At 71.7% G+C, this 57671-nt stretch carries 45 protein-coding genes (1 of these 45 cut by a window edge); 26 read left to right on the top strand and 19 right to left on the bottom strand.

Going from position 1 to position 57671, the window contains the following annotated elements:
* Both WMF14_RS00655 and WMF14_RS00650 read left to right on the top strand, forming a co-directional pair.
* Window positions 1-334 carry the end of a DUF3344 domain-containing protein gene (locus WMF14_RS00655; RefSeq protein WP_437798274.1) on the top strand. 3728 nt of this gene lie to the left of the window's left edge, so 334 of the gene's 4062 nt are visible here — the last part of the coding sequence; the start codon falls outside the window, past its left edge; its stop codon occupies window positions 332-334.
* Window positions 335-572: 238 nt separating this feature from the next.
* Entirely contained in the window at window positions 573-986 is a 414-nt protein-coding gene (locus WMF14_RS00650) for a PilZ domain-containing protein (RefSeq protein ID WP_437798272.1), read from the top strand.
* Between the two features lie 11 nt (window positions 987-997).
* Here the strand turns inward: WMF14_RS00650 and WMF14_RS00645 are convergent, their stop codons facing one another.
* From WMF14_RS00645 to WMF14_RS00620, 6 genes are all read right to left on the bottom strand, one after another.
* Complete coding sequence (locus WMF14_RS00645) at window positions 998-1693, bottom strand: acetoacetate decarboxylase family protein (RefSeq protein ID WP_437798270.1); 696 nt, start codon at window positions 1691-1693, stop codon at window positions 998-1000.
* A gap of 32 nt (window positions 1694-1725) precedes the next feature.
* Entirely contained in the window at window positions 1726-3387 is a 1662-nt protein-coding gene (locus WMF14_RS00640; protein WP_437798268.1) for an amidase, read from the bottom strand.
* A 188-nt stretch (window positions 3388-3575) separates the two neighbouring features.
* Complete coding sequence (locus tag WMF14_RS00635) at window positions 3576-4544, bottom strand: hypothetical protein (protein ID WP_437798266.1); 969 nt, start codon at window positions 4542-4544, stop codon at window positions 3576-3578.
* A 485-nt stretch (window positions 4545-5029) separates the two neighbouring features.
* Window positions 5030-6322, bottom strand: a complete 1293-nt coding sequence (locus tag WMF14_RS00630; RefSeq protein ID WP_437798264.1) for a hypothetical protein — start codon at window positions 6320-6322, stop codon at window positions 5030-5032.
* Entirely contained in the window at window positions 6319-9177 is a 2859-nt protein-coding gene (locus WMF14_RS00625; RefSeq protein WP_437798262.1) for a YwqJ-related putative deaminase, read from the bottom strand. Before WMF14_RS00625 ends, WMF14_RS00630 begins: the two co-directional genes overlap by 4 nt.
* Window positions 9174-10475 carry a DUF6531 domain-containing protein gene (locus WMF14_RS00620; protein WP_437798261.1) on the bottom strand — a complete coding sequence of 434 codons (1302 nt, stop codon included), beginning with the start codon at window positions 10473-10475 and terminating at the stop codon, window positions 9174-9176. The genes WMF14_RS00625 and WMF14_RS00620 overlap by 4 nt, the downstream gene beginning before the upstream one ends.
* Window positions 10476-10726: 251 nt before the next feature.
* Here WMF14_RS00620 and WMF14_RS00615 point away from each other — a divergent pair, with 251 nt between their 5' ends.
* From WMF14_RS00615 to WMF14_RS00580, 8 genes are all read left to right on the top strand, one after another.
* Window positions 10727-12406 carry a DUF2169 family type VI secretion system accessory protein gene (locus tag WMF14_RS00615; protein ID WP_437798259.1) on the top strand — a complete coding sequence of 560 codons (1680 nt, stop codon included), beginning with the start codon at window positions 10727-10729 and terminating at the stop codon, window positions 12404-12406.
* Between the two features lie 162 nt (window positions 12407-12568).
* The gene (locus tag WMF14_RS00610; RefSeq protein ID WP_437798257.1) at window positions 12569-14029 is read left to right on the top strand and encodes a type VI secretion system Vgr family protein; all 1461 of its coding nucleotides are present in this window, start codon (window positions 12569-12571) and stop codon (window positions 14027-14029) included.
* Complete coding sequence (locus tag WMF14_RS00605) at window positions 14026-16704, top strand: type VI secretion system Vgr family protein (protein ID WP_437798255.1); 2679 nt, start codon at window positions 14026-14028, stop codon at window positions 16702-16704. Before WMF14_RS00610 ends, WMF14_RS00605 begins: the two co-directional genes overlap by 4 nt.
* 52 nt (window positions 16705-16756) lie before the next feature.
* Window positions 16757-19129 carry a DUF2169 family type VI secretion system accessory protein gene (locus tag WMF14_RS00600; RefSeq protein ID WP_437798253.1) on the top strand — a complete coding sequence of 791 codons (2373 nt, stop codon included), beginning with the start codon at window positions 16757-16759 and terminating at the stop codon, window positions 19127-19129.
* Window positions 19126-21138 (top strand): pentapeptide repeat-containing protein, encoded by a 2013-nt coding sequence (locus WMF14_RS00595; RefSeq protein WP_437798251.1) that lies wholly within the window; start codon window positions 19126-19128, stop codon window positions 21136-21138. The genes WMF14_RS00600 and WMF14_RS00595 overlap by 4 nt, the downstream gene beginning before the upstream one ends.
* A 44-nt stretch (window positions 21139-21182) precedes the next feature.
* Window positions 21183-21914: a DUF3540 domain-containing protein gene (locus tag WMF14_RS00590; RefSeq protein WP_272097161.1), complete on the top strand. Its 732-nt coding sequence runs from the start codon at window positions 21183-21185 to the stop codon at window positions 21912-21914.
* 12 nt (window positions 21915-21926) lie between these two features.
* Window positions 21927-22340 (top strand): DUF4150 domain-containing protein, encoded by a 414-nt coding sequence (locus WMF14_RS00585; RefSeq protein ID WP_272097160.1) that lies wholly within the window; start codon window positions 21927-21929, stop codon window positions 22338-22340.
* A 30-nt stretch (window positions 22341-22370) separates the two neighbouring features.
* Complete coding sequence (locus WMF14_RS00580) at window positions 22371-23246, top strand: transglutaminase family protein (protein ID WP_437798249.1); 876 nt, start codon at window positions 22371-22373, stop codon at window positions 23244-23246.
* 388 nt (window positions 23247-23634) lie between these two features.
* On the opposite strand, the gene WMF14_RS00575 is transcribed toward WMF14_RS00580, so the two are convergent.
* The gene (locus WMF14_RS00575; RefSeq protein WP_437798247.1) at window positions 23635-23769 is read right to left on the bottom strand and encodes a hypothetical protein; all 135 of its coding nucleotides are present in this window, start codon (window positions 23767-23769) and stop codon (window positions 23635-23637) included.
* A 151-nt stretch (window positions 23770-23920) separates the two neighbouring features.
* Between WMF14_RS00575 and WMF14_RS00570 the strand changes: the two genes are divergently transcribed.
* The 4 genes from WMF14_RS00570 (at window position 23921) to WMF14_RS00555 (ending at window position 27860) form a co-directional block, all read left to right on the top strand.
* A complete protein-coding gene (locus WMF14_RS00570) occupies window positions 23921-24904 on the top strand; it encodes a TauD/TfdA dioxygenase family protein (protein WP_272097157.1) in 984 nt (327 codons plus the stop codon).
* Window positions 24901-25752: a dienelactone hydrolase family protein gene (locus WMF14_RS00565; protein ID WP_437798245.1), complete on the top strand. Its 852-nt coding sequence runs from the start codon at window positions 24901-24903 to the stop codon at window positions 25750-25752. Before WMF14_RS00570 ends, WMF14_RS00565 begins: the two co-directional genes overlap by 4 nt.
* Before the next feature lie 307 nt (window positions 25753-26059).
* Window positions 26060-26872 carry a dienelactone hydrolase family protein gene (locus WMF14_RS00560; protein ID WP_437798243.1) on the top strand — a complete coding sequence of 271 codons (813 nt, stop codon included), beginning with the start codon at window positions 26060-26062 and terminating at the stop codon, window positions 26870-26872.
* Between the two features lie 127 nt (window positions 26873-26999).
* Window positions 27000-27860: an alpha/beta fold hydrolase gene (locus WMF14_RS00555; protein ID WP_437798241.1), complete on the top strand. Its 861-nt coding sequence runs from the start codon at window positions 27000-27002 to the stop codon at window positions 27858-27860.
* A gap of 32 nt (window positions 27861-27892) precedes the next feature.
* On the opposite strand, the gene WMF14_RS00550 is transcribed toward WMF14_RS00555, so the two are convergent.
* The 3 genes from WMF14_RS00550 to WMF14_RS00540 all read right to left on the bottom strand — a co-directional run bounded on the left by WMF14_RS00550 (window position 27893) and on the right by WMF14_RS00540 (window position 30372).
* On the bottom strand, window positions 27893-28369 hold the full coding sequence (locus WMF14_RS00550; RefSeq protein WP_272097153.1) for a DUF2059 domain-containing protein: 477 nt from the start codon (window positions 28367-28369) through the stop codon (window positions 27893-27895).
* A gap of 121 nt (window positions 28370-28490) precedes the next feature.
* Window positions 28491-29309: an MOSC domain-containing protein gene (locus tag WMF14_RS00545; RefSeq protein WP_437798239.1), complete on the bottom strand. Its 819-nt coding sequence runs from the start codon at window positions 29307-29309 to the stop codon at window positions 28491-28493.
* Window positions 29310-29388: 79 nt separating this feature from the next.
* On the bottom strand, window positions 29389-30372 hold the full coding sequence (locus WMF14_RS00540) for a hypothetical protein (RefSeq protein WP_437798237.1): 984 nt from the start codon (window positions 30370-30372) through the stop codon (window positions 29389-29391).
* A gap of 79 nt (window positions 30373-30451) precedes the next feature.
* Here WMF14_RS00540 and WMF14_RS00535 point away from each other — a divergent pair, with 79 nt between their 5' ends.
* The 5 genes from WMF14_RS00535 to WMF14_RS00515 all read left to right on the top strand — a co-directional run bounded on the left by WMF14_RS00535 (window position 30452) and on the right by WMF14_RS00515 (window position 36095).
* A complete protein-coding gene (locus WMF14_RS00535; RefSeq protein WP_272097150.1) occupies window positions 30452-31108 on the top strand; it encodes a ferritin-like domain-containing protein in 657 nt (218 codons plus the stop codon).
* Window positions 31109-31556: 448 nt separating this feature from the next.
* A complete protein-coding gene (locus WMF14_RS00530; protein WP_437326953.1) occupies window positions 31557-31895 on the top strand; it encodes a four-helix bundle copper-binding protein in 339 nt (112 codons plus the stop codon).
* Window positions 31896-32096: 201 nt separating this feature from the next.
* Complete coding sequence (locus WMF14_RS00525) at window positions 32097-33224, top strand: DUF4185 domain-containing protein (RefSeq protein ID WP_437798234.1); 1128 nt, start codon at window positions 32097-32099, stop codon at window positions 33222-33224.
* Between the two features lie 148 nt (window positions 33225-33372).
* On the top strand, window positions 33373-34338 hold the full coding sequence (locus WMF14_RS00520; RefSeq protein WP_437798232.1) for an AraC family transcriptional regulator: 966 nt from the start codon (window positions 33373-33375) through the stop codon (window positions 34336-34338).
* A gap of 212 nt (window positions 34339-34550) precedes the next feature.
* The gene (locus WMF14_RS00515) at window positions 34551-36095 is read left to right on the top strand and encodes an IMP dehydrogenase (protein WP_272097146.1); all 1545 of its coding nucleotides are present in this window, start codon (window positions 34551-34553) and stop codon (window positions 36093-36095) included.
* Between the two features lie 132 nt (window positions 36096-36227).
* Here WMF14_RS00515 and WMF14_RS00510 read toward each other — a convergent pair whose 3' ends face one another.
* Window positions 36228-37139, bottom strand: coding sequence for a LysR family transcriptional regulator (locus tag WMF14_RS00510; protein WP_272097145.1), 912 nt, complete (start codon window positions 37137-37139; stop codon window positions 36228-36230).
* 231 nt (window positions 37140-37370) lie between these two features.
* Here WMF14_RS00510 and leuC point away from each other — a divergent pair, with 231 nt between their 5' ends.
* The 4 genes from leuC (at window position 37371) to WMF14_RS00490 (ending at window position 45943) form a co-directional block, all read left to right on the top strand.
* Entirely contained in the window at window positions 37371-38780 is a 1410-nt protein-coding gene (gene leuC / locus WMF14_RS00505) for a 3-isopropylmalate dehydratase large subunit (protein WP_437798230.1), read from the top strand.
* A gap of 27 nt (window positions 38781-38807) precedes the next feature.
* Window positions 38808-39425, top strand: coding sequence for a 3-isopropylmalate dehydratase small subunit (gene leuD, locus WMF14_RS00500; RefSeq protein ID WP_437798228.1), 618 nt, complete (start codon window positions 38808-38810; stop codon window positions 39423-39425).
* A 787-nt stretch (window positions 39426-40212) separates the two neighbouring features.
* Window positions 40213-41889, top strand: coding sequence for a hypothetical protein (locus WMF14_RS00495; RefSeq protein WP_437798226.1), 1677 nt, complete (start codon window positions 40213-40215; stop codon window positions 41887-41889).
* Between the two features lie 1510 nt (window positions 41890-43399).
* Window positions 43400-45943 carry a glycoside hydrolase family 31 protein gene (locus tag WMF14_RS00490; protein ID WP_437798224.1) on the top strand — a complete coding sequence of 848 codons (2544 nt, stop codon included), beginning with the start codon at window positions 43400-43402 and terminating at the stop codon, window positions 45941-45943.
* On the opposite strand, the gene WMF14_RS00485 is transcribed toward WMF14_RS00490, so the two are convergent.
* Genes WMF14_RS00485 through WMF14_RS00470 form a run of 4 tightly spaced genes read right to left on the bottom strand, consistent with a single transcriptional unit; the run spans window position 45930 to window position 49355 of the window.
* Window positions 45930-46724: a lycopene cyclase domain-containing protein gene (locus tag WMF14_RS00485; protein ID WP_437798222.1), complete on the bottom strand. Its 795-nt coding sequence runs from the start codon at window positions 46722-46724 to the stop codon at window positions 45930-45932. The two genes, WMF14_RS00490 and WMF14_RS00485, sit on opposite strands and share 14 nt — an antisense overlap.
* Window positions 46725-46738: 14 nt before the next feature.
* A complete protein-coding gene (locus tag WMF14_RS00480; RefSeq protein WP_437798220.1) occupies window positions 46739-47668 on the bottom strand; it encodes a prenyltransferase in 930 nt (309 codons plus the stop codon).
* Window positions 47665-48399: a ferrochelatase gene (locus WMF14_RS00475; protein ID WP_437798218.1), complete on the bottom strand. Its 735-nt coding sequence runs from the start codon at window positions 48397-48399 to the stop codon at window positions 47665-47667. The genes WMF14_RS00480 and WMF14_RS00475 overlap by 4 nt, the downstream gene beginning before the upstream one ends.
* Complete coding sequence (locus tag WMF14_RS00470; RefSeq protein WP_437798216.1) at window positions 48396-49355, bottom strand: prenyltransferase; 960 nt, start codon at window positions 49353-49355, stop codon at window positions 48396-48398. The genes WMF14_RS00475 and WMF14_RS00470 overlap by 4 nt, the downstream gene beginning before the upstream one ends.
* A 250-nt stretch (window positions 49356-49605) precedes the next feature.
* On the opposite strand from WMF14_RS00470, the gene WMF14_RS00465 reads away from it, so the two are divergent.
* The gene (locus tag WMF14_RS00465) at window positions 49606-53361 is read left to right on the top strand and encodes a UvrD-helicase domain-containing protein (protein ID WP_437798214.1); all 3756 of its coding nucleotides are present in this window, start codon (window positions 49606-49608) and stop codon (window positions 53359-53361) included.
* 46 nt (window positions 53362-53407) lie between these two features.
* Here WMF14_RS00465 and WMF14_RS00460 read toward each other — a convergent pair whose 3' ends face one another.
* Window positions 53408-54013 (bottom strand): hypothetical protein, encoded by a 606-nt coding sequence (locus WMF14_RS00460; RefSeq protein WP_437798212.1) that lies wholly within the window; start codon window positions 54011-54013, stop codon window positions 53408-53410.
* 519 nt (window positions 54014-54532) lie between these two features.
* On the opposite strand from WMF14_RS00460, the gene WMF14_RS00455 reads away from it, so the two are divergent.
* On the top strand, window positions 54533-54664 hold the full coding sequence (locus WMF14_RS00455) for a hypothetical protein (protein WP_437798210.1): 132 nt from the start codon (window positions 54533-54535) through the stop codon (window positions 54662-54664).
* A 34-nt stretch (window positions 54665-54698) separates the two neighbouring features.
* Here WMF14_RS00455 and WMF14_RS00450 read toward each other — a convergent pair whose 3' ends face one another.
* On the bottom strand, window positions 54699-55295 hold the full coding sequence (locus WMF14_RS00450; RefSeq protein WP_437798208.1) for a hypothetical protein: 597 nt from the start codon (window positions 55293-55295) through the stop codon (window positions 54699-54701).
* A gap of 52 nt (window positions 55296-55347) precedes the next feature.
* Complete coding sequence (locus tag WMF14_RS00445) at window positions 55348-55725, bottom strand: hypothetical protein (RefSeq protein ID WP_437798206.1); 378 nt, start codon at window positions 55723-55725, stop codon at window positions 55348-55350.
* A gap of 335 nt (window positions 55726-56060) precedes the next feature.
* Here WMF14_RS00445 and WMF14_RS00440 point away from each other — a divergent pair, with 335 nt between their 5' ends.
* Entirely contained in the window at window positions 56061-56909 is an 849-nt protein-coding gene (locus tag WMF14_RS00440) for a GNAT family N-acetyltransferase (protein WP_437798204.1), read from the top strand.
* 24 nt (window positions 56910-56933) lie between these two features.
* On the opposite strand, the gene WMF14_RS00435 is transcribed toward WMF14_RS00440, so the two are convergent.
* Entirely contained in the window at window positions 56934-57245 is a 312-nt protein-coding gene (locus WMF14_RS00435) for a hypothetical protein (protein ID WP_437326935.1), read from the bottom strand.
* Between the last annotated feature and the right edge of the window lie 426 nt (window positions 57246-57671).

Genomic DNA, 57671 nt, shown 5'->3' with positions numbered 1-57671 from the left:
CGACGATCAGACGCCGCCTCCCTCGTGCCGGCAGGACAGCGATTGCGGCGGCGCGACGAGCGGGATGATCTGCGAGCAGGAGACCTGCGTGGAAGGCTGCCGCGGCGCCGAGGGCAACAGCTGCCCGTCCGGTGAGGTGTGCAGCTCGACCGACAGCACGGCGGGCACCTGCGAGCCCGCCGAGAACGACCCGAGCGGCATCTTCGCCGAGGGCAACGGCTTCTGCGCCGCGCGGCCCACGCCCGCGGGCAGCACCCGCGGCGCTGCCGCGCTCCTGCCCATGCTCGCCGCCCTCGCCGGCCTCGCCCTGCGCCGGCGCCGCGCGGGCCGCTGACCGGCGGATAGAGAGAGGCCCACGGCCGCGCGCCGCCCCGCCCACCTGGCGGGGCGGCGACACTCCCCAGCGGCCGCGGGCACCTCTCGCCGCGAGCGCCCTCAGGGGCGCCGAGATCCCCCACCCGCTCCCCTCCCTGCGTTCCTCCTCGACCCGCCGCAGCGGGCGGCATCATCGTGTAAGTTTCTTGTCCACCTGTAGCCGTCCTCCGTAGCGTACCGCGCCAAGGAGAACGACCATGGAGATGCTGCTCGCCAGCGAGCGCCGCGCCACGCGCCGCGCCGCGATCGTGGAGTGCCAGGCCGTGCGCGAGCGGGGCTTTCGGCTGCTCGGGACCCGGGCGATCGACCTGTCGATCGACGGCATGCTCGTGCTGACGAGCGCCCGCCCACTCACGGGCGAGCCGGTGATCGTCTCGTTCCGGATCCCGGAGACGAACGTCTGGATCGACGCGACGGCGACGATCGCGCGCACCCTCCACGGCCGGCGCCAGGGCGACCCGGGGCGCGCCGTGGGCCTGCGCTTCGACCCGCTCGACAGGGCGTCGATCCGGCGTCTCCGCGCGGCGCTCGAGCGCTTCCCGCCGACGTACCCCTACCGCGCGCAGCGCGTGGACTACGCGGCGACGGCCGCGATGATCGCGCTCAGCTGATCCGCGCTGCTTCAGGAGGAGGGAGGGAGCTCGACGTCGGCGACCGGGAACTCGGCCTGGAAGCGAGAGAGCCGGACGGCGAACACAACACGACCCTCGTCGACGCGCGGCATGCGCGCCGGATCGACGCGCGCCTCGAGCAGGCGCGCGTGGCGGGCGCTCCCGCGCGCGGTCGGCGCGCAGAAATGGTCGTGCCCGTCGCGGTGGTGCACCAGCCGGCGGAGGCGCGCGGGCACGAGCGCGCTCGAGGCCGGCAGGCTCGGGCCCGCGGCCGCGAAGCGCAGATCGGCGAAGACCTCACCGCCCTGCGACGCCCGGAATCGCTCGCTCCCGTCCGCCTCGCGCGCGATCTCGAAATCGGCGTGCTCCTTGGGGATGCCCCAGTTGCGCTGCCCGTTCACCACGCTGTCCCACGAGCTGACGTAGATCTTGCTGATGGACCAGCAGAGGCCGTGGCGCGTGCGGAAGCGCCCGGGGATGAACAGGAGCTCGCGATAAGGCCCCACGTTCGATGACGTGTAATCGAGGGCCATCAGCAGGCTGTAGCGCCCCTCGAAGCGGGGGCGGAGCGCCTCCGGGATGAAGCTCTGCTCCTCGAGCAGCGGCCCCGGGAGCTCGAGCATCACGATGGTCGCATCGCCGGCCAGCGTCCACGGCGCCGGCGCTGGCTTCACGTCAGGAGGACGACTTCCGGCGCTCTGGCTCATGACGACCTCTCCTCGGGCTCGCTGGGATCAGGTTACCCGAGCAGATCGATCGCTCCCGGGGGGCGCCGCGCGCGCGCGAGCTCCGACCTCTCGAGGTGGGCGAGGACGGCGAGGACGGCCGCCTCGTCCCACGCGTCGCCGAGGATCTGCAGGCCGATGGGCAGGCGCTCGGCGTCGACGCCGACGGGCGCCGTGCCGGCGGGGAGGCCGGTGAGATTGCCGAGGAAGGCGAAGCGGCACATGCCGTCGAGGGCCATGGGATCCAGGAAGGCGCGGCCTTCCTCGGCCTGGGCGTAGCGGGGCGCGGTGATCGCCGTGGTCGGGAGCGCGAGGACGTCGACGCCGGCGAGGGCGCGCGCCACCTCGCGCCGCATGCCCGCGCGGAGCCGCGCGGCGTCGATCTGCTCGAGCGCGGTGACGCCCGAGAGGAGGCTGAAGGTGACGCGCAGGTCCTCGCTGATGAGGTCGCGCTGCTCCCTCCAGGCGCGCTGGTTCGCCGCGAGCGACTCGGGGCCGATGACGAGGTAGCCGATGGAGGCCGCGTGCCTCGCGAGGGGGATCTTCACGTCCACGAGGGTCGCTCCCTCGCGCTCGAGCGCGCGCAGCGCCCCCCAGCACACGCTCGCGACCGGGGTGGAGGCGTCGCGCCACTCCTCCTCGTCGACGCCGATGCGCAGGCCGCGCACGCCGGCGCCGAGGCGCGCGCCGAAGCCTCCGGGGGGCGGCGGGGGCGCCCACGCGGTGAGGTCGTCGTCGGGGTCGGGCTCGCTCGCGACGGCGTCGAGGAAGCGCGCGAGATCGGCCGTGCTGCTGGCGATCGGGCCGGCGTGGGCGACCGAGCCCTTGAAGCCGTCGCCCGCGCGGCTGACGCGGCCGAAGGTCGGCTTGAGGCCGAAGACGCCGTTCAGCGCGGCCGGCGCCCGGATGGATCCGCCGCCGTCGCCGCTGGCCGCGAGCGGCGCGAGCCCGAGCGCCACGCCGACGGCGGAGCCGGTGGAGGAGCCGCCGGCGGCGCGCTCCTTGTGGTGCGGGTTGTGGGGCATGCGCTGGTGGATGCTGTTGCCGATCGGCGACATGCCCCACTCGGTGAGCACGGTCTTGCAGAGGAACACGGCGCCCGCCTGCCGGAGCCGCGCGACCACGGCGGCGTCGCGCGGCGCGGGCGTCTGCGGGCCGCAGGGCGAGCCGAGCGTCGTCGGGAGGCCCTCGACGTCGAACTCGTCCTTGACGAGCAGGGGCACGCCGTCGAGCGGGCCGCGCGGCCGCCCCTCGGCGTGGCGGGCGGTCGACGCGTCGGCGTCCCTGAGCGTCGCCTCGCGCGAGGTGGCGACGGCGATGTTCATGCACGGGCGCTCGGCGGCGAGCGCGTCGAGCGCCGAGAGCGCGCGCTCGGCGACGCGGAGCGGGGTGGTGGCGCCGTTTCGGTAGGCCGCGGCGTAGGCGAGCGAGGGCCGGGGCCAATCGCGGACCGGGGGCGCGCCGAGCCCGGCGTCCTCCCAGCGCCGCGGCGGCGCGGCCTGGAGGGGGCGCGCCTCCGCGGGGGCGTCGTCGCGGAAGGCGTCCGGAAGCGAGGCGAGGCGATCGATGCCCAGGCTGCGCTTCATCACTTCCCGGAGCGCGGCGGAGGATCCGGGCGCCTCGGCGGCGAGGCGCGCCGCGGTGAGCGCGCGGCCGGTGAGTCGGGGGACCTTCATGCGCCGCAGCTTACTCGACGGGACGGGCAGTAAGCGCGGGGTGGATCGGGATCGCGCGGTGTTGGCGGGAAATCGGCAGGCGGCTCGATCGGCGTTCCTCGTGGGCCATGCGCACACACGCACGCCGACCTGGGAGCATGCTCTCTGCCGTGCCGCTAAAGGGAGCGGAGACCGCCGCAACGGAGGACCTACCCCGTGAGGGTCTCGCACACCCGTGCCTCGGCTTGTGGGGAGAAGCACTTCAACAGCGCTCGCTCACCGGAGCGCTGGAATGCTACGAGATCGGGAGAGATCGCCAAGGAGGCGCAGTCGTCCGTTCCAATCGGGTCGATCACGAGCCCCAGGCGCTCGCAGAGCTCGTTCATCGGGAGATCCGACTCGCGCGTGGCTGCCACCCTCGCGTCGAAGCGAAGGATTCGCTCGACGTAGGCGGCGTAGCTCGATGCCGAGATGGACCACAGGCCATCCTCGAACGCGTACCGGTGGATGCGGCGGTCCTCACCGAGGTAGACAAACGCATCCGACGTCCCGATGTCCCAGTAGCCGACGAGCAAGCGCGATGGCTCACCGGGCGGGAGCCAGGCATCGCCGGAGACGAGGAGCGGCGATTCGAACGCCTGCGCGGAAGCCGCGCCCGCGAAGAACTCGGCGTGGCAGAGCACAGGACCGCACATGGCGGTTCGATCGAACCGCCGGACCCCGTGCGCGAGGCCGAGCGCCTCCGAGACGGCATCGCCAAGGCGGGACGATGCTCCCTGTGCGTGGAACCATGCGAGGAAAGCGGGGATGCCGTCGTTGTTGACGACCACGAAACGCGGGGCCGTGGTCACGTCGTTAAACGACGATTGCCATGGAGCATGCAAGCGTACGATCGCTCGTCTCCCGAGCCCCATCGATACCCCTCCGCCAGGGAGGCGGTAGCGGACGGCCACGCTGCCATTGCGCACCAGAAAGGCTCCCTCGACGCCCCGCTCCCGGTCGTCGAACGATAGCCCCTCGCCTTCCACTGGTTCGTCCTCGGCGAGCACGGCCGAGTAGGCAGGGAACCAGATCGGCTTGCGTGGCCGCCGCTCACCGAAAGCCTGGATCCAGGGGATCAGGTGCTCGGCGCTTCGCGCGTAAAGGCACCACGTGTCCCGGCTCTCGGTGACCAGCACGGATCCCTCATACCACCTGAATGAACCACACGTCTCCGGAGCAGATGGCACATCACCACCGCGCGCGCGAACGGCGTGGAGGTTCTCATCGCGAGCGACGGTGGGGGCGCCCGTGCAGGCGAGGTAGCAGTCCTCCCAGCGCGCGAAGCGCGAACGGAACCGCTCGCGGTCCCTGGGTGGAACGCCAGGGAGCGCGGGGAAATCGAGATTCTGTAGCGTCTGCGGTGAGGTCACAGCTTCCTCGATCTACTGTGAATACCACGTCGCGTTGCCCCGACGAGCGTCGTCCGGGGCTGCTGCGCTCTCCCCGGGTAGCCTGTTGCCGCACAGGAGCCAAGAGTGTCCCCGTCGCTGCGGACCTGAAGCCGAAGCGCGGGTCCGCCTTTCGTGGACGACTTGGGAATCTTCCCAGGCAGCTGGCCCGTGCCCACCAGTGCGTGCGAGCCAGCTTCTGCGAGCAGTTCGCGTTCATGGACCGCGGCACCTCAGGCAGACGAGGTGAGCTCGTCCCACGCAAGCACTGCCTCAGGGCGCAGCTCGCGCATGCGCGTCACGGTTCGGTCGGGGCGCCTCCGCTCGAACACCAGCGCCGCCTCGCCCGCGTAGAACGTGCCGATGGAGTCGCTAGCCTCTTCGACCTCGCTCAGGCCGAGCGCCCGGGAGAGCTCACGGCCAAGCGGTGACAGCGCGATATGGGTCGGCACTTCTTTGGGGTGTCCCCACAGCGCAAGGCGAGAGACGAACGTGCTCACGGAGTCGCTCGTGTGCTCCCACTCGCCCCAGCTGAAGTCGTATGCCCACATGCTGCCGTCCTCCGTCATACAAGCGAGCGTATCCTGGTTGTCGAGGTCATCCTGGCTCAGGAGAATCGCAGGGCCGCCGGGAGTCTGCTGAATAGGCCACTCCGCGACGCTCCCCTCGGCGAGGGCTCGCTCGAGCATCAGGATCCCGCCGAAACGCTGGATCCGATCGACGCTACGCAGGCCGCCAAACGAGCTCTCGGCGTCTTCTGCCGCTCTGGCGAGCGCCTCGCTGCCGCCGTTCTCCAGCACCCACGAGGCGAGCCGCGCGGGGTCGCCGGGATCGTGCAGCCGGCACAGCCAACGCGATGCCGCCTCTCTCACGCGGGGTGACGACGGAAGCGTCCTCGACGCTGGATCTACGGTTGCGCAGAGAAACCCGACCACGCTCTGTCGAAAGCGCTTATCTCGCGCCGCAAGCGGGAGATCCAGGTGCCAGGCTTCGTTGTCCAGGGCTGCTCGCCCGGTCGCATCGACGAGATCGTCGCGAAAATCGATCCAGCCAGACTCCGGCGCGATAGGCGGCTCGCCGGCCGCTCGCACCACTGGAAAGACGCACTGTAACCGCAGGGCTGCACACTCTTCAAGCCAGGGCCGCAGGCTGGCCGCAGTGGGGCCCAGCACGCGCAAGAACACGTCGTCGCGCCATGCGAGCACCCGGTCGCAAACATGCCACACGAACCCGTGCAGGCGAGACTGGCGACTCGCCTGGCCGACCCGGCCAGCAACGCCCTTGACGAGGGCGTTCGTCTTGTCGAGAGCGGTGACCGGTCCCGTCTTGGGATAGAAGTTCCCGAGATCGACACGCGCGCGCAGCTCGAATCTCGGAGCACGCCACGGCTCGAGCCTTTCTGCCACCTCGTTCAGCTGCGCCAGGGAGGCCGTGAGCTGCTTGGCTCCGCACATGGATCGGAGCTGAGGGCTGAACGTACCTTTCTCGACAGTTCCGAGCACGGGATGGCTGAATCGAGTTTTCACGTCGGCCCCCAATCGTTGTTCTCCCCGGTGCCTCCGAAGACGCCCGGAGTCATTCCTGTCACGCGATTGGCGCGGCGCTGAATCTCCGCATTTGACAGATTATTGCGCCCTGCTGCCCGCTCAGCCTCGAGCTGCGCTCGGTACCGCGTCGCGTTGGCCCGGCGAGCGTCGTCCAAGGGCGCTGTGTTTCCCTGGGCGGCCTGTTGCCGCGCGCGATCCAGCGGTGCCCCCGCCCCTGCAGGCCTGAAATTGAGGGGCGGTCCGCCTCTCGGGGGCGAAGCGGGAATCGTCTCGGGCTGCTGGCCTGTGCCCGCCAGCGCATGCAAACGAGCCAAGGTCTGCGAGCAGTTCGGACACGGTGCGCATGCGGTTTCATTCACATCGGTGCTTCCGATCGGTCCCATGCGACGCAAGGCGCGGCGAAGGTGCCGCTGACCTTCTGGTATACCCGGATCGCATCTCACCCCATTTCGGTCTTCGTAGTCACGGAGATAGTTGCTAATCGCATGGGGCTCGGAGCACCAGGACGGATCCCTGCCCTGGCCGCGCCCAGCGTCTTGAGGGAGCGCGGCGGCAACGGCAGGATGCAGATCGTACAGCGGCCCCTGGCCCTCAGGGTTGCGGTAGCGGGCTGACTGTCCGGTGAACTCCCGCGTGCCGCCTCCTTGAGATCGCGGAAGGCGCCGGGTGCTGAGGTCGGAGCCCATCAGCCCGTCAGCGTCGACCAATGCCAGCGGCCTCCCGCTCACATACCCGTACGCTTCGAGCCCCCCTTCGAGCCCCAGCGGCTCCGGGCTCAGGTACGTCGCGCTCGCCGGATCGAAGTACCGCCACCGGTTGTAGTGGAGCCCCGTCTCCGGCTCGTACCAGTGCCCCGGGAACCGGACCAGCGTGGCAGCCGCGTCGCCCGCGATCACCCGACCGTACGCGTCGGTCTCGAAGACCTGGTCGACGCTCCCGTCGCCATTGACGAGCCCGAGCGGCACAGGCGCCCCGTCCCGGTGCACGAAGTACTTCCAGGCGCCCGGGCCCGCCTCGGTGTCGATCGCCTGCGCGACCGGCGCCGGCGAGCTCGGCGAGTACGCGTAGCGCCGGCGCTCCACCAGCGTGAACGGCGCGGACGCGCCTGCGGCGCTCGCCCCGCGCTCGACCGTCTCTTCCAGGAGGTCCTCACCATCCCAGCGGTAGCGGTGCCGCACCATCGCCGCGTCCCGGCGCAGCACGCGCTTCTCGATCCGCCGCGCGAACCCATCATAGACGAACTCCTGCCGCGTGCCGTCGGGCAGCGTCATGCCCGAGAGCAACCCGAGCACGCTCCACGCATAGGTGGTCACCGCGGTGCCCTCGACCTTCTTCGACAGCCGGCCGCGTGCGTCGTACGTGAGGGCCGCGCCGTTCGTGGTCACGAGGCGGCCGCCGCTGAGGTGGGACTGCGCGCGGCCGTCGATCCAGCGCACGTCGCCTCGCGGCGAGAGCGCGTAGTCCTCGGCCCTGGCCCGCCTCTCGTGCCGCTTCTGCGCGATCCGGCCGCGCGCGTCGTACACAAAGAACTGCGCCCCGCGATCGCGATCGGCGAGCACCTGGAGTTCGTCGGCAGGCGACCATCGGTAGTCGAACCGCAGGGTCTCCGGGCCGCTCAGACCGCCGACCCACATGGGCTCGCCCGGACGGACAACCGCGGTGCCACGGCCGAAGACGGCCGAGCGGAGGACGTTGCCGTGCGCGTCCCTCGTGAGCTCGATACGGCCACCGCCGGCAAAGAAGCGCCCCGTCTCGCCGTCTGTCGGGTCGTACGCGAACGTCGCGATCGGCGGGTCCGCACCCCGGGTGCCCGAGACATCCGAGAAGACGAGCGCGGCGCATCGCCCGACCGCGTCGCGCGGCGCGGCAAACGAGAAAGCGCCGAGCACTTCCACCTTCGTGCGATGCAGGCCGGCGTCGTAGACGTGCCGGAGCGATGTCGCGAACGACGGATCGTTCTTCCGCTCCGTGTCCTCGCGGGCGCAACGCCCTCGCGCATCGTACGTGTAGCGCGTGCAGACGGCCTCCGTCTCGAAGCTCAGGAGGCGCCCGCGCTCGTCGTATTCCAGCCTGTGGGATGTGTCGTCCGAGAAGGTGCGCGCGATCAGCCGATCGAGCTCGTCGTAGGCGAGCTCGACGAATTCGCCGTCGTCGAAGGTGATTCTCGACAGCCGCCCGGCCTGATCGTTCCTGTACCGCAGCCAGCGACCGTCGAAGGTGCGCTCCGAGAGGATCCGCCCCTCGAGGTCCCGTTCGATGGTGTGCACGTCGCCCTCCTCGTTGACGATGCGTACCATGTCGAGCTCTCGATCATAGGCGTACGAGACGCGCGAGCCGTCGCTCCGCTCGACCGCGATCACCTCGCGGAGGCCCGCATAGATCAGCCGGAACCAGCGGCCATCCGCATCGCGCTCGCCGGCGAAGCGGCCGGCCTCGTCGTAGCTCGTGACCGTGCGAGCACCCAGCGGCGAGCGGTGCTCGACCACGCGCCCCATCGCGTCGTAGATCCAGCGGTGGACCCCGCCCTTCTCGTCCCGCATCTCCACGAGTCGCCCGAGGAAATCGTAGCGGAGCGCCCGCGCGCCGCCGTCCGGCTCGACGATCCCGACGCGGTTGCAGAGCGCGTCGTACGTCATCGCCGTCTTGCCGCCGTCGGCGGTCTCGGCGTGGACAAGGCAGCCGCGCTCGTCGTAGCGGAAGCTCGCGACGAGCCCCATCGCGTCGGAGAGGTAGATCAGGTTGCCGTTCGGATCGCGCGCGTGCTGCGTCTCCAGGCCGTCAGGGCCGCGCGTGGTCACGACGTTGCCGCGATCGTCGTAGCGGTACTCCGTCACATGAGCGCGAGCGGGTCGACGACGCGGTACGCGCCGCCGGCCTCGCCCATCCGCCATATGCGCCCGAGGCCGTCGCGATACCCCACGAGCTCGCCTGCATCGTCGAACACATTGTCGTGCACCTGCCCCGCCCACACGATCCGGGCCGCCTTGCCGAAGGCATTGACCCCGATCCTCCGCAGGGCGCGCGAGGTGATGACGTTGTTCTCGCCCTCGCCGTACTCAACCTTCGCGTGCAGGAACCCCTTCGCGCGACTTCCGTCCGCGAGCACCTCGGGCACGCCCTCGGCCAGGAGCGCGCGTTCCTTGGGATCGTTGCACCACGTCTCCACGCAGCGACCGCGGTCATCGTAACGGTAGTGCACCTCGAGGCCCGTGGGCCAGCGCTCCAGCACGAGCCGATGGTCTTCGTCGTATGCGAAGGACATCGCGTGCCCCAGGGCGTCGCGCGCGACCACGAGATCTCCGCGTTCGTCGTATTCGTACGTGCGGAAGGACGTCCAGGCGCCTCTCGATGACGCGTTCTTCACCTCGAACGCGGCGATGCGGCCGTCGCGGTGCCGCCGCACGCGGAGCAGACGGCCCACGCTGTCATTCACGAACTGGAGCGGACCGGTGCCGTTTTCGTAGAAGAGCCGGGCCTGATTGCCGTTGTGATCGAGGAGCGCGCTGAGGCGGAACTCGTTGTCGATGGCAAAGACGTCCTCGAAGACCCGCGTGATCCCGTCGTCGGCCTCGAGGAGATAGCCGTCGCGGGTGCGCGTCAGCAAGCCGACGGGGAGCTTCACGGTCTCTCCCTCGTCGGGACAGCGGCCCTCGCACGCGAGCGCCGTCGCGGTGACGACGCGCACCCTGCGGCGGCGGAGCTCGATGACGCGCCAGCCGAGCGAATGGTTCCAGCCGTAGCCAAGGCCGTAGTCGAGGTCGCGCTGCGCAGAGTTATAGGCGCGCTCGATCACGAGCGGGAACGCTCCCGGCAGCGCCATGTCGGTGACGGCGAGCGTGTAGACGCGGCCCGTGACCGGATCGATGGGGTGCCCAGCATGCGTTCCTCCACCGCCCCCATGCGTCGGGTTGGGGCAGCCGCCGCCGCTGCCCTGACCGCAGCTGCCGGCGTTGCGGCCGCCGCCCTGGGCGCCGTTGCCGCCGTTCTTGCCGCCCGCGCCCTGATCGCCGCCGGCGCCGTTGCCGCCCCGCCCGCCGCTGCCACCGCCGCCGGCGCCGCCGCCGAGGATGAAGACACCAGGGTTCATTCCAGGGATCGCGGGGATGTTCGGAACCGGAGCTGTGCGCGCCATGAAGCGATGGTCGCCCAACGAGCCACGGAGTCAATACCCGCTGCCACGCAGAAATGTGCTGGGATGGAGCAGCCCATGATGGGTTGTCGACAATGAGCGTCGGATTCGTCACCGCCTGCTCGTCCTGGGTGACGCGCTCGCCAGAAGCGGGGCGATCCTCTTGCCGATTGAGCCCCTGATCGCTTCGCCGCGTGACGGCCACAATGGCTTGACAGCAGCGTCGGAGGGCGGGTCTCATCGCTGGTGGATCCATGGCGACGAGCAACCCTCCGCATGTGAGCGCGACGCCGATCGGCGCTGCGACCGCCGCCGCCATGGGATGGAGGTTCAAGGGCAAGCTCTGGGTGACCGCGATGGTGAAAGCCACCTTCGGGTTCGCCAGCGACACGATGATGCAGCGCATCGCGCCGCAGGAGATCATCCGGGAGGAGGTCCATCACCGCGGGCTGCCCTCGCGGAGCATCCGGTTCGCGACCGATCTGGTTCCTCGCCTGCTCAAGGCCGACGTGCTCTTCACGGGCCATGCGCATGCGCCGCACGGCCGCCCCGTCGAGGCGGCGCATGTCCGGCTGGGACTCTTCTCGAGCAGCTGGACGCTGCTGGACAAGACGCTGATGGTCCGTAAGCGGGGCGGCTTCGTGCGGCTCCCCATCGATTACGAGCATGCTTTTGGCGGGATCGGCTTCCCGGACAACCCCTTCGGGGAGGGCCATCCGCAGGGCTCGGGCGAGCCGAACATCCTCGATCCGGCCGACGCGAGGCGCGTGGCTGGCTTCGGCCCGATCTCGAAGGCCAGCCCCGCCCGCCGGCGGCTCCTCGGGACGACCCCGCGCGCCCTGCTGGAGCGCGGTATCCCCGAGATCCCGGACGATCTCAGCTGGGACTACTTCCAGGCGGCGCCGCCGGATCAGCGCACGCACTTCCTGCGCGGCGACGAGTGGATCGTGATGGACGGCCTGCACCCGAGCGCGCCCCGCATGCGCATGCGCCTGCCCGGCGCGCGCGGCTTCGCGCGCATCCACGGCCTCGCGGACGTCGGCCTCGCCGAGCACCAGGAGCTCCCGCTGAGCGCCGACGTGCTGCGCATCGACGGCGACGAGCAGCGCTGCACGGTGACGTGGCGCAGCAGCTTCCCCGTGCCCTCGGAGGACGTGCTCCCGCGCATGCGCATCTTCGCCGGCGTCGAGCTCCCGGGCGAGCCGATCGCGTGGCCCGCTCCGGGCGCCGCGATCAGCAGGGCCGGAGCGACGGCGCCCCGCGCGGGCGCGGCGGGCGACGAGGACGACGCCTCCCTCGAGTCGACCGTCGCGCTGTCCGCCGCGGCGAGCATGAGTCCCACAGGGACGCTGGACGTCGCGCCGAACAGGGCGCTCGCGGTCCCGGGGACGCTGCCGTTTCGTCCGGCCCCCGCAGGCGCCTCGCCGTCGCCGCCGAAACGGCCTGCACCACCGCCACCCGAGGCTCCGCTCGCCAGGTCCGGGACGATGCAGATGCCGAAGGACGTCGGCAGCCAAGGCGCTTCGCCGTCGCCGCCGAAACGGCCTGCACCATCGCCACCCGAGGCTCCGCTCGCCAGGTCGGGGACGATGCAGATGCCGAAGGACGTCGACAGCCATGCGGCGCGCCAGCCGGCGACTCCCTTCACGGCCGAGCCGCCACGCGCGCCGCCGGCCGAGCCGCCACGCGCGCCGCCGGCCGAGCCGCCACGCGCGCCGCCGGCCGAGCCGAGCGCTCCCGCCGCCAGCGCGGCCGCGCCCGCGGTCCCCACGCCGGACCCGGTGAGCCCCGCGGCCGCGGGGGGCGCCTTCGCCTGGGCGACACCACCCCCCGAACCGCCGCCCCCGGAGCCGCCGCCCGCCGGAGCGCCGAAGCGCCCGGCGAAGCTCGATGTGCGGGCGCTCCTGTACGGCACCGGCAAGGGGCGAGGCTGACGCTCCGATGCCCGTGAAACCCCGAAGGGCGAGCCCCGGCGGCGCAGGGTGTCAGCTGCCCTCGCGCGGCCACCCCGGCGCCCCCGCGGCGCGCACGCCCACGCGGCTCCTCCACCTTTCCGGTGCTCCAGGGAAAGCCGCGGAGGAATCGGAGAACGAGCGATGAAGGAAGCCTCCGGGACGTTGGACGTTCGCATCGAGTCAGAGCGGGGGCCGTGGGACCACGTGAAGGTCCGCGAGCTCTCCGGGCGAGAGGCGATCTCGCAGCTCTTCTCGTTCGACCTCGAGGTCGTGATCGACGAGGGCCACGAGCTCCCGGCCGACGCCGCGCCCGGCGCCGAGATCAGCCTGGTCTTCGAGGCCGACGGCGAGGAGATCCGCCGCGTCTCGGGCATGCTCGGCCCGATCCGGGACCGCCTCGAGCCGCTGGCGGAGCGCGCCACCTGCCGCCTGCGCCTCGTGCCGCGCGCGTTCCGGCTCACCCTTGTCGAGACGCAGGAGATTTACCTGGATCGCAGCGTTCCGGACATCCTCCGGAGCAAGCTCGAGCGGCACGGCCTGGGCTCCGAGGACGTCGAGCTGCGGCTGCTCGAGACCTACCCCGAGCGCGAGTTCGTCGTGCAGTACGGCGAGAGCGATCTCGCGTTCATCAGCCGCCTGGCCGAGCACGTCGGCATCAGCTTCTTCTTCGAGCACGAGGGCGGCCGCGACAGGCTTGTCTTCACCGATCACCCGTCCGGCTTCCGCCTCGCCGCGGGCGCGGAGACGGTGCCCTTCCGCGCCCGCGGCGAGGCCACGGACATCTTCGCCCTCGAGGTGACGACCGACCTGGTGCCCACCAGCTACGTGGTGCAGGACTACAACTACCGCGCGCCGCAGCTCGACCTGACGGCCTACGCCAGCCTGGGCTCGGGCGACGGCGGCGGCGTCGTCGAGTACGGCAGCCACGTCAAGACGCCCGAGGAGGCCGCGAAGCTGGCGCAGATCCGGGCGGACGAGCGGCTGTCGCGGCAGCGCGTGTACGAGGGCAAGGCCAGCCGCGCGGCGCTGTCCGCCGGGCGGCGCGTGACCCTGATCGAGCACCCGCGCTTCCCGGAGCGCGAGGAGCTGCTGCTCGTCGAGGTGGAGCACGAGGCGAGGCTCCCCGCGTTCAAGGACGCCGGCGAGCAGAGCCCGTTTTACAGGAACGCATTCCGCGCGATCCCGGCGCGCGTCGCCTACCGGCCGCCGCGCCGGACGCCGAGACCGCGCATCTCCGGCGTGGTCACGGGGATCGTGCAGCCGGGGCCCGGGGGAAAGACGAACGGCGTCGCCCTGCTCGACGCCGAGGGGCGCTACACGGTCCAGCTCCACTTCGACACGGCGGAGCCGGGCGAGCAGAAGGCCTCGCGCCCTGTCCGGATGGCGCAGCCCTTCAGCGGCGTGGGCCACGGGATGCACTTCCCGCTGCGCCCCGGCACCGAGGTCCTCGTGGCGTTCGCCAACGGCGATCCGGATCGCCCGGTGATCCTCGGGGCCATGTTCAACCCGCTCGCGCCGTCGCCCGTGACGGCCCGCAACGCCAACCAGAGCCGCATCACCACGGCGTCCGGCGCCATGCTCGAGATCTCGGAGAAGCGATGACGAAGCCCACGACGGTCGGGATGCACTTCCGCTCCGAGGCCGCCCCGGCCGGAGCGTTCACGGTGCTGGGGCTGCGCGGCGAGGAGGCGCTGTCGCGCCCGTACCGCTTCGAGATCGATCTCGCGTCGCCCGATCCCGCGCTGCCGCTCGACGACCTCGTCGGCGCGGCCGGGGAGCTCGATCTCGCCGGCCGCACGGTCCCGGGGGTCGTGGCCGAGGTGGAGCAGGGCGGCGCGCTCGGCGGCGATCGGTACGCCTACCGGGTCGTGCTCGTGCCGCGCCTCGCCCTGCTCGGCCTCGCGCGGCAGACGCGCTTCTACCAGCGGCTCAGCGTGCCGGACCTGGTGGAGGCGGTGATCGCCGGGAGCGGCCTCGGGATCGAGGTGGAGCGGCGGCTCGAGCGGGCGTATCCGCCGCGCGAGCACGCCGTGCAGTACCAGGAGAGCGCGCTCGACTTCGTGTCGCGGCAGCTGGAGCAGGCGGGCGTCAGCTACTTCATCGAGCCACGCGGGGGGGCGGAGCGGCTCGTCCTCTGCGACCACCCCGACGGCTTCCGGGGCGCGGTCGAGGCCGCGATGGGGGAGGCCGGAGGGGTGCGCGCGCTGCGCTGCCGGCGCCGGATGTCGCCGCGCGCGCTCGTGCTGCTCGACTACAACGAGCGCACGCCCGAGGTGCCGCTGGAGGCCGAGGCCGAGGTCGACGCGCGTGGCTTCGGGCTACTCGTCGACGAGGGCGGCTCGTTCGCGGCGCCCGAGGAGGGCGCCGCGCTCGCCGCCGTGCGCGCCGAGGAGCTGCGCTGCCGCGCGACCGTGTACGACGGCGCGATTGGCGCGCCGCTCGCCGCGGGCGAGCGCCTCGGGCTCTCCGGCCATTTCCGGGCCGACTGGAACCGCGATTACCTGGTGACGCGCGCGGTGCACAGCGCCGGGGCGGTCGACGAGCCGCGCTATGCTTGCCAGTTCGAGGCCATCCCGGCCTCGACGCGCTACCGCCCGCCGCGCGCCACGCCGAGGCCGCGCCTCGAGGGCGCGATGGTCGCCCACGTCGACGCGCGCGGCCCGGACGGCACCGCCGCGGTCGACGCCGAGGGGCGCTACCGCGTGGTGATGCCGTTCGATCTGAGCGGCGCGGCCGAGGCGCAGGGCTCGGTGCCGATGCGCCTGGCGACGCCCTACGGCGGGGCCGACGAGGGCATGCACTTCACGTTGCGCAAGGGCGCCGAGGTGCTGTGGACCGGCGTCGGCGGGGATCCCGAGCGGCCGGTGATCACCGGCGTCGTGCCCAACGCGAAGAGCCGCGTGGTCACGAGCGCCGACGAGGGGCGCGGCCGCATCCGGATGCCGAACGGGGCCATGGTCGAGATGGGAGGCGGCTTCGGGCGCGCGCGCGGCGGGCCCGCGACGCGCGCCGGCGCCGAGGGCGCGCTGCCGACGGAGCAGCAGCTCGGCCAGGACGACATGACGACCACCGCGAGCAGCGCGGAGGACTGGATCCGCATCGCGGTCCCCCACAGCGACGGCAAGTACAGCTACCTGCGCTACGGCGAGCGGGCGACCACGGCGGCCGGCACGTTCACCGAGTCCGCGCGGCTGGATCCTACCGGCGGGTTCGGCAGCAGCGGCTGGACGTGGTCGAGCCTCGACAACGGCTACGACACGAGCTCGGACGCCAATGACAAGGGGAAAGCGGCGCACTTCGGCTGGGCAGCGAGCGACGGGGTCTACGACCACACGGACGGCAACCGCACGGTCGTGACCCAGGGGGACTACCAGTCGGTCACCACGGGCAACCGCACCGACGTCGTCCTCGGGAACTACCGGCTCGTCATCCCGAACCGGACGCTCGGCATCTTCGACGTGGACTTCTACTCGATGACGTTCAGCAAGGACTGGCAGGGCTGGCGGAAGACGACGCGCAGCCACGTCTCGACGGTCAACCTCACGTACGGCGACAACTCGAATTTTTTCACCGGCACCAACTTCGGGGCGAGCCTCGGCGGGAACTTCAGCATCGCGGCGGGCGTGAACGGCAACGTCTTCCTCGGGCTCAACACGGGGATCACGGCCGGGATGAGCTGCAACGTCGCGTACGGCCCGGTGCTCGAGTTCGGCAGCACGAAGAAGCTCACCACGGCCGACGAGCAGGACATCAAGGCGCGCTCCAAGGTGCACCTGCGCGTGCGGAGCACCGACGCCCCGACGGTCGACGCCGCGAAGCCGTGGGCAGCCGCCGTGACCGCGGGCGCCCTGGGCGCGGTGGCGGGCCCGCTCGGCGCCTCCGCGGGCAAGGACGATCTCGAGAAGGGCGGCGGGCTCACGGGCGCGACGTGGGGCATCGCGACGCTCGGGGCGCTCGTCGGAACGTACCTGGTCCACAAGCTCGCCCACGCGAACCCGCTGAACGACGCCGAGCTGATCATCGAGCCGACCCAGCTCCTGCTGCGCTGCGGCGGGCTGGCCGGCGCGTACATCAAGATCGAGCCCGCCGCGATCGAGCTCGCCTGCGGTCCCAGCAGCCTCAGGATCGACGCGACGAGCGTGATCGCCGGAACAGGGACCGCCAAGCTGGAGCTGAGCAGCACAGCCGCGTCCTCCGTCCTGAGGTTCGGCGGCCACCAGGTCCAGGTCGACGCCGGGGGAGCCGTCATCCAGGGCGCCCAGTTCCACATGCTCTAAGAGGAGCCCGCTCGGCGAGCGGCCGAGCGGCCTGCGCGCGTCGAGAGCTGCCATGAAGATCATCAACCCCACGCCCACCACGTTCGCCGCCGTCTCTTGGCAGATCCGGCCCCCGCAATGGGACCTGTGCCTGATCGCGAAGGGCACCTACCGCCTCGTGCCCGGCGAGCCGGCGATCCCCGCCGGCGCCCCGGAGCCGCCGCTCGGCGACGCGCACGAGGGCGACGATCCGCGCGGGGCGCTCCTCCGCGCGTCCGACTTCGCCCCCTTCAAGCCGAAGGCGGATCTCCTGCTGCTCGGCAAGGCCCACGCGCCCGGCGGCCGGCCCGTCAGCTCCCTGCCGGTGAGCTTCGCCGTCGGCAAGACGTCGCTCGCGCTGCAGGTGACCGGCGACAGGTACTGGACCGATCCGGCCGCCGGCAAGCGCACCGACCCGCAGCCGTTCGTCGAGATGCCGCTCGGCCATGACCGCGCCTTCGGGGGCCCGGGCTTCGCGGCCAACCCGGCGGGGCGCGGCGTGTTCGACCCGGGCGAGCGCGATCTGCGGCGGCGGCCGCTACCGAACATCGAGGATCCGCGCGCGTTGGTCGACTCGCCCGCGGCGCGGCCGCCGCCCGCGGGCTTCGGGCCGCTCGCCGCCGCCTGGGCGCTGCGCGCGAGCAAGCTCGGCACCTACGACGAGCGCTGGCTGAAGCAGCGCTGGCCGTTCTTCCCCGACGATTTCGACTGGAGCCACTTCAACGCGGCCGCGCCGGCGCTCCAGGCCGAGTACCCGCGCGGCGACGAGGAGATCGTCTGCCACAACCTGCACCGCGCGCGGCGCGACTACCGCGCGCGGCTCCCCGGCGTCCGGATCCGCTGCTTCCTCGACGAGCTCGCGGGCGGCGCGGAGCGCTTCCGCGAGGTGCAGATGCACCTCGACACGGTCCGGGTCGACATGGAGGCCGAGGCGCTCATCCTCGTGTGGCGCGGCCACGCGCCCGTCTCCGCCGAGGACCACCCCGAGGTGCGGCACGTGCTCCTCGCGAGCGAGCCGCTCGGCGAGGGCCGCGTCCCGGCCGCGCGCTACCGCGAGCAGCTCGCGCTCGCGCTGATGGAGGCGCGCCCTGCCGTGGCGGAGGCGCCCGCCGCAGGGGCGCCGGCCGCAGAGGCGCCCCCCGGCAACGACAACGGCGGAGCGTCTCCCCTGGCCGGCCTCGACGACGCCGAGCTCCTCGCGCAGATCCGCGCGACGCTCGAGCGGGGCGGCGCCCCCGCGGCGCTCGTGGCCTCGCTCGGCGCGTCGGTCAATGGCCCGCGCCCGCCCGGCGCGGAGCTCGAGGCGTGGCTGGGCAAGCTCGGCGGGGATCCGGCGCAGCTCGACGAGATCCAGCGGAAGAGCCGCGAGCAGATGAAGAAGGCGCTCGAGGCCGGGGGGCACGACCCGGCGCAGCTCGACGCCCTGGAGCGCGAGGACGAAGCACGGGACCGGGCAGCCACCGAGCGCGCGGCGCCGTGGACACGCGAGCGCGTGGAGCTCTGCCTGTCGATCCGCGAGAGCATGGCGGGCGCCGATCTCTCGGGGCTCGACCTGTCGGGGCTCGACCTCAGCGAGGCGAGCCTCGCGCGCGCGCTGCTCGTCGGCGCCGACCTGACCGGCGCCCGCCTCGCCGGGGCCGACCTCGACGGCGCGACGCTCGCTCGCGCCAGGATGGCGGGCGCGTGGCTCCCGGCGGCCAGGCTGAACGACGCCGACCTCTCCGGCGCCGACCTCGCGGGCGCCGACCTGACCGGCGCGGCGCTCGGCAAGGCGCGCCTCGACCGCGCGGCGCTGCGCGGGGCCATCCTGACCGGCGCGGCCGCGGCCGGCGCCTCGTTCCTCGAGGCCGACCTCACCGGGGCGCGGCTCGACGGCGCGCAGCTCGCCGGCGCCCGCCTCGCGCGCGCGGCGCTCGACCGCGCGTCCTTCGCCGGCGCGGCGCTCGAGGACGCGAGCATCGAGGGGGCGCACGGCGAGGCGGTCGACCTGCGCGGCGCCGACCTGCGCGGGCTGCGCGCCTCGGAGCACACCCGCCTGCCGCGCGCCCAGGCGCGCGGCGCCCGCGCCGACGGCTCGCGCTGGATGCACGCCGATCTCACGGGCGCCGACCTCGCGCTGTCGAGCCTGCGCCGCGCGGATCTCGGCCGGGCCGAGCTCGGCGGCGCCGACCTGCGCGGCGCCGACCTGGCGGGCGCCGACCTGACGCGGGCGCGGCTCGGCGGCGCCCGCCTCGAGCGGTCGAACCTGCACGGGGCTCGCCTCGAGGGCGCCGACCTGCGCGACGCCGACCTGCGCGGCGCAGGGTTGTACGAGGCCGCCCTGTGGCAGGCGCGGCTCGAGGGCGCCGATCTCACGGGCGCGCAGCTCGCGTCCACCCTGCTCACCAGCGATCGAGGCGCGACGTGACCGGCGCCGCCGCCACCTCCGCGGGCTTCGCGCGGGACAGGGACGATCTCCTCGCGCGCCTCGACGCCGGACCGCTCGATCCGCCGATGATCCTCGGCCTCGACCTGCGCGGCGTCGACCTCGCGGGCCGCGATCTCTCGGGCGTGCTCTTCAACGGCGTCGACCTGAGCGACGCGCGGCTCGCCGGCGCGCGGCTCGCCGGCGCCGTCTTCCTGGCCGTCACCCTCCGCGGGGCCGATCTGTCGGGCGCGCGCCTCGAGCGCGCGGTGCTCGCGCGCCACGTGCGGCTCACCCGCGACGCCGCGGCCGCGACGCTGCCGCTCGAGGCCGATCGCGACCTCGGCGCCGAGTCCGTCGAGGCGCTGCGCGCCGCCGGGTACGCGGGGTACGCCGCCGGGGCCACGTCGCTCGCCGGCGCGTCGCTCCGTGGGGCCGATCTGTCGGGCGCGCGGCTCGAGGGCGTGGACCTCGCCGGCGCCGATCTCTCGGCCGCGACGCTGACCGGCGCCGCGCTCGCGGAGTGCGCCCTCGACGGCGCGCGCCTCGACGGCGCGACGCTCGGCGAGGTCGAGCTCGACCGCTGCGGGCTCGCGGGCGCGAGCTTCATCGACGCCGAGCTCGCCGCCGTGACGCTCATCGGCGTCGAGCTCGGCGCGCTCGACCTGTCGCGCGCGCGTCTCGTCCGCGGGCTCCGCGTTCCGAACCAGGATCTCCGCGGCGCGGCGCTCCCGCGCGACCTCGCCGGCGGCGACCTCACGGGCGCGAACCTCACCGGCGCGGACCTGTCCGGCTTCGACCTGCGCGGCTGCAAGCTCGACGCGGCCGCTCTCGACGGCGCGCAGCTCCCGTCCGCGGCGCTCGGCGGCGCGTCGCTGCGCGGCGCGTCGCTGCGCGGCGCGCGCCTCGCCGGCGCCACGCTGAGCGGGGCCGACCTCGAGGGCGCCGTGCTCGAGCGCGCGAACCTCGACGGCGCCCGGCTCGACAGCGCCGGCCTCGAGGGGGCCGACCTCACCGGCGCCAACCTGTCGGGCTGCGATCTGTCGGGCGCGCGGCTGCACGGCGCCCGCCTGCGCGGCGCGCTGCTCGCGGCCGCCGTGCTGCGCGGGACCGAGCTCACGGGCGCCGATCTCGCCGAGGCGTCGCTCCAGGACGCCGCGCTCGACGGCGCGGATCTGCGCCGCGCGCGCCTTCCGGGCGCCCGCCTCGCCCGGGCCGAGCTCACCGGCGTCGATCTCTCGGACGCCGACCTCGCGGGCGCCGATCTCTCCGAGGCGCGCATCGCGGGCGTGCGCCTCCGCGGCGCGAACCTGGCCGGCACGCGCCTGCGCGGCGCCACGCTGAAGCGCGCGCAGCTCGCCGGCGCCGCCCTCTCCGGCGCGGATTTCGGAGGGGCCTCGCTCGAGGGGACCTCGCTGGTCGGGCTCGATCTCCGGGGCGCGCGGCTCGCCGGCGCGCGGCTCGCGAAGAGCTCGCTCGTCGGGGCGAAGCTCGGCGGGATGGATCTCTCGGGCGCAGAGCTCCGCGACTGCGACCTGTCGCGCGCGGACCTCCGGGACGCGCGGCTGGACGGGGCCGATCTGGCGCAAGCGAGCCTGGCCGGCGCCGAGCTGGGCGGCGCCTCGCTCGCCTCGGCGCGCCTCGGGGTCGCGAACCTGACCGGCGCCAGCCTCCGGGGCGCGCGGCTCGCCGGCGCCGATCTCTCCCGGGCGTGCCTCGACGGCGCCGCGCTCGCGCGCGCCGATCTCGGCGGCGCGCGGCTCGACGAGGCGATGGCGCGCAAGGCGGATCTGAGCGGCGCGCGGCTCGAGGGCGCCTCGCTCGTCGGCGCGGACCTGTCGCACGCCGACCTGTCGGGCGCCGATCTGTCGGGCGCCGATTGCCGCGGGATGAACCTGCACCGGGCGACCACCGCGCGCGCGCGCTGGGACGGCGCGAAGCGCGAGGGCGCCCGCGAGACCGATCCGGAGCGTGCCCGCGCCGAGGACTGGCGCCCGCCCACGCTGTTATGAACGGCCGACGACGGCCGCGAAGCCACGACCCGAGGACCACCGCCATGCCCACCGCCGCCCTCCCTGCTCTCCCCGTCGAGCCCCCGCCCTCCGACGCGCGCCCCGAGGGGCTCCGCGACGGCGCGCCGCGCGCGCAGTCAGCGGAGCGCCCGCTGCGCATCGTGGCGAGCGGGGGCGCCTCGGCGTCGATCGTCGAGCGCGACGGCCACGAGGTCGTCGCGGTGCACGACCGGGCCGGCCGGCTGCTCTTCGAGTACGACGCGGAGACCGGTCGGGGCAGCCTCGTCGCGGCGGGCGGCCTCTCGCTCGCAGCGCCCGGGGGCGACATCGATCTCGTGGCGGGCGGCGCCATCCGCTGCTGGGCGGCCGGCGAGGTCGCGATCGCGAGCCGGAGCGGCGCGACCCTGAGCGCGCGCGCCGGCGAGCGCGGCGCGACGGTGCAGGTGGCGCCCGGGCGCGTCACCGTGGCCGGGGAGGCGCTCGCCGCCGTCGCCGAGCGGGGCGACGTCCGCATCGCCGAGGCGCGCTATGAGGGGCGGGCGCTCACCGCCGTGCTGGAGCGGGCGCACACCACCGTGGGCAAGATCGAGTCGATCGCGGGGCGGGTGATCGCGCGGGCGGGGGATCTCTTCCAGGAGGTGCGCGAGCTGCACCAGCTCCGCGCCGGGCGGGTGCGCGCGCTGGTCGAGGACGTGATCGAGCTGCGCGGGCGCGAGGTATCGGTGGACGCGCGCGAGGACGTGAGCATCGATGGCCAGCGGATCAACCTGGGGTAGGAGGGCGCGGCGATGTTCCCTGTAACAACGACGCAGGCCGGGATCTGCCAGGCCATGCCGGACACGTGCAAGACCCCTGCGCCGCCCGGTCCGCCGGTGCCGCTGCCGTACCCGAACGTGGCGATGTGCAACCAGGCGCTCCCGAGCACCTGCGCCCTGAAGGTGCTGGTGGAGGGCAAGCCGGTGCTCACGAAGCAGAGCGAGATCCCGATGTCGACCGGCGACGAGGCGGGAGCTGCCGGCGGCGTCGTGAGCGGCAAGATCAAAGGCGAGGCGATGTTCCGCAGCTTCTCGGCGAAGGTGAAAGCCGAGGGCAATCCGGTCGTGTTCCACGCGTGCGCGGTGGCGCAGAACGGCAAGAGCCCGAACATGCCCATGGGCGTGCAGGTCGCGCCGTCGCAGGCGAAGGTGATGGTGAGCGGCTGAAGGGCCGCGCGGCTGGCGGAGAGGGTCCACGTGGCGGCGCGTCGTTACCGCGTGGTTCACCGCAGCCGGTACGAGCTCGGGGCCGACGGCGCTGTCGCGTGCCGGCTGGAGGCGCACCTCACCCCGCGCGCGCTGCCGCATCAAGCGGTCGAGTTTCACCAGCTGGTGGTGCGGCCGCCGCCGCGCTCGAGGCGGGTCGAGGAGGACGCCTTCGGCAACCGCCGCGCGCGGATAGAGATCTGCGGGAGCTTCGGCGCGATCGACGTCACGGCCCTCAGCGTGGTGCGCCTCTGCGAGGAGGCCGCGGGCGGCGCCGGCGATCTCGGGGACGACTGGCGGGCCGTGGCGGCGCGCACGGCGGCCGCCGCGGCGGAGGACCCGGCGCTTCGCGCGCTCGTGGAGGGCACGGCGCGGGCGCCGCGGAGCGGCGCGATGGCCGACTACGCGCGGGAGAGCTTCCGGGAAGGCCTCCCGCTCGGCGGAGCGCTGGAGGGGCTGGTCGACCAGATCCGACGGGATTTCACCTTCACCCCGGGCGTCACCACCGCGGACACCGGCATCGCCGTCTTCTGCGAGCTCCGGCGCGGCGTCTGCCAGGACTTCGCGCACCTCGCCGTGGCGTGCTTGCGATCGATGGGCCTCGCGGCGCGTTATGCGAGCGGCTACGTGACCGGCTCCGCCTCGGCGCCGGCGCGCGCCTCGCACGCGTGGGCGTCGGTGTGGTTGCCGTCGGGCTGCTGGCACGACCTCGATCCGACGCTCGGGCGCCTGGGCGCGCCAGGGCACATCGTGCTGGGCTACGGACGCGACTACGATGACGTCGCGCCGCTCAGGGGCACCGCCGAGGGCGCGCGCGGCGTCCGGCTGCGGACGGAGATCGTGGTGGCGCCGCAGGGAAACGAATGACGTCGCGCCGTTTGCACGAGCCGCTCGCGCGTCCCCCATCTCCGCGCCGAAGTGGACTGACGCCTCCGGGACGCCCCTCCCGCTCGTCAGCCGCGCCGTCTCCGCGACGACGGATGTTCTGGAGCTCCTCAAAGCGTCGACGCATTGAAATCGCTCCCGGAGCGACGCCGCTCGCTCCTGGGCCGTACGGGGGCACACCCATGTCGTTCAAGCGCATGGAGCCCTGTCTGATGTTCGGCGGAACCGCCGAGAAGGCCATCACGCTCTACAAGAGCGCTCGGGGCGAAGTGTGAGGGCGTGATGCGTTTCGGCGATGTGTCGGGCGACAACCCATCTCCCGAGAGCAAGGACCGGATCCTCCACGCCACGCTGCACATCGGTCCTGGCGTCATCTCATCGTCATCGACACGATGCCCGGCACGCCGGCCGCGAAGGGGAGCGACACCGAGGTCTGCTTGCACTTCGGCGATATCGCGGAGAGGACGAAGGTGTTCGACGCGCTCGCCGTGGGCGACGACGTCACTAGGCCCCCCGCTGGAGACGTTCTGGGGACTTCCGCACGCGCGCCCCGCACCGTGTGTCCCCACGCGCACGCCGCCGCTCGCACTCTGGCACGGCGCCCGCATACCGACCGCCAGCAAGGACGTGGCGGGGGGACCACGCGGAGGAGACCTATGAGCCAGAGAGCATCCGATCAAGCCATCCAGGTAAAGCCGCTCGCAGGGCACATCGGCGCCGAGATCCACGGTGCCGACATCTCGAAGCCGCTGCCCGACGACTCCGTGGCGGCCATCCGCGCGGCGCTGCTGAAGTGGAAGGTCGTCTTCTTCCGGAACCAGCCGCTCGGGCACGCCGAGCAGATCGCCTTCGCGGCGCGCTTCGGCGAGGTGACCTATGCCCATCCGCACGAGGACGAGCCGTTCGACGAGCACCCGGAGATCCTCGCCATCGACAGCCGCCGCTACGATCGCCGGTACGGCAGGCGCTTCAGCTACGAGAACCGCTGGCATACCGACGTCACCGCGGCCGTGAACCCGCCGGCGGCGTCGATCCTGCGGGCGCACATCCTGCCGCCGTACGGCGGCGACACGACCTGGACGAACCTCGTGGCAGCCTACGAGGGGCTGTCCGCGCCGCTGCGCGCGCTCGTCGACGGCCTGCGCGCGGAGCACCGTTTCGGGCTGCGGTTCGCGCCGCAGGACCAGGACAGCCCGTACCTGCGCAAGGTGCGCGAAAACCCGCTGATCTCGATCCACCCCGTGGTGCGCGTCCACCCCGAGACCGGCGAGCGGGCGCTGTTCGTCAGCCCTGGATTCACCAGCCACATCGTCGGGCTGTCGCCGCGCGAGAGCAGCGCGATCCTCGATCTGCTCTTCGAGCAGATCAGCCGCCCGACCTACACGGTGCGGTTCCGGTGGGAGCCCGGCAGCATTGCGTTCTGGGACAACCGAGCCACGGCGCACCTGGGGCCGCAGGACCTCGGGCACCTCGACGTCGAGCGCGTCCTCTACCGGGTGACGCTGACCGGAGATATCCCGGTGGGGGTCGACGGGGTCCGCTCCGAGATCGTGGCCGGGGAGCCATTCGGCAAGCGGCCCCCGAGCAAGCTGAAGCCCGCCCGCAAGGACAAGGCGGCCGAGGCGGAGGTGCAGGCATGAGCGCCGCGAGCACAGGCGTCGAGAGGACGTCGTTCGAGGGGCCCCACGGGCCGGTGGAGGCGGTGCAGGTCCGCCCGGCGTCGGGCGGGCGCTCGCCGGCGCCGGCGGTGCTGATCCTCCACGAGGGGCTGGGGCTCACGGTCCATACGATCGAGCTGGCGAGGCGCTTCGCGCAGGAAGGGTACATCGCGTTTGCGCCGAACCTGTATTCGCACGACACGACGCACCGGACCTTCACCGAGGCGGAGGTGGCCCGGGGGGTGAGCCTGCTGCGCGCCGCCGACCGCGACGAGGTGGTCGCGCGGTTGCCGGCGGACGAACAGGAGCGGCTGAAGAAGGTGTTCGCCTGGTTCGGTAGCCGCGACACGTCGACCTACCTGTCCGACGCGAGGGCGGCGGCGGCGCACCTCGTCGGCCGGTCGGACGTGCGGCCGGGGGGCGTCGCCGCCGTCGGGTTCTCGCTGGGCGGCGGGCTCGTGGGGCAGCTCGCGGTCGCAGGCGTGGAGCTCGCGGCGGGCGCTGTGTTCTATGGGCAGGCGCCGGCCCTGGAGCAGGTGAGGAACGTGCGATTTCCGCTGCAGGTGCATTATGCGGAGGACGATCCGGCGATCACCCCGAGGGCGCCAGCGGTGGGGGAGGCGTTCAGGGCTGCGGGGCGAGAGCTGAGCTCGTTCGTGTACCCTGGGACGCGCCACGGGTTCTTCAACGAGACGCGGCCGGCGTACCACGCCGACGCGGCGCAGCTCTCGTGGCGGCGCACGCGGGAATTCTTCGCCGAGCGCACCGGCAACGTCGCGCAGTGGCGGCCGCAGGCAGTCGCCGGCGAGGGTGTGCGCGCGGCGGGGTAGCTGCGGCTCCACCGCCGGCACCTCAACCTGGGTCGGCACCTCAACCTGGGTCGGCACCTCAACCTGGGCCGGCTCCTCAACCCGGGTCGGCTCCTCAGCTCCTCAACCCGGGCCGGCTCCTCAACCCGGGTCGGCTCCTCAGCTCCTCAACCCGGGTCGGCTCCTCAGCTCCTCAACCCGGGTCGGCTCCTCAACCCGGGTCGGCTCCCCAACCCGGGTCGGCTCCCCAACCCGGGTCGGCTCCTCAGCTCCTCAACCCGGGTCGGGTCGGTCGCGCCCATGGCACGGAGGCTGCTGGGCGCCCGCCATGACCGCCTCCACGCCCATCGCCGAGAGCAACGCTCCGAAGCCCATCCACACCGACGACGCCGGACTCATCGCAGGCCCGATCACCCTTCCCGCGCCCGCGGGTGACCTCCCCGGCTACCGCGCCCACCCCGCCTCCGGTGGCCCCTTTCCTCTGGTGCTGGTGATCCAGGAAATCTTCGGCGTCCACGAGCACATTCGCGACGTGGTCCGCCGCCTCGCACACCGCGGCTACTACGCCCTCGCCCCGGATCTGTTCGTTCGGCAAGGCGATCCGAGCCACCTCCACACCGTCGATGAGTTTCGCGCTCTGGCGGGCCGCGTACCCGACCGGCAGGTCCTCTCCGACCTCGACGCCAGCGTGGCCTTCGCCCAAGCCTCCGGAAAGGCCGACGTCCGCAAGGTGGCCGCGGTCGGCTTCTGCTGGGGCGGGCGCATCACGTGGCTGTACGCCGCGCACAACCCGGCGCTCAAGGCGGCAGTGGCCTGGTACGGACGCCTGACCGGCGATCGGACCGAGGCCCAGCCCAAGCACCCCATCGACGTGGCGGGCGCGCTGCAGGTGCCCGTGCTGGGCCTCTACGCCGGACAGGACCAGGGCATCCCCCTCCCGACGGTCACCGCGCTGCAGGAGGCGCTCCGTGCCGCCTCCGAGATCGGCAGCGCGCCCGGCGCCGCGCACTCCGAGATCCAGGTCTACCCGGACGTCCCGCACGCCTTCTACGCCGACTACCGGCCGAGCTACCGGCCGGAAGCCGCCGCCGACGCCTGGCAGCGCCAGCTCGACTGGCTGGCCCGACACGGCGTCGCCTGACAGCGACCAGCCGCGACAGCGCCCTGGCGGCCCCTGCTGCCCCGGCAACAAGCTGCGCCTCCACTGCTACTCCCCACGCACCTCCCGCCCGCGCCACCGCGCCCCGCCGATCGGATACCCTGACGCCGTGCGCGCCAGGATCCGAGACACCGAGCTCTACTTTGACGTCGAGGGTATGGGCCTCGTCCCCGACGGCCCGCGGATGCGCGAGAAGCCGGTGATGTTCGTCGTACACGGCGGACCTGGCGCAGATCACGCCTCGCACAAGGGCGGGATGACGCCGCTCGCCGATCAGGCGCAGCTCGTCTACTTCGATCATCGCGGACAGGGCCGCTCCGCGCGCGGGCCGAAGGAGACGTATACCCTCGAGAACAACGTCGAGGACATGGAGGCGCTCCGCCTGCACCTCGGCCTCGATCGTATCGTCGTGATGGGCACCTCCTATGGCGGCATGGTGGCCATGGCCTATGCGCTCGAATACCAGCGCAACATCTCTCATCTCATCCTCGTGGCCACGGCAGCCAGCCATCGCCTCATCGACCGGGCCAAGCGGATCGTCGCGGAGCGCGGCACCGAGCAGCAGAGAGCGGCGTGCGAACGCCTCTGGGCCGGCGAGATCGAGGGCGACGCGCAGTTCGCCGACCTCCTCCAGATCCTGGGGCCGCTCTACTCGACCACCTTCGATCCCCAGAAGGCGGACGAGGCCCGCGCGCGCACCATCTACAGCGTCGACGCGTGGAACGTCGGCCTGGAGAGGTTCATGCGGAGATTCGATTTCACGCCGCGCCTCCCCGAGATCGCCGTGCCCACGCTCGTCATCGCCGGCCGACACGACTGGATCTGCCCACCCGATCTCTCGGAGGAGATCGCGCGGCTCATCCCGGGCGCGGATCTACGTATCTTCGAGCGCAGCAGCCACTGGGTGCGCGCTGACGAGCCGCGGGCGCTGCTCGACGCCGTCGCCGGCTTCCTGGCCGAGAGGCGGTAGCGCGCAGAGCGCACCGCCGAGCGTCGCGCCCTCTACTGGATCCCGGCCTTCTTCATCGCCGCGGGCATCCGCTGGACGATGACCGTCCCGACCTTCTTCCCCACCTCGCCGCTGATCTCCGGGAGGAGCTTCGCGGCCTTCTTTCCGACCGGCGTGCCGTAGAACTTGATGAGCTCCTTCAGCTCATCGGCGGTGAACTTCCCCGCGTAGATATCGACGTTCCACTGGACGAGCTCGTCGTACGGCAGCACCTCGGCGACCACCGCCTTCAGCTTGCTGGCCTCCTTGGTCGAGACCTTCGCGCCCGCTTGCTGCATCGAGGCACTCATGTTGGTCATCAGCTGATCGAGGAGCGCGTTGTAGACGTCCTTCGGCATGACGAGGTGCGTGAGCTCCAGGGCGAGCTTCTTCTCCGCCTCTCCCGCGTAGGCGCTGCCGAGCGACACGAACGAGAGCAAGGTCACGACGGCGAGCGAGACGATCCATGAACGAAGCGCGTGCTTTCTCATCGGCCCTTTGTATCACGACCGCGCCGTGATCCGAGCCGCGCAGGCTGGCCCGCCGCATTCTCTCCCAGGAGCCGCCGCGACACCCGAGGAGCCGCCACGCAGGAGCAGATCGGGTGCTCGGTCACACGACCGTCACCTCGTCCCCCACGCGCAATGTGCCGGATTTCGTCTCCTGGATGTAGTTCTGTCCGAAGTTCACCTCGCCGGGCCTCTGCGCATCGCGCCGGTAGCTGGCCAGCGTGCGGAGCGGCTCCGGGCCGCGCTCTGCGGTGCGCTGGTCGGTCGTGGTGACGACGCAGCGGCCGCACGGGCCGCCGGCGCGGAGCACGAGGTCTCCGATACGGACGCGGCTCCACAGGTCCTCGTCGAAGGCAGCGCAGCCGCTCACGACGAGGTTGGGCCGGAAGCGATCCATCGGCAACGGCGCGGCGCCCCGGCCCTCGAGGTGAGCGTTCAGATCGGCGAGGGAGGCCTCGGAGATCACGAGCAGCGGGAACTCGTCGGCGAACGACACGACGTCTTCCGTGCCTGCCACCGAGGCCTTGAGGACGGGCCGCCGGAACGCCTCGCCGATGCGGACGAGCCGCGCCGGGTGATCCAGGACGCCGCTGAGCCAAGCGGCGGCTTCGTCACCGCAATCCTCGGCCAGGAGGCCGCTGCTGCTCCAGACCTCGACCGTGAGCAGGCGCGCGCCCTCGGCCCTGCGCGGCACGGAGATCGGCGGCCGGCCGGCGAAGCCGAGCGTGAGCGCGCTCTCGGAGAGCTGCGTCTCGATGAGCGCCATGCGCGGCAGCGGGCGCTGCGTGAGGGGCTTTCCCTCGGGGTCGACGATCATGAACCGCCGATCGCCGGCGAGGCCGAGCGCGTCGACGGCGGCCGCGTCGAGCGTGAGGCCCCGGCAGCCTTTGACGGGATAGATGTGGATCGCGGAGAGTCGCATTCCGTAGCTTATAACACCCCTCGGGCGCTCGGCGCCCGGAGAAGCACGGAGCGCGCGTCGCGAACGCCCGCGCCGCCCCTCATGCCACGTCGCCTCCCTCCGCCGGTATCCCGAGCACCTGCCGCAGGTCCATCCCCACGACGATGTCGGCGTTCTGCCGCACCCAGCCGACGAGCGCGGGGCGCAGGGCGCGCGCGATCTCTTCCTTGACGAGCCCTTCCACGACGCTCGGCCCGAGGCGCTGCGGGTCGAGCGCGACGCCGCCGCCCGCGACCAGGGCGCTGAACAGGCGCACGAGCGACTCGGCGCCCGCGGCCTGGCGCGCCGCGCCGAGCGGCTCGACCCGCTCGACGGCGATCTCGCCGCCGCGCTTCACGATGAAGCGACGGACATCGGCCTGGTCGACTCCCCCCTTCTGGAGCACCGCCGACGAACAGTCGACCTCGATGCGCTGCACGCGCGGCGCCGTCTCGATCTCCTGCCGGGTGCCCTCGATATCGACGCTGGCCGCGACGGTCGCGCCGGTCGGAATGCGGAACCCGTCCGAGCCCACCCCGCCAGCGAGCTCCTGGCGCAGTGTCAGCCGCGCGGACAGGCGGGCGCCCCGCACGGCCGTACTGCTGCCGGCCTCGAGGTTCGAGAGCGCCTGACGCACCGTCACGACGAGATCGGGATCGCTCGTGGGGTCGTACGGGGGCATGGCCATGGGCGTCGACGTGACGAGTCCGCGCATGAAGGCGCGCGCCTCGTCCTCCGCCGATCCCTTTCCGACCCGGACGAGCCCTCCCGTGTAAAAGACGTTGGGCGTCATCGCGCCTGAACGGAAGTCGTACTCGATCTGCTGGAGCCCCATGTCACCGAGCGGCGGCGGCAGGTCGATGACGAGGTACGGCTCGAAGGTGATCCGCAGGAGCGCCGGCGCGAGCGTCAGGCGGAGCACCGTCGCGCTCGACGTGGCGAGCGCGGCCACGCCGGTGCGCTTCAGGACGGTGCGCGCGGGGAGCTCGAACGAGATCGAGACCGACTCGAGATCGATCCACGGCGGCAGGAAGCACCAGGCCATTCGAGGAGGGTACACCCACCTGGCCGCCGGAAGCGCGGCCTATTGACCCGCCGCGCGGGGCGCGCCCATCATGCCCCGCATGAAACCAGAGGAATTCCTCGACGAGCTCGACCGCAAGGTCGGTGAGCGCCTCGCCCACATCGGCGCCGTGGCCCGCGCGGCGGAGCCGGCGAGCGGCGTCGGCATCCCGGCGCTGCTCGCGACCGCGCTCAAGAAGGAGCTCGAGGCGACCGAGGAGGCTGCGCTCTGGCTCACCACCGAGACCGACGTGGAGGTGAAGCTCGCCCTCGCCCGCCAGTGCGGCGACGAGGCGAGGCATTACCGGCTCATCGCCGAGCGCCTCCGCGCGCTCGGCGTCGACCCCGCGGCGATCCCGGCGAAGTTCGGGCCTCCCACGCCGATGTTCGGGTACTTGAAGGGGCTCGGCTCCACGGTCGAGCGCGTCGCAGCGGGCCAGTTCACGCGCGAGGCGCTCGCGAAGGTGCACAACCAGGCGTTCATCGACTACTGCGAGTCGCAAGGCGACGCCGAGACAGCGCGCCTCTACCGCGACGTCATCCAGCCGGACGAGGGCCATCACCACGAGATGGGCCGGCGGCTCCTCGCGCGCCTCGCGGTCACCGAGGAGTCCCAGGCGCTCGCGCGCGCCGCCGCGATGCGCACGCTCGAGATCGCCGAGGAGCTCCAGGAGATCGCGCGCCTGAAGATGGGTATCTGCCGCGCGCCTGGGTGCTAAGCTCTACTGCGGCAAGTCGGCCGGGGAAGCGAACCGCCAAGCCGCCAAGGGCGCCAAGAGAACCGGGGAATAGGGGGGATGCCCGGACGGCCCCCTCCCCCTCTCCCCTTGGCGTCTTTGGCGGCTTGGCGGTTTTTCTGCCGAGCCGGGGCAACTTCCCGCAGTAGAGCCAAGTTGTGTCGCCGCGTTGCGCTGAGGGAGCGACCAGGGCGGGACCAGCGGTTCGGGCGGGGCGTTCGCGCATGTCTCGCGGCGTCCCGGCTGTTCGCGAGGCGCGCTCGAGGGCACGGCGGTCTCGGCGTCGGTCGCTGTTCCGAGGCCCATTTACGGGATGGCCCGACATGCGAAAGCCATCGAATCCATGCACCCTCCAGATACCGAAGTTGCCGCCTTGTCGCGAGGCTCCCTCGCGGCGAGGGGCGGCCGGTTGGATCAAGGGGGGGTTCTCATGATCAAGTTTCCGGGGGACAGATCGTTCCGGGAGGTGGCCCGGTTCACCCAGGATTGTGGCTCGATCTGCACGCACGCGGCTCAGTATTGCCTCGAGATGGGAGGCTCTCACGTGAGCGCCACGCACATGCGGATGCTCCAGGACTGCGCCGATATCTGCGAGGCGACCTCGAAGCTCCTCCTGCGCAGCTCGCCCCAGATCCCCCAGATGATGAGCGTGTGCGCCAGCCTCTGCGAGCAGTGCGCGGCGAGCTGCGATAAGCTCACTGGGGATATGCAGATGAAGACGTGCGCTGACGAGTGCCGCCGCTGCGCTGCCGCCTGCAGGCAGATTTGACAGCGGCGGAGGCATCGCCGTCCTCCAGACCGCGAACCGATCAGCGGAGTAGCTCTCCTCGCCTCTTGCGGATCGCCGCCATCCTCTGCGCCAGAGCCCTTGTGCGCGCGGGGCCCGCCGGCGCCCCCGTCGCGTGGAGTCCGGCAGCGGAGCGACGCCGACGGCGGCGGCGTTCAGGCTCCCCATGGTACCCTCGCGCGCATGCGTTATCGAAGGACCATGGGAGCCGCCGGGTTCGCTCTCCTGTGCGCCGGGTGTGGCGAGGAGGCGCCCGAGGCCGCGGTGCGCGCGGTGCGCGACCTGGGCGCGCTGGAGTTTGCCCCGGCGATCCGAGGGCGGGACGGCGGCTACAGCGCGCGGTGGGGCGACCGATCGGTGTGGGTGTTCGGCGACACGACCTTGGAGATGCCGGGGGAAGACGGGGCGCTCTGGAGGTCGAGCACCTTCTGCGCGACCGACGATCTGGATGCGTCGGATGGGCTCTCGTCGCTCACCGAGCCGCTCGACGCGGACGGCGCGCCGCGGGAGTTCCTGCCGTTCACCGAGGAGGAGCTCGCGTTCAACCTCGAGCACTCCGACCCTCGTGCGGAGGAGACGTGCGAGGAGGACTGCGGAGCGCGCTATGCGCTGTGGCCGGGCCCCATCGTCGTCGACGAGGCGACCGGCCGTGCGCTCGTCTTCTACAGCAAGGTGACGGGGCGACTCGGGGCCGGGGCGTTCGAAGTCGACATGCTGGGGTCGTCCATCGCTGTCTGGGAGAGCCTCGACGCGCCCCCCGCACGCCCGGAGGTGCGCCCGGGCGCTGCGGATCCGACGCTCCTCTTCGGCGCGGATGAGCCCTTGCTCACGTCGGCGGCGCTCGTCCGCGAGGGGATGCTCTACGCCTATGCCTGCGCGTGCTCGGGTCTCACGTGCCCGTGCATCGTCGCGCGCGCCCCGCTCGCGGAGGCAACGGAGCGCGACGCGTGGCGGTTCTTCTCGGACGAGCGCTGGGTGAAGGGCCATGGTGAGGCGGAGCCGGTCATGGCGGGGGCACCGATGATGTCGGTGCATTGGAATGAGCATGTCGGCAGGTACATCGCGCTGTACAGCGAGCCGGTATCGTCGGAGATCTCGATCCGGACGGCTCCGGCGCCGGAGGGGCCCTGGTCGGACAGCGCGGTGGTTCTCACCGCCGAGGTCCCGCCTACGCCGGATGCGTGGCCCTATGCCGCCCTCGTGCACGCGGAGCTCGCGCGGGAAGGAGAGCGGGTGGAGTACATGACGTACTTCCGGGAGACGGGGTTCCTGGAGGGGGAGATCCGGCTCGTCGAGCTGGAGCTCGAGTAGAGGCGACCCGACCCACGTTGAGGCGACCCGACCCACGTTGAGGCGACCCGACCCACGTTGAGTCGGGTGCCGGGCGCTCCTCCCAACCTGGGCGCGGTCGCGGCCGAGGCCCTTTTTTCTGCGACCATCCATCAGGTACCCTCCGCCCGTGGCAACGTCCGACAGGAGCCGCGCCGAGTACCAGCGGCGGGTCAACCGCGTGATCGACTACATCCAGGCCCACCGCGCGGAGGACATCTCCCTCGACACGCTGGCGGCCGTGGCGGCGTTCTCGCCGTTTCACTTCCACCGCGTGTTCAAGTCCATGACGGGCGAGAACCTTCGCGAGTTCATCCAGCGGACGCGCCTCGAGACCGCGGCGAGCCACCTCGTGCAGCGGCCGCGCGCCGACATCCTCGAGATCGCCCTCGAGAACGGCTTCAGCTCGGCGAGCGCCTTCGCGCGCGCCTTCAAGGAGCGCTTCGGCATGAGCGCGTCCGCCTGGCGCACCGGCGGCGCCACGGACGCGCGCAAGGCGCGGCAAGCGGATCGCAAGCCGGGTGAAGTCGAGCGCAATCCCTGCAAAGCAGCGCTCTGCGCGCCTGACCAAGATGCCTCCTCGTCGGGCGCGGACGCCCGCCAAGACGAGGAGGAGATCATGAACGTGACCGTGAAGACCCTGCCGAGCTACCACGTGGCCTATGTCCGATGCGTCGGCCCCTACGGCCCGGGAGGGAGCGTCGACGAGGCCTGGAAGCGGCTCGTGCGCTGGGCCAGCGCCCGCGATCTGTGGACCCCGGACCGCATCTGCCTCAACATCGCGCACGACAACCCCAAGGTCACCGAGCCTGCCAAGTGCCGCCTCGACGCCGCCATCGTGATCCCGCAGGACTTCAAGGCGGACGGCGACGTCAACGTGACCGACGTCGCCGGCGGCAAGTACGCCGCGGGCGCGTTCCTCGGCGAGGCGCACACGATCGGCGCCGCCTGGGACCAGCTCTTCGGCAGGTGGCTCCCTGAGAGCGGCTATCAGCCCGATCACCGGCCCTGCTTCGAGCTCTACCAGGGCGAGTTCCACGATCCCAAGACCAACAGCTTCCGCTGCGAGCTCTGCCTGCCGGTGCGCCCGCTCTAGCGCCGCCCCCCAGGGAGCCCGGTCATCCCGCCCGGGCTCCTGCACCGCCTCACCGCGACGCTGGCGGGCGGCCGGGCCCCTGTCGCCTCGCGCCGCGCGCCGCCCTTCCAGGCCCGCCGTTGCCCCCGCAAACCATCGATATTACACGATTTTCCCGGGAGAACGGCGCCGCTCGTGTTTGACAGCCGGGGATCCTTGCACTAGGAGCCGACATGGCATTCATCTACGATGAGCCGAGCAGGACGTTTGGCGAGTACCTGCTCGTCCCGAATCTGACGACGAAGGACTGCGTCCCGGCGAACGTCGATCTCACGGCCCCTGTCGTCCGGTTCAAGGCCGATCCGGGCGCGACGCCGCCGGATCCGAGGCTCGCGCCGCTCACGATGAGCGTGCCGGTCACCAGCGCGATGATGCAGTCGGTCTCGGGCGCCGACCTCGCGATCGCGCTCGCGCGCTGCGGCGGCCTGTCGTTCGTGTACGGCTCGCAGGGCATCGAGGAGGAAGCCGCCATGGTGCGGCGCGTGAAGAACTACAAGGCAGGGTTCGTCGTGAGCGACTCGAACCTGCGCCCCGACGCGACGCTCGGCGACGTCCTTGAGCTCACCGATCGCACGGGCCACTCCACGATTGCGATCACCGAGGACGGCACGCCCACGGGCAGGTTCGTCGGCATCATCACGAGCCGCGATTACCGGCTCGGCAAGACGCCGCTCAGCACGCCGGTGCGCGAGATCATGACGCCGTTCAAGTCGATCCACTGCGGCAAGGTCGGCCTCGATCTGCAGGAGGCGAACGAGCTCATCTGGCGTCACAAGCTCAACACGCTGCCCGTCATCGACGAGCGACAGCACCTCCAGTACCTGGTGTTTCGCAAGGACTACGAGTCGCACCAGGCGCACCCGCTCGAGAACGTGGATCACGAGAAGCGCCTGATCGTCGGCGCCGGCATCAACTCGCGCGACTACAGAGATCGCGTGCCGGCGCTGGTGGAGGCGGGCGCCGACGTGCTCTGTATCGACTCGTCGGACGGCTACTCCGAGTGGCAGGGCGACACCATCGCCTTCGTGAAGTCGCTCGGCAAGCCGGCCTATGTCGGCGCCGGCAACGTCGTCGATCGCGAGGGCTTCCTCTACCTGGTCGAGGCCGGCGCCGACTTCGTCAAGGTCGGCATCGGCGGCGGATCCATCTGTATCACGCGCGAGCAGAAGGGGATCGGCCGCGGCCAGGCGTCGGCCGTGATCGAGGTGGCCAAGGCGCGCGACGAGTACTTCCAGCGGACCGGAGTCTACGTGCCGATCTGCTCCGACGGCGGCATCAGCCAGGACTACCACATCACGATCGCCCTCGCGATGGGCGCCGACTTCGTCATGATGGGCCGCTACTTCGCGCGCTTCGACGAGTCGCCCGGGCGCAAGGTCCGCGTGAACAACCAGTTCATGAAGGAGTACTGGGGTGAAGGGAGCAACCGCGCGCGCAACTGGCAGCGCTACGACCACGGCGATACCAGCAAGAAGAAAGATCAGCTGGAGTTCGAGGAGGGCGTCGACAGCTACGTGCCGTACGCCGGCAAGCTGAAGGACAACCTCGACGTCACCCTGGCCAAGGTGCGCTCGACGATGTGCAACTGCGGCGCCACCTCGCTGCGCGACCTGTACATGCGCGCCCGCCTGACCGTCGCGTCCGCGGTGAGCATCCACGAGGGCGGAGTCCACGACGTGATGCTGAAGGACACGCGCGGCAACACGCGCGAGCCCTGAGCCACGCAGGCCGGCCGCGCCGGCCGCGCCGACCCCTCCTGTTGCGCCCCGGGGCGCACGCTCTGGTCGACGGAGCGAGTCATCGTGTCGCGACCCGTCCACCTGACGGGCGGCGGCGCGCCTCGCGCGGTGTCAGCCGCCGAGGAGCGCGCGCGTCCGCTGCTCCGCGCGGCGCCCCTCGGCGGCGAGCCGCTCGACGAAGCGCTCGATGATCGGATTGCGCCGGAAATTCTCGCGCGTCATCAGCTCGACGGGCAGCGGGTCGACCTCCGCGACCTCGACGTCGAGCCGCGAGCGCGCGACCTCGGTCAGCGCGAGCGCCGGCGCGAGGCCGATGCCGAGCCCGCCGGAGACGTACGAGACGAGGAGCGACACGCTCGACACGTCGATCGTCGAGATGGGCCGGATCCGCTCGCGATCCAGGTACGCGTCGAGCATCCGCCGCCCCACGCTGCCGGGCGCCAGCCGGAGCAGCGGCTCGTGCCGGAGCCGCTCGCGCAGCGCCGGCGCCGAGCCCTTGAGCCGCGGCCCTACCCAGAGGAACGGCTGCACGAACAGCGGCTGCTTCACGAGGTCGCCGCCCGCCGAGGACGCCGACGCGAGGCCCAGATCCACCTCGCCGCGCTCCACCCCCCGCGCGGCGTCGACCGAGTTCGCCGTCGTGATCGCGAACCGCACCGGCGCGCGCTTCTCGAGCATCTGGCGGATCACCGGCACGAGCAGCCCCTTGCCGAGGTAGTCGCTCGCCGCCACGCGCAGGGTCGTCGACGGCTCCCCCGCCAGCTCCGAGAGCAGCTCGAACACCCCCTCCGCCTGGTCGAACAGCCGCGTGATCGCGCCGAGCGCCGCCTCGCCGGCCGGGCTCAGCCGCACGCCGCGCCCGTCGCGCTCGAACAGCGCCACCCCGAAGCGCTCCTCCACCCGCCGCACCTGCTGGCTGATCGCCGACGGCGTCTTGTGCAGCCGCCGCGCCGCCTCGGCGACCGAGCCCGACCGGGCCACCATGAGCACATCCTCGAGCGCGGGGAGCAGCGACGCGTCCATGTAGTTTTACTTAACCGATCGTGAAAAAAGTTTCATTCGACTTAATCCTCTCGCGCCCGCATAGTCATGCCGCCCGCCCGACGTTGGACCGCCAGACCGGCGGCGCGCCGGACGCCTCCAACGAGGCTGCCGGTGCGCCGTGGCTGCGGCGCTCGGGCCGGTCCGCTTCGCTTCGCACGCCGTCCCCCTTCACCCCCTTCACCGGATTCCAGCGCACCGCGAGAGGCCATCATGGGTAAGAGTCTCTATGACAAGGTTTGGGACCTCCACAAAGTCCGCACGTTGCCGAGCGGCGAGGACCAGCTCTTCATCGGCCTTCACCTGATCCACGAGGTGACGAGCCCCCAGGCGTTCGGGATGCTCCGCGATCTCGGCCTGCGGGTGAGCATGCCCGAGCGGACGTTCGCGACCCTCGATCACATCGTCCCGACCGACAACCGCAAGCGGCCGTTCAAGGACACGCTGGCCGAGGGGATGGTCGACGCGCTCAAGAAGGCGTGCACCGAGCAGGGCGTCACGTTCTTCGATCTCGAGTCGGGGCGGCAGGGCATCGTGCACATCATCGGCCCCGAGCTCGGCCTCACGCAGCCGGGCATGACGATCGCGTGCGGCGACTCGCACACGTCGACGCACGGCGCGTTCGGCGCGATCGCGTTCGGGATCGGGACGACGCAGGTGCGCGACGTGCTCGCCACGCAGACGCTGAGCCTCCAGCGGCTCAAGGTCCGGCGGATCCAGGTGGAGGGCAAGCTCGGGCCGGGCGTCTACGCGAAGGACATCATCCTCGAGATCATCCGCCGGCTCGGGGTGTCCGGCGGCACGGGCTACGCGTACGAGTACGGCGGGTCGACCATCGAGGGGTTCTCGATGGAGGAGCGGATGACCCTGTGCAACATGTCGATCGAGGGCGGCGCCCGGGTCGGCTATGTGAACCCTGACCAGGCGACGTTCGAGTACATCAAGGGGCGTCCGTACGCGCCGAAGGGCGAGGCGTGGGAGAAGGCGCTCGAGTACTGGCGCTCGATCGCCTCCGACGAGGACGCGCGTTACGACGACGTCGTCCGGATCGACGCGAGCGAGATCGCGCCGACGGTCACCTGGGGCATCACGCCGGGGCAGGCGATCTCGGTGAAGGAGAGGGTCCCGGCGGCCGAGGACGTGGCGAACGAGTCCGAGCGGGCGCTGATCCGCGAGGCGCTCGAGTACATGCGGCTCGAGGGCGGCAAGCCGATCGAGGGGACGAAGATCAACGTGGCGTTCATCGGCAGCTGCACGAACGGCCGCATCTCGGATTTCCGGGAGGTGGCGCGGCGCATCCAGGGGCACAAGGTCGCGCCGCACGTGCGCGCGCTGGCCGTCCCGGGGTCGATGGAGGTGGCGCGCGCGGCCGAGGCCGAGGGGCTGGACCGGGTCTTCCGCGAGGCGGGCTTCGAGTGGCGCGAGCCGGGCTGCTCGATGTGCCTGGCGATGAACCCCGACAAGCTCATCGGGGATGAGCTGTGCGCGTCCTCGTCCAACCGCAACTTCAAGGGCAGGCAGGGGAGCCCCACCGGGCGCACCGTGCTCATGAGCCCGGTGATGGTCGCGGCTGCCGCCGTCCGCGGCGAGATCGCCGACGCTCGTGACGTGTTCGGAATCTGACGACGCTCGCACCCGAGGGAGATCCCAATGGCACTCGATTTGATTCAATCCGTCACCGGTCGCGCCGTTCAAGTTCCGGGGGACGACATCGACACGGACCGCATCATCCCGGCGCGCTTCCTGAAGTGCGTCACCTTCGACGGCATCGGCGAGCACCTCTTCCGGGACGTGCGCTTCGACGAGCGGGGCGAGAAGCGGGAGCACCCGCTGAACGACCCGCGCTTCGCGGGCGCGACGGTGCTGATCGCCGACCGCAACTTCGGCTGCGGGTCGTCGCGCGAGCACGCGCCGCAGTCGATCGCGAAGGCGGGTTTCAAGGCGGTCATCGCCGAGAGCTTCGCCGAGATCTTCTTCGGCAACTCGACGACGCTCGGCATCCCCTGCGTCTCGGTGAGCCGGGAGGACCGCGCCGCGCTCGTGGCGCGCGTGAACGCCGACCCGAAGACGCCCGTCACGGTCGACCTGCAGGGGCAGGTCATCCGGGCCGGGAGCGATCTCACGGTGCCCTTCACCATCAAGCCGGGCGCGCGCGAGTCGCTGATCCGGGGCACGTGGGATCCGATCGCCCAGCTGCTCGAGGGGGCCTCGGAGGTCCAGCAGGTGGCGGCGCGGCTCCCCTACGTGCGGCCCGCCTCCGCGCAGTAGCTCCGCGCTCGAGCGGGGCGCTGCCCCAACCTGGGGCGCGCGAGCAAGCACCTCAACCTCAAGCACCTCCTCAACCTGGGTCGGATCGACCGCCTCCCCGAACCTGAACCTCAACCTGGGTCGGGCTTTCCAGGGTCGGGTCATCCAAACCTCAACCTGGGTCGGGTCAGGGGGTCGGGTCACCACCCGGCCGAACCTCAACCTGGGTCGGAGCATCCAGGTCCTCCAGGGGCGGGGCATCCAAACCTCAACCTAGGTCGGGTCAGGGGGTCGGGTCACCACCCGGCCGAACCTCAACCTGGGTCGGGGCATCCAGGTCCTCCAGAGTCGGGTCATCCAAACCTCAACCTGGGTCGGGTTACCACCGGGTTACCACCGGGTTACCACCCGGCCGAACCTCAACCTGGGTCGGGGCATCCCAGGTCACTCAAGAGGAAAATTCCGCCATCACTCCATCCGCTTGCCTGCCGGCACCCCCTGCGGCGCCGGTTGGCTCAACGTGACACGTAGCCAGCGCTCCCCGTCACACTGTGGCCCTGTCGCGCCGTGCGGTTGCGCGCAGCGGACGCCGCGCGACCGCGAAAAGCCGGCCGGTACACGTCGCTCCAGGCGGCCGGCGGCGCCACCGAGCAGGCGGACGCGCCTGGCATGTCCAGTGCTTTATCTCGACGCGAGCTCTTCGAGTCGGCGCTGAGACGCCGCGCGCAGCAGCGCTCCGCATGCCGCGGCGCAGAGCCATCGTTCCTTGATCGCGTGTCTCGCACAGGCACGCAGGATGGAGTACCCCATGCGTTTCGCGATCTTCTCCTCTCTTATCCCGCGTTCGTCAGCCGCTCGCTCCTCTCTCCAGGGGCTCATTGCGCTCTCCGCGCTCGTTGTGCTCACCGGCGCCAAGGGGCAGGGCTGTGGAGGCGTGGACGAGCCGTCACCGCCACCGGAGCCCGACTGCGGACCTGGCTTTCACTGGGAGACGGTCTGTTCACCGTGCGAGATCGGCGAGATGTGCGAGGAGCAGTGTGTGCCCGACAGCGTCTGTCCTGCTGACTGGAGCGAGCAGACCATCTGCAGCGGCGGCACCACCTCTTCGGGCCAGGGTGGCTTCGCCGGCGGCACCGCCATGCCCGTCGATCCGGGCGAGTGCTGGACCGAGTGCATCCCGCCGCAGCCGTACTGCCCGCCGGGCACGATCGAGCAGACCGTGTGCGGCGGCTCCGTGACGGTCGGCGTCGGCGGCTCCGGCGGCTGGGGCAGCGCCAGCAGCGCTGTCGGCGTCGGCGGCTCGGGCCCTGGCGGCATTCCGATGCCTTCCGAGCCGTGCTGGACCGAGTGCGTGCCCGTCGAGCCCTACTGCCCGCCGGGCACTACCCCGCAGACCTTCTGCGACGAAGGCACCACCGTCACCAGCAGCAGTGTCGGCGTCGGCGGCTCGGGCGGCTGGGCGGGCACCGGCGGCGCCGGCGGCGCCGGCGGCTCGGGCGGCTGGGCGGGCACCGGCGGCGGCACCGCCGGCGGGGGCATCGGCGGCTCCGATTCAGACTTCGCCGCGCCGCGCCCCGGCGGCGGCTGCTGGACCGAGTGCGTGCCCACCGCGCCCTACTGCCCGCCCGGCACCACCCCGCAGACCTACTGCGACGGCGGCACCACCGTCACCAGCAGCAGCGTCGGCGTCGGCGGCTCGGGCGGCTGGGCGGGCACCGGCGGCGCCGGCGGGAACACCGCTGGCGCCGATCCAGGCTTTGCCGCGCCGGTCCCCCCCGGCGGCGGCTGCTGGACCGAGTGCGTGCCCACGGAGCCCTACTGCCCGCCGAACAGCATCCCGCAGACGGTCTGCGGCGGCAGCGCGGTCTCGGTCGGCAGCACCGGCACCGGCTACGGCGGCGCCGGCGGCGCTGGCGGCGCCAGCCCGTACCCCGGCCAGGAGTACTGCTGGACCGAGTGCGTGCCCGTCGAGCCCTACTGCCCGCCTGGCACGACCCAGCAGACCATCTGCGAGGGCGGCACGCCCGACACGAGCAGCAGCGGCACCGGCGTGGGCGGCATGCCCTACCCCGGCGGCGGCTGCTGGACCGACTGCGTGCCCACCGAGCCCTACTGCCCGCCGGACAGCATCCCGCAGACGGTCTGCGGCGGCGGCAGCTCTGTCTCTGTCGGCAGCTCGGGCAGCACTGGCACCGGCGTGGGCGGCATGCCCTACCCCGGCGATTGCTGGACCGAGTGCGTGCCCGTCGAGCCCTACTGCCCGCCTGGCATGATCGAGCAGAAGGTCTGCTCCGGCGAGAGCAGCAGCAGCACCGGCACCGGCATGGGCGGCGCCGACGCGTATCCCCCCGGTGATTGCTGGATCGAGTGCGTGGAGGGAGCCACCTGCCCCCCCGGCGCGACCATCCGGACCATCTGCGAGGAGATCAGCGCCGGCGGCTCCGCCCCGATCTGCCGGACCGAGTGCGTCCTGATGCTGCCGTGACGCGACGGGCGCGGGCGATCCCCCCGACGGCGGGAGGTTTCGCGAGCGAACCGCCGCCGCCCGCGCCCTGGAGCGCCGCAGCTCCGATCGAATGACGAAGGCGCCGGGAGCGCCAGGGGAAACGCGATCCCCTGGCGCTCCCGGCGCATCGGCGTTTCAGGACGGCACCGCCCCGGCGCTGCGCGCCCGCGCGGCCCCCTCGAGCCAGCATCGCATCTGGCAGGACCGGCCGCAGATCGATGTGAGCGAGCTGCGGCAGCAGGCGCCTTCGGCTCGCTGGCACCGCCTCGGCGCAGGCGACGGTGCCAAGGGACCACGGAGCTAGGACTGGGCCTTCGCCCGCTCGCCGAAGCGGATCCGCGTCGTCGGAGGCGCGGTATCCTGTTCCGCGGCAGCCTCGGTGGCCCGACCGACGTCGCCCACTACGCCGTCTGGACCACGGAAATCACCCCGCTGATCGACGTGCTCCGTACCGTTGAAAGCCGCTGGTCGATTGAAGAGCGCGTCGAGAGGGCGATGAGCGAGGTCTGCCTTGGCCACGATGAGGTTCGCCGTTTCACCCGCTGGTACCGCCACATCCCCCTCACGCCGTCTGCGCGCGCCCTCTCGACGGTTGATCGAGCTGCCTCCGACGCGTCGAGCTGGTCCGGCGGTAAAGCGATGACCGCGGTCCAGCCCTCCCCCTCTTGACGCGGCGCTCCGGAGCAGCCCCGCCAGCCTCGTCCTCCCTCGGCCTCGAGGATGCCCGCGGGCCGGTTGATTGGAATTGACATCAATCATGTGAGCGTTCACATTGCCGTCGAGGGGCATCCTTTCGCTTCGCCCTCCTCGGTCCCCGTGGCACCGAGATCTTCGTCATCCATTCACTTTTGATCGATTTTTGCACCGATTCTGTTCGCTCGGCCTTCGAGAAAGCGATTGCCGATCGATGGTGATTGGCGTTTAGCCAAGGACGATCCGCCAGAGAACACGACGAGCGTCGCTCATTCGACGCCTGTCGTGAAAGCCTGAGTGCTGTCCATTGGAGATGATTTCGTCACGAATCCGGCGATGCTGGCGGTGCGGCCGGATGGCAACCTTGGGAATGGACAGTCGGGCAGCCTGCGCCAGCGAGGCGCTCCGCTGTAGCCGAGCTCTCGCGGCAGGTACTCCCGAGGGACCCCTCCTCGATCACGAACGAGCTCCCCGTCAGGGCGATCTGCTCAGGCGCACGCGGCCGGCTGCCCTGCGGCTTCGGCTCCGTCTTCGGAAGTAGCGGTTCAAGTCGCTCCCAGCGTTCGTCCGGCACAAGCAGCTTTCCCACATCCTACTCCGTCGCGCGCTCCGCCTCTCCCAAGCGAGCGGGATCAGCGGGCTATTACCAGAGGCTCTCATGCTGATCCAGCGGTGCGAAGCGCAGGCGGAAACAGCTCCGTGCCTCGGCCGCATGGGGACGGTCCGCGCTCTTACAGCTGGCATACATCATCGAAGTCGGGAGAACCATCATGCACTCTGTTGCTTGCGAGGAGTCATGCGAAACTTGATTAACCGTCATCTCTACGCGGTTCTGATCGGCCTTTTGCCGCTTGGCGGCGCGTGCTCGGGCGGGTCCACCAGCCCCGGTCCGGGTTCCAGCGGCGCGTCCACCAGCGCCGCTGGCACGACCAGCGGGGCGGGGGGAGGCGGTACGACCGGCACGGCCGGTACGACCGGTACAGCCGGTGCGGCCGGGGTCGGCGGCGGCGGTGGTTCCGGAGGCCAGGGAGGCGACGACGACCAGCTGGCTTGCCCGCCTGCACCTCCAGAGACCGGGCTCTATGCCGCCGACGCCACCGGCGTCACCTTCAACCTGGAGACCGGCCTGCTGAGACTGGAGGTCTGCGATGAAAGCATAATCAGAGTCCAGTACACCACTGCCCCCTCACCCCCTGACAAGAAATCTCTATCCGTCAACAAGGAGTGGGACAAGCCGAGCTTTTGCGTCGCGGAGAATTCGGGGACCGTGACCATCACCACTTCACGGCTGAAGATCAACGTCGACACGACCGACGGCTTGGTCACCTACACCGACCTGAACGACAGCGTTCTCCTGTCGGAAGACAGCAAGACCTTGACGCCCGCGACCGTCGAGGGGGTCCGCACGAACCGCGTCGAGACCGTCTTCAACTCGCCCGCCGACGAAGCCTTGTTCGGTCTTGGCCAGCACCAGGACAACGTGATGAACCGCAAAGGGACGACCCGGCGCATCGTCAACGCCAACACAGAGATCAACATCCCGGTGCTGGTGTCCAACAAGGGCTACGGGATCTTCTGGGACAACTATTCCAGCTCGAACTTCGACGGGACCAGGTCCAACAACACGAAGTACAGCTACTCGTCCGAAGCCGGCGAGATGGTGGACTACTACTTCTTCTATGGTCCGAGCATCGACCAGATAGTAGCCCAGTACCGCACCGCGACAGGCGCGGCCCCGCTGTTCCCGAAGTGGGCCTACGGGCTCTTCCAGTCGAAGGACAAGTACGGCAGCCAGGCCGAACTGCTGAAGATCAAGGACGGCTACCGCGACAACAAAATCCCTGTCGACTGCATCGTTCAAGACTGGGACTACTGGACCCCGTACGCGTGGGGCTCCCACTTCATGGATGAACGCCGCTACCCGGATCCAGCGGCCCTCATCGCCGAGATGCACAAGGCCAACGTTCACACGATGATATCGATCTGGCCCGTGTATCAACGCGTGAACACCGAGCGGAAGGCCGGAGAGATGGGCAACTACAACGCGCTCGATGAAATTGGAGCGCTGTACCCCAGCAGCGGCACACACCGTTTCTACGACACGTTCAACCCCGCCGCCAGAGCTCTTGTGTACCAGCAGATCCACGATCGCCTGTTGGGGCCGTACGGCTGGGACGGCATCTGGGCAGACAACACCGAGCCCCAGGCCTATCCGGACCCCGTCAACGTGCGGGCGGCCGATACCGCGCTCGGCAAGGGCGCGCTGTACCTGAACGCTTATCCCCTGGGACACGCCGCGGGGGTGTACGAGCATTGGCGTAGCATCGGCCCGAAGCAGAAGCGGGTCTACGTCCTCACCCGCAGCGCCTTCGCCGGCCAGCAGCGATACGCCACGACGTGCTGGTCGGGAGACATCGACAGTAATTTCGCGACCTATGCCAAGCAGATCCCCGCGGGGCTCAACTTCTCGCTCGCGGGGATGCCCTATTGGACCACGGATATCGGCGGGTACTGGGGACACAACGTGGACTGGACCACCAGCGCGAACAATGAGCTCTTCACCCGCTGGTTTCAGTATGGCGCCTTCTCCCCGATCTTCCGGATCCATGGAGGCGGCACGAGGGAGCTGTACAGCAACAGCTGGAGCGCCGCCACCAAGGCCAATCTCCTCAAGATCGACAACCTGCGCTACCGGCTGATGCCTTACATCTACTCATTGGCATGGAAGGTGACCAGCGAGGGCTACACCATGATGCGGCACCTGGTCTTCGACTATCCCAATGACGCGAAGGTGTTCAACATCAAGGATCAGTTCCTGTTCGGCCCTGCCTTCCTTGTCAATCCAGTGACCACCGCGGGCGCTACCAGCCGCTCCGTCTACCTCCCCGCGGGGACCTGGTACGATTTCTGGACAGGCTCGACGACAGACGGCGGACGTACGGCCTCGGTCCCCGCGCCGCTGAGCGAGATGCCGCTCTTCGTCAGAGCGGGCTCGATCGTCCCCATGGGTCCCAGCATCCAGTACGCGACGCAGAGCATCGACCCGCTGGAGATCCGGATCTATACAGGCCAAGACGGGTCCTTCACTCTCTACGAGGACGAGGGCGACAGCTACAGCTATGAGGACGGTCAATACTCGACGATTCCATTCACATGGAACGAGTCGACCAAGAAGTTGACCATCGGCGCACGGAAGGGGAGCTACACCGGAATGCCGGCCAGCAGGACGTTCAGGATCGTACGGGTGGGCTCCAATCACGGCGCCGGCGTCGACGTCACTGCCGCTCCGGATCAAATGGTCACCTACAATGGCTCAGAGGTCGTCGTCACCGCGAACTGAGCGACGGGGGCGGCTCGGCCCTGCGGTGGCGACACCGCTCCGCTGAAGACAAGGCGCGCCGGAGGCGCCGGGGGAATTTCAATCCCCCGTCGCTTCCGGCGCGCCCGTACCTGAACCCGAACGCCCACGCCGGGAACACCGTGGCCGCGAAGCCCGCGCCGAGCCCGTAGAGGATCTCGTCGAGCGGCACGCCGAGCAGCGCCCTCCCCGGCAGCAGCACGCTGGGCCGCCAGGTGCGCTCGAACACGGAAGGCACGAGCGCGGCGAAGACGAGGCACAGGCCAAGATAGAGCGCCGCCGACAGGAGCGCTCCGAGCAGGCCCGGCACGAGCAGATCGGCGCGCACCGCGCCGAGCGCCGCGGCGACCCCTACCATCGCCGCCACCGACGCATAGAGCACGGGCACCCCCGCCGCGATCAACGCCCCGGCCACCGCGAGCACGAGCGCGATGGCCGCCGCCGCCCGCCGCCACGGCCGCGCCCCCCGCGCCGCGCAGGGCACCGGCGTGCGGCGGAACACCACGGCATAGACGGTCGAGGAAAACGCGCTGAGCCCGACGACGAACAGCACGTCCTCGACGCCGAACCCGATCCGATCGGCCAGGTCGAACAGGAACTTCGGGGCCCAGTACCTCGGGTAGAACAGCCGCTCGGCCGCGGCGAACGGCAGCGAGGCGAGCGCCATCCGCTTCATCAGGGGGCGCAGATCCGGGCGCGCGAGCCAGATGACGCCCCCTGGCAGGAGGAAGAGCAACGAGAGCAGCAGGAACTCGTGCGACATCGCGCCCTCGCCCCTCAGCGCGCTGCGAGGGCGATGGCGGTCGAGCCGACCAGCGCCAGCGTCGCCGCGCCCGCCGCCGCGACCCGGACCAGCAGCAGGCGCGAGCCCGGTGGCGCCGGGCGGGCCAGCAGCACGACGAGCGCCGCCGCCGCCGGCGCGAGCAGGCCCGCCCCCGGGCGCAGGCCCACGGCGCCCAGGCCGACCGGCGCGAGCAGGAGCGAGAGCCCGTTCAGGAGGACCACCCACCGAGCCGCGCGCTCTCCGCCCACGCGCACCGGCAGCGTCCGCTTGCCGCTCTCGCGATCCGAGGGCTCGTCCGGGAGCGCGGTGGCGATCGCGCAGCCGAGGTGGCTCGGCAGCAGGAACGCGAGCAGCGCGATGGGAAAACGCGCGGGGTCGCCCCCCTGGGCGATGTAACCGTAGAGCGGCAGGACGGCGCCGACGCCGACCATCTGGAGCAGCTCCCCGCCGCCGCGGTACGACAGGCGAAGCGGCGGGTAGCTGTAGGCCCAGAGGAGCAGGAGCGCCGCGATCGCGAGGAGCACGAGGAGCGGCGCTGCGGCCGTCGCCAGCGCCGCGGCGAGCGCCGCGGCGAGCGCCGCGGAGACGGCCACGAGCGCCGCGGCGCACACGGCGGCCGCCGCGCCGAGCGCGCGGGGCGAGAGGCGCCCCTCGACGAGCACGCGCGAGCCGCCCGAGAAGGGCGTGGCGGTCCTGTTGCGGCGATCGGTCTCCCGATCGGCGACGTCGTTCGCGTAGACGATGAAGAGCTGGTCCAGCAGGCCGAACAGCTGGACCGCCGCGAGCGTCCCCAGGTCGAGCGGTCGGCCGGCCGCCTGCGCGCCGACGAGCTGCCCGAGCAGCAGCGGGAGCGCGATGCTCGGCTGCGAGGCCAGCCGCGACGCATCGAGCCACGCTCGAAGCGCGCCCGGCCGGACGCTCATCGCCCCTCGCCCCGCGACAGGCCGAGGCGATCGGCCAGCTTGGCGCGCAGATCGGTGAAGGGGAGGTCCCAGCGGCGCTCGCCGTCGAGGCGCCAGGCCTTGAGCGGGATCAGGTCGACCTGGGCGAGCAGGCAGTGGAGCTGCGACTCCTCGGGCGGCTCGCGGATGAACGAGAAGGGGTTGCGGTACTCCCGGCCGTTCAGCTGCGAGTACTTGCGGTCGTTGCTGGCCACGAGCTCGACGAGCGTCCTCTGCCGGCCGTCGAGGTAATCGAAGAACGAGACGTCGAAGGGCCCGATGCCCGCGCGCTCCTCCGGCTTGCGCATCACCCAGCGGGCCCAGTCGTAGCCGTAGAGGAAGTCGTGCGCGTACCGGAAGCGCAGCTTCGACTTGTTGCCGAAGCCCAGGCAGAGCGACACCACGCGGCGGGCGAAGTCCCCGATCGCGGGCGCGCTCCCGGCCTGCCACAGGCAGCAGGCCAGGTAGTCGAGATCCCAGAAGATGTTGTCGGGGAAGTTGTCGGCGACCGCGCAGATGATCTCGCCGAGCCCGCGGGCGAAGGCGCGCGCCCGCTCGGCGTCCTCGCTGCAGCTCACGATCTGCTCGACCAGGGCGACGGGGGTGGGCGCGCACGGCCGGCCCGGCGCGACCGAGGCCCGCGCGCCCTGCAGGGGCGTGAGGCGCGCGAGCGCGTCGCGCTCCTCCGGAGGGATGACCGCGATGCCCGTCATGCCGGCCCTCCCCCGGCGCGGAGCCCGGCGGCGAGCACGGCCGCCGACAGGGCGACGATCCCCCACTGGATCGCGCGGTGGAGCTCGCGCTTGTAGGCCGCCTGCGCGGCGAAGGCGTTCGTCACCGCCTCGGGGCTCTTCTCGAGGAGCCGCGCCCTGAAGAAGAGCGCCACGGCCGCCGCCGGCGCGACCGACCAGGGAGGCGGCGCGTCTTCGGCGAGGAGGGACGCCGCGAGCCAGAGGAGCGGGCCGAGGCCGGCGAGGGCCTCGGTGGCCCGGCGCGTGGCCGCATTGCCGAGCAGCGTGGCCACGGTGCGCTTGCCGCCGGCGCGGTCGCTCTGCTCGTCGGACAGCCCGCTGGCCAGCGCGCTCGCCAGCGCGAGCACGAGCAACCCCGGCAGGAGCGCGACGAGCCACGCCGGCGCCAGCACGCCGCACTGGGCATACGCGTGCAGCGCGGGGAGCACGCCGCCGACGCCGGCCATCTCGAGGAGCTCGCCGCCGCCGCGGTAGTTGAGCCGGATCGGCGGCAACGTATAGGCGATGAAGACGAGCTGGCCGAGCGCGGCCAGGGGGAGCAGCAGCGGGCGATCGAGCGCGATACCTGCACCCCAGGCCATGAGCAACGCGGAGACACCGGCCCCGAGCCCGGCGAGCAGGAGGGCGCTGGCGGGAAGGATGCCGTCCGGGATGGTCTTCGGCGAGCAGCCGTCCGGGAACATGCGTCGCTTGAGGGCGTCCACCTCGCGATCGCCCCAGTCGTTCAGGAGCACGACGAAGGCGACGTCGGCCATCATCCACAGCGCGCCGAAGGCCAGGGCCCCTGCGGACAGCCGGCCGGCGACGGCCGCGCCCACCGCATGCCCGTATACGGCCGGGACGAGCACCTTGGGCCAGCTCGCGGGCTTGAGCGCGTACGCCCACCGCGCTCCAGGGCTCATCGACTCGAGGCGCATGGATCAGCTCTCCCTGCTGCTAGCACAAGAACATCCACGCTTCGGGGCTACATGAGCCCGTACGGAAAACGGAGCGCCTTCCGCCGGGCACGGCAGCGTTTCCTTCCACGGCGATCTGAGCCACCTTACTCCCCCCGACAGCCTCCACACGCGACCCAGTGCGGCACGTCCCCCTCCCCTCCCCGAGCCTGGCCGGCGCGCTCCAGCCGCGCGCCCCCGGGCAGCGCCTCGAGCCCGCGCGGAGGCGCGCGTGACCGCCGACGCGGTCCGGCCGCGCGGCGCGCGGGTGCTCGCGGACGAGCCCGCTCGCCGCCGCATCCGCGACGATCTGCGGACGACGCTCGTCGTCGAGGCCGCCGCAGGCACCGGCAAGACCACCGCGCTCGTGTCGCGGATCGTCGCCGTGCTGCGGAGGGCGCCCGAGGAGGGCGGCGGGACGCTCGATCGGATCGTCGCGGTGACCTTCACGGAGAAGGCGGCCGGCGAGATGAAGCTGCGCCTCCGGGCCGAGATCGAGCGGGCGCGCAGCGACCCGAGCGCCGGCCCCGCGGAGCGCGCGCGGCTCGACGAGGCGCTCGCGCACCTGGAGGCGGCGCGCATCGGGACCATCCACTCCTTCTGCGCCGACCTCCTGCGCGAGTGGCCGGTCGAGGCGCGCGTCGACCCGCTGTTCCAGGTCGCGGCCGCGGATCAGGCCGAGGCGCTCTTCGATCAGGCCTTCGACGCCTGGTTCCAGCGCACCCTGAACGACCCGCCCGAGGGCGTGCGCCGGATCCTGCGCCGGCGCCCGCGCGACGGCGCGCAGGGCCCGCGCGACCTGCTCCGGAGCGCGGCGTTCAAGCTCGCCGAGCACCGCGACTTCACGCGCCCCTGGCGGCGCGACCCGTTCGACCGCGAGCGCGCCATCGACGAGATCCTGGACCGCCTCGCGGCGCTCGCCGGCCTGGGCGCCGAGGCCGACCGGGAGGGCGACTACCTCGCGCAGAGCCTCCGGAACCTCGACCGCTACCTCGCGGAGCTCCGCCGCCGCGAGGAGGTGACGGGCGGGCGCGACCACGACGGCCTGGAGGCCGAGCTCGGCGACGTCGCGCGCTGGAAGGAATGGCGCTGGAGGGGCACCGGCAAGGCGTTCGGCGGGGATCTCACGCGCGCCGAGGTGCTCGCGCAGCGCGACCGCGTGAAGGTCGAGCTCGACGCCGTGCTGACGGCCGCGAGCGCCGATCTCGCGGCGTGCCTCTCGCGCGAGCTCCGGCCGCCGATCGAGGCGTACGACGCGCTCAAGGCCCGCGCCGGCAAGCTCGACTTCCTCGACCTGCTCCTCTGCGCCCGGGACCTCCTCCGATCGAGCCGCGGCGTGCGCGAGGAGCTGAACCTCCGCTTCTCGCACCTCTTCGTCGACGAGTTCCAGGACACCGACCCGCTCCAGGCGGAGATCCTGCTCCTGCTCGCGGCCGACGACCTCTCCGAGACCGACTGGACGCGGGCGCGCCCGGTGCCCGGCAAGCTCTTCGTCGTCGGCGATCCGAAGCAGTCGATCTACCGCTTCCGCCGCGCCGAGGTCGCGCTCTACGAGGCGACCAAGGCCCGGCTCGTCGCGTGCGGCGCGAGCGTGCTGTACCTGTCAACGAGCTTCCGCAGCGCCCCATCGATCCAGGAGGCCGTCAACGCGGCGTTCGCCCCCCTGATGCAGGGAGGCGCCGCCGAGGGCGAGCGCGCGGCGACCCAGGCGCGGTACGTCGCGCTCGAGCGGTTCCGGGACGATCCGCCGGAGCAGCCGACGGTCATCGCGCTCCCGGTGCCGCGGCCTTACGGCGACTTCGGCAAGATCTCCGATTTCCGGGTGCGGCAGTCGATCCCGGACGCGGTGGGCGCCTTCGTCCACCACCTCATCCACGGCGGCGCGGGCGCCGGCGCCGCCCCGGGCGCGCGGCGCTGGACGGTGACGGAGCGCGAGCGCCCTGGCCAGCGGGTGCCGCTCGAGGCGCGGCACATCTGCCTTTTGTTCAAGCGCTTCCAGACGTTCGGCGAGGACGCGACCCGCGCCTACGTGCGGGCGCTCGAGGCGCGGCGGATCCCGCACGTGCTGGTGGGCGGACGGTCGTTCCACGATCGCGAGGAGGTGATGGCGGTGCGGAGCGCGCTGCTCGCGATCGAGTGGCCGGACGACGAGCTCAGCGTCTACGCGACGCTGCGCGGGCCCCTCTTCGCGCTGACGGACGACGTGCTCCTGCTCTACCGCGACCGGTTCCGGCGCTTGCACCCGCTGTTTCGACCGCCGGACGACGGCGCGCTCGATCTCGCGGTGGAGGGCGGGGCGCGGCCGCTCCGGGAGGTCGCGGAGGCGCTCGCGGTGCTCGGCAGGCTGCACCGCGAGCGCAACCGGCGGCCGATCGCGGACACCATCGGCGGGCTCCTCGACGAGACGCGCGCGCACGCGGGCATCGCCATCTGGCCGACGGGGGAGCAAGCGCTCGCGAACGTCCTGCGGGTGATGGATCTCGGGCGGCGCTTCGAGGCGGCCGGCGCGACGTCGTTCCGCGCGTTCGTCGAGCGGCTCGAGCTGGACGCCGAGCGGGGCGAGGTCGCGGAGGCGCCGGTCGTCGAGGAGGGGACGGAGGGGGTGCGGATCATGACGGTGCACCGGGCCAAGGGGCTCGAGTTCCCGGTGGTGATCCTGGCGGATCCGGCGTCGCCGGCGGCGCACCAGCTCCCGTCGCGGCACGTCGATCCGGAGCTCGGCCTGTGGGCGGAGCCGATCGCCGGCTGCGTGCCCGCGGAGCTCGTCGAGCGCCGCGACGAGGTGCTGCGCCGCGATCGCGAGGAGGCGGTGCGGCTCGCGTACGTCGCGGCGACGCGCGCGCGCGAGCTCTTGGTCGTGCCCGCGGTGGGCGACGCGCGCCCGGGCGACGGCACGAGCGACGGCTGGCTCGACGTGCTGCACCCCGTGCTCTACCCGGCGCCGCGCGAGCGGCGGAGCCCTCGGCGCTGCGAGGATCTCGGCTGCCCTCCGTTCGGGACCGACACGGTGCTGGAGCGCCCGGCGCGGTGCGAGGCCGACGAGCGGGACGCGGTCGCGCCGGGGGAGCACGCGCCGATGGCCGGATCGCACCGCGTGGTGTGGTGGGATCCGGGGGCGCTCGACCTGGATCGCGAGCCGGAGGCGGGGCTGCGGCAGCAGCGGATCCTGCAGGCGGACGCGGGCGGCGCCGGGGCGGGCGCGGCGGCGGCGAGCGCCGGGCCAGCGAGCGGCGCCGGCGTCCTGGGGAGCAGCGGGGCGACCGCGAGCGCCGTGCTCGGAGGAGAGCTCGGGCAGCGCGGGCACGAGGCATGGCAGGAGGCGCGGCAGCGGGCGATCGTGGACGGCTCGATGGCGGCTGTCCGCGTGAAGACGGCGACGGAGATCAGCCACGAGGCGGCGGAGGCGGCAGCGGCGGCGGCCGGAGCGGGGACGGCGGCCGCGCAGCGGAGCGGCGGCGGGGCGGCGCGCGGGGAGAGGGCGGACGCGTTGCCGGTGATCTCGTTCGAGCAAACGGAGATCGCGCGCGAGGGCCGGCCCTACGGCAAGCGGTTCGGGACGCTCGTGCACGCGGTGCTGGCCGAGGTGGATCTCCGGGCGGGCGAGGACGAGGTAAGGACGGTGGCGGCGGCGCAGGCGAGGCTGCTCGGGGCGCCGGCCGAGGAGCTCGACGCGGCGGTCGCGGCGGCGGTCGCAGCGCTCGAGCACCCGCTGCTCCGGCGCGCAGCGGAGAGCGCCGCGCGCGGCGCGTGCGAGCGGGAGACGCCGCTGCTCCTGCGGCTCGAGGACGGGACGATCGCCGAGGGCATCGTCGACCTCTCGTTCCGCGAGAGCGTGGGCGACGTGGGGATCTGGACCGTGGTCGATTTCAAGACCGGCTCCGACGCGGGCACGGCGCACGCGGCGCAGGAGGCGCAGGTGCGGCTCTACGTGCAGGCGATCGCGGAGGCGACGGGCGAGAGGGCGAGAGGGGTGGTGCTCAGGGTGTGAGGGGCGCCGCCGCGGCCTGCGCCGCGCTGGCACTCAACGGATCAGATCACGGCTCCCACATCGTTTGAACCTTGAACTTCCGCGTCGGGAAGTCGCCGTCGCCGGTTCGAGCGGTGACAACGATGCGGTGGGTGGCTCCGCTCAGAAGCTCATTCGGGCTCAGCGTACTGAAGTCAATTCCCCACGGGGGGCCGACCATGCAGCCACCGAAGTCCTCGTAGTTGCCTTGCAGCTCCCTCTCCGCTATGAATGTCATGGTCCCATTCACCACACGGTACAGGCTGGCCTTCAAGATCAGCGCGTTGCATTCCTCTTCATTCGTCGGCAGGGAGTCCGCCCAGGTCACATACGTATGCAGCGTGTAGCCGGGACCGGGCTGCGAAGTGAAACCGCTCCTGTAGTTGGTGACGTCGACCGCCTGCGCCTTATAGCAGCCTGTCGTGGTGTACGTCGTCGGCGAGGTGTAGTTGAAGCCGCCGCTGTACGTCGCAGCCGCGCCGACGGTGGCGCATGTGGACTCGCTGTACGCCTGCTCCGCCTCCGCGACGTCTTCATCGCGCTGTTCGTCCTGCATCTCCACGGCGCAGCCCGTGGTGGCCATCGCGGCCATGGAAGCAAAGAGGCATCCCACTACGGAATGGATTCGGCTCATCTTTTCAGATCTCCATCTGTGAAGCGTATGAAAACGGCATCGCGATGTTCAGCCGGGCGTCGGGAGGCCATGGTGCGCTGGTTCGCCCACGCCAGTGCGTGGAGCCGAGTCGCCTCTTCACCACGGCCTTCCTTGGTCCGGCTCATCGCCGCCGCCGTCGCGTTCAGCAACGCACATGCCAACGCAGCGCCCCTCCCGCCTCGACGCCATCGCCAGGCCCCCAGCTCGGTCCGGCACGGCCCCGCAAGGCGGTAAATCCAGACGAAGAGAGCTCCTGTAGGGCGCGCCAGGGGCCCGGAGCGCTGCCCCTGCGAGCCGCGGTGAGCACGTGTCTGTCACGCCGAGAGCCGTGACATGTCACACCAAACGCCGTGACATGTCACACCAAACGCCGTGACAATGCCACGGGGCTATCATCGGCATCGGACGGTCTTCGACGTCAGACGACTTTTACCGGTCATCGGTCGGATCGGGATCCGGCGCGCTGGCTGCGGGCTTGGGGGGGGTCGCTGGCTGACCGTGGTCGATCTCAAGACCGGCTCCGACGCGGGCACGGCGCACGCCGCGCAGGAGGCGCAGGTGCGGCTTTACGTGCAGGCGATCGCGGAGGCGACGCGCGAGAGGGCGAGAGGGGTGGTGCTCGGGGTGTGAGAAGCGCCGGCGTCACGCGCCGGCGATCGGCGGCTCAGCTCGGCTCCCACACCGTACGGATCCTGAACTTTCGCGTCGGGGAGCTGCTGCCATTGCCGGTTCGGGCGGTGACGACGACGCGGTAGCTGTGGGTGGCCACCATGGGCGTATAGAACTTGAGTCCGTGACTGAGGCCAACGTTGCAGCCCACGCCATTGACGTAGCTGCCACGTCTCTGCGCTATCTCTGCGAGGGCCATCGCCCCATTATCCTCGTAGTACAGGGTGGCAGCCAGAAACAGATCGCGGCACGCCTCCGGGTCCGTCGGCAGGGTGTCCGCCCAGTCCACATACGTATTCAGCTCGTGGTTGGGGCCGGGCGCCGGCGTGAAACCGGCCTCGTAGCCGACGACGTCGACCGCCTGGCTCTTGTCCGAGCCGCCGGGCCCGGACCGGCACCGCTCGTCGACACGGAAATCCAGCCCGAAGCGAGCTCCTCGCGTCGCGCCATGCAGCCGGAGCGCTGCCCGCGCGAGCCGCTGCGAGGGCTTCTCTGTCACGCTGCAGGCCGTGACATGGCGGGGCTGAGCGGCGTCGCCCGAACACCCGCTCGACTTCTGGCGGAGCGAGCGCCCGGGTGAAGCGCTGGCCATCGGCCCATCGACGACCCCCCTGTGGGCGAGGGCGTCGAGGCCCGGCGCGCGCTCACCGCCGGTCGGGGGTCCGCACGAACCGCTCGTCGTCCACGGTGGCGGGGAAATCCCCGTCGTCGACGTGCTTGTACAGGCTGCCCTCGCGGATCTCGTAGCGCATGTACACGGAGGGCTCCTCGATGGGCTCCTCGACTCCATCCTGCAGGATGCGCGTGTACTCGAGCGCGATGTGGCCACGCTCGGTGTTGTACGAGACGATGCGCGCGTAGAGGTCACGCGGAGCACCCTCGTAGGGAAAGCGGAGGTGGAAGCTCGTCGCGCTCAGCTCGAGGAGCGAGCCGTCCTCCTCGCTGATCCACGTGCCCACGAAGGGCAGGCGCTCTTTCTCGTCGATCCGGGACTCCCGATCGTCTGCCGCCAGCTTGGACACGGGCGCGCCTGGGCGTGAGGGCGGAAGCACGAGCTCGACCGGGGCGGCGGCCCCAGACGACAGTCGAGCTGGCGAGGGACCGCAGCCGATGGAGGAGAGCGTCGCGAGCGCAAGGGCGGCGCAGGTCGCGCAACAGCCACGTCGGTACATGGGACGAGTCTACACCCGCGCGGCGGGCGCCGGCCCCGTGGACGCGCGGTGTACGGCGGGCGCCGGCCCCTGGACGCGCGGTGTACGGCGGGCGCCGGCGCCGCTCGGCGCCAGCACCGAAAGGCCTCTCCGAGGAGCCCGGCGCTCCTCGCGCCGGGGCGCGTGAGGTGACACAATCGCGGCCCGTGAGCGCTCTCCTCACCGCCATCGAGCGGTTTTACGATGCCGTCCCTCGCTGGCGCGCTGACGCAGAGGACCACGGACCGCTGACTCTCTTCGTTCGCCGCGGCGACGGCTGGCCCTACTATGCCCGCCCCGCCCTCGGCCATGCCGGCGCCGTATCGGTCGAGGACGTGGCCGCCGTACGCACGCGTCAGCGGCAACTCTCGATCCCGGAGGCGTTCGAGTGGGTGCTGGAGACCACCCCTGGGCTCGACGCCACGGCCGAGGCGGCCGGCCTGCACGTCCGGCGCTGCCCGCTGCTCGTGCTCTGCGGCGAGCCCCGCCAGACGCCTTTGCCGGAGGACGTCTCGCTCTCGATCATCACCGCCCAGGACCCGGATCTCGCCGAAGTGCAGGCCGTCGCGCACGTCGCCTTCGGCGCGCTCGACACCGCGGTCGGCTCTGCGGGACCGGCCGAGCGGAAGGCCGCCGCGGCCGCGCTCCCGGCCGGACAGGCGGCCGCGTGGCACGCGTCGCTGATCGAGGGAACGCTGGTGCACGCGGCCGCTCGGGGCCGCGAGGGAGCGCTCGCCGGTCCGCTCTGCACCGGCTGCTACCAGCACGTGCAGGACGTCGCCGAGATCGTCGGCGTGGGGACGCTGCCGGCGGCCCGGGGGCGCGGCCTCGCCGCCGCGGTCACCGCGCTTCTGGCCCGCCATGCGCTGGACGCCGGGATCCGCACCGTGTTCCTGTCCGCGCAGAACGACCGCGTCGCGCGCGTCTATGAGCGGGTCGGGTTCCGGCGCGTCGCCACGGCGTGCATCGCCGAACCGCCCGTGCAAGCGGAGCGCGGCAACGTCCTCGAGACGTGATGCAGCGCCATACCGCGGCGCCGATCAGACAGGGGCGAGGTGGTAGTCCGGTCCCTCTTCCCCGCGCAGGATCTCGGTATGAACGACCGACGCGTCCCGCAGGTGCGCAACCTCCCCGAGCCCGGCGTCGCCGCGATAGGCCGAGAAGGCTTGTTCATCCGGAAACGTGACGAGGTGGATCTCCTTCAGGGTGAGCCCAGCGCCGTCGGGCGCGGTCACCACGGTCCGCTCGATCGCGCCGCCGTACCGCGCCATCACGGCCGCGGCCTTCCTCTCGTACGCGCGGAACGCGTCGAGCGCCTCGCAGCGCACCGTGAGGATCACGACCAGCGTCACAGGAACACCCGCTCCTTCACGCCACCCCGCCACCAAAGCACAAAAAAAAGAGCGCCCATTCGACGGTGGGGGGGAAACCGTCACGGGCGCTCTGCCGTACTTGTTTAGCAGGATGCAGGCCAAGGGTTGCACCCTCGATTTCCGCGAGTCTTTCCCTAGGGGACCTGCGTACTCCTTTCGTTCCTGAAATCAGCACCTGCAATCCTGGTATCCCCGACACTGCCGAGGAGCCCGTCCAGCGGGTGGTGGGGCGGGCACGAGACCGTGCCCTGTCGGCACGAGACCGTGCCCGCCACCGGCATCGGTTCCCGCTCCCGGGATCTCCTCGAAGCGAACCACGCTCACCCCGGTTTCTCGTCGCATCGCGCAGCGGTCCCCGCTCGCCGGAGGCGAGGCGCCGCCCCCTTGAATCGCCCGCCCGCGCCG

It is taken from the genome of Sorangium sp. So ce693 (assembly GCF_051521375.1).
GTDB lineage: Bacteria > Myxococcota_A > Polyangia > Polyangiales > Polyangiaceae > Sorangium > Sorangium atrum.
This window is presented reverse-complemented; position numbering and strand designations above follow the sequence as displayed.

What these genes read in the sequence shown, in the direction of transcription:
- WMF14_RS00615 (WP_437798259.1), top strand. Translation starts at nt 10,727, where the DNA reads ATGGCGACGAGCAACCCTCCGCATGTGAGCGCGACGCCGATCGGCGCT.
- WMF14_RS00470 (WP_437798216.1), bottom strand. Translation starts at nt 49,355, where the DNA reads ATGCGCCTCGAGTCGATGAGCCCTGGAGCGCGGTGGGCGTACGCGCTC.
- WMF14_RS00515 (WP_272097146.1), top strand. Translation starts at nt 34,551, where the DNA reads ATGGCATTCATCTACGATGAGCCGAGCAGGACGTTTGGCGAGTACCTG.
- WMF14_RS00495 (WP_437798226.1), top strand. Translation starts at nt 40,213, where the DNA reads ATGCGTTTCGCGATCTTCTCCTCTCTTATCCCGCGTTCGTCAGCCGCT.
- WMF14_RS00550 (WP_272097153.1), bottom strand. Translation starts at nt 28,369, where the DNA reads ATGAGAAAGCACGCGCTTCGTTCATGGATCGTCTCGCTCGCCGTCGTG.
- WMF14_RS00475 (WP_437798218.1), bottom strand. Translation starts at nt 48,399, where the DNA reads ATGACGGGCATCGCGGTCATCCCTCCGGAGGAGCGCGACGCGCTCGCG.
- WMF14_RS00460 (WP_437798212.1), bottom strand. Translation starts at nt 54,013, where the DNA reads ATGAGCCGAATCCATTCCGTAGTGGGATGCCTCTTTGCTTCCATGGCC.
- WMF14_RS00585 (WP_272097160.1), top strand. Translation starts at nt 21,927, where the DNA reads ATGTTCCCTGTAACAACGACGCAGGCCGGGATCTGCCAGGCCATGCCG.
- WMF14_RS00640 (WP_437798268.1), bottom strand. Translation starts at nt 3,387, where the DNA reads ATGAAGGTCCCCCGACTCACCGGCCGCGCGCTCACCGCGGCGCGCCTC.
- WMF14_RS00600 (WP_437798253.1), top strand. Translation starts at nt 16,757, where the DNA reads ATGAAGATCATCAACCCCACGCCCACCACGTTCGCCGCCGTCTCTTGG.
- WMF14_RS00540 (WP_437798237.1), bottom strand. Translation starts at nt 30,372, where the DNA reads ATGGCCTGGTGCTTCCTGCCGCCGTGGATCGATCTCGAGTCGGTCTCG.
- WMF14_RS00605 (WP_437798255.1), top strand. Translation starts at nt 14,026, where the DNA reads ATGACGAAGCCCACGACGGTCGGGATGCACTTCCGCTCCGAGGCCGCC.
- WMF14_RS00650 (WP_437798272.1), top strand. Translation starts at nt 573, where the DNA reads ATGGAGATGCTGCTCGCCAGCGAGCGCCGCGCCACGCGCCGCGCCGCG.
- WMF14_RS00645 (WP_437798270.1), bottom strand. Translation starts at nt 1,693, where the DNA reads ATGAGCCAGAGCGCCGGAAGTCGTCCTCCTGACGTGAAGCCAGCGCCG.
- WMF14_RS00590 (WP_272097161.1), top strand. Translation starts at nt 21,183, where the DNA reads ATGCCCACCGCCGCCCTCCCTGCTCTCCCCGTCGAGCCCCCGCCCTCC.
- WMF14_RS00510 (WP_272097145.1), bottom strand. Translation starts at nt 37,139, where the DNA reads ATGGACGCGTCGCTGCTCCCCGCGCTCGAGGATGTGCTCATGGTGGCC.
- WMF14_RS00620 (WP_437798261.1), bottom strand. Translation starts at nt 10,475, where the DNA reads ATGGCGCGCACAGCTCCGGTTCCGAACATCCCCGCGATCCCTGGAATG.
- WMF14_RS00490 (WP_437798224.1), top strand. Translation starts at nt 43,400, where the DNA reads ATGCGAAACTTGATTAACCGTCATCTCTACGCGGTTCTGATCGGCCTT.
- WMF14_RS00525 (WP_437798234.1), top strand. Translation starts at nt 32,097, where the DNA reads ATGCGTTATCGAAGGACCATGGGAGCCGCCGGGTTCGCTCTCCTGTGC.
- leuD (WP_437798228.1), top strand. Translation starts at nt 38,808, where the DNA reads ATGGCACTCGATTTGATTCAATCCGTCACCGGTCGCGCCGTTCAAGTT.
- WMF14_RS00570 (WP_272097157.1), top strand. Translation starts at nt 23,921, where the DNA reads ATGAGCCAGAGAGCATCCGATCAAGCCATCCAGGTAAAGCCGCTCGCA.
- WMF14_RS00530 (WP_437326953.1), top strand. Translation starts at nt 31,557, where the DNA reads ATGATCAAGTTTCCGGGGGACAGATCGTTCCGGGAGGTGGCCCGGTTC.
- WMF14_RS00545 (WP_437798239.1), bottom strand. Translation starts at nt 29,309, where the DNA reads ATGCGACTCTCCGCGATCCACATCTATCCCGTCAAAGGCTGCCGGGGC.
- WMF14_RS00450 (WP_437798208.1), bottom strand. Translation starts at nt 55,295, where the DNA reads ATGGCCAGCGCTTCACCCGGGCGCTCGCTCCGCCAGAAGTCGAGCGGG.
- WMF14_RS00610 (WP_437798257.1), top strand. Translation starts at nt 12,569, where the DNA reads ATGAAGGAAGCCTCCGGGACGTTGGACGTTCGCATCGAGTCAGAGCGG.
- WMF14_RS00480 (WP_437798220.1), bottom strand. Translation starts at nt 47,668, where the DNA reads ATGAGCGTCCGGCCGGGCGCGCTTCGAGCGTGGCTCGATGCGTCGCGG.
- WMF14_RS00565 (WP_437798245.1), top strand. Translation starts at nt 24,901, where the DNA reads ATGAGCGCCGCGAGCACAGGCGTCGAGAGGACGTCGTTCGAGGGGCCC.
- leuC (WP_437798230.1), top strand. Translation starts at nt 37,371, where the DNA reads ATGGGTAAGAGTCTCTATGACAAGGTTTGGGACCTCCACAAAGTCCGC.
- WMF14_RS00535 (WP_272097150.1), top strand. Translation starts at nt 30,452, where the DNA reads ATGAAACCAGAGGAATTCCTCGACGAGCTCGACCGCAAGGTCGGTGAG.
- WMF14_RS00560 (WP_437798243.1), top strand. Translation starts at nt 26,060, where the DNA reads ATGACCGCCTCCACGCCCATCGCCGAGAGCAACGCTCCGAAGCCCATC.
- WMF14_RS00485 (WP_437798222.1), bottom strand. Translation starts at nt 46,724, where the DNA reads ATGTCGCACGAGTTCCTGCTGCTCTCGTTGCTCTTCCTCCTGCCAGGG.